The 53,640-nt window shown below is 67.5% G+C and carries 62 protein-coding genes and 3 pseudogenes (1 of these 65 only partly in view); 21 read left to right on the forward strand and 44 right to left on the reverse strand.

Annotation, left to right across the window (positions count from 1 at the left end; all coding sequences use genetic code 11):
* The first annotated feature begins 78 nt into the window (after positions 1-78).
* The 7 genes from FNF32_RS05450 (at position 79) to FNF32_RS05480 (ending at position 4,467) form a co-directional block, all read left to right on the forward strand.
* On the forward strand, positions 79-369 hold the full coding sequence (locus tag FNF32_RS05450; RefSeq protein WP_281285646.1) for a multicopper oxidase domain-containing protein: 291 nt from the start codon (positions 79-81) through the stop codon (positions 367-369).
* On the forward strand, positions 366-1,547 hold the full coding sequence (locus tag FNF32_RS05455) for a ZIP family metal transporter (protein ID WP_036708058.1): 1,182 nt from the start codon (positions 366-368) through the stop codon (positions 1,545-1,547). Before FNF32_RS05450 ends, FNF32_RS05455 begins: the two co-directional genes overlap by 4 nt.
* A 216-nt stretch (positions 1,548-1,763) precedes the next feature.
* On the forward strand, positions 1,764-2,369 hold the full coding sequence (locus tag FNF32_RS05460) for an SCO family protein (RefSeq protein WP_231555239.1): 606 nt from the start codon (positions 1,764-1,766) through the stop codon (positions 2,367-2,369).
* Between the two features lie 10 nt (positions 2,370-2,379).
* On the forward strand, positions 2,380-2,838 hold the full coding sequence (locus tag FNF32_RS05465) for a copper chaperone PCu(A)C (protein ID WP_036700241.1): 459 nt from the start codon (positions 2,380-2,382) through the stop codon (positions 2,836-2,838).
* Entirely contained in the window at positions 2,835-3,464 is a 630-nt protein-coding gene (locus tag FNF32_RS05470; RefSeq protein WP_131674988.1) for an SCO family protein, read from the forward strand. The genes FNF32_RS05465 and FNF32_RS05470 overlap by 4 nt, the downstream gene beginning before the upstream one ends.
* A gap of 8 nt (positions 3,465-3,472) precedes the next feature.
* Positions 3,473-3,928, forward strand: coding sequence for a DUF411 domain-containing protein (locus tag FNF32_RS05475; protein ID WP_036700310.1), 456 nt, complete (start codon positions 3,473-3,475; stop codon positions 3,926-3,928).
* A 23-nt stretch (positions 3,929-3,951) separates the two neighbouring features.
* On the forward strand, positions 3,952-4,467 hold the full coding sequence (locus FNF32_RS05480; protein ID WP_036700235.1) for a L,D-transpeptidase family protein: 516 nt from the start codon (positions 3,952-3,954) through the stop codon (positions 4,465-4,467).
* A 62-nt stretch (positions 4,468-4,529) separates the two neighbouring features.
* Here FNF32_RS05480 and FNF32_RS05485 read toward each other — a convergent pair whose 3' ends face one another.
* The 3 genes from FNF32_RS05485 to FNF32_RS05495 form a co-directional block, all read right to left on the reverse strand.
* Positions 4,530-5,186: a L,D-transpeptidase gene (locus FNF32_RS05485; protein ID WP_074826734.1), complete on the reverse strand. Its 657-nt coding sequence runs from the start codon at positions 5,184-5,186 to the stop codon at positions 4,530-4,532.
* Between the two features lie 376 nt (positions 5,187-5,562).
* Positions 5,563-6,003, reverse strand: coding sequence for a c-type cytochrome (locus tag FNF32_RS05490; protein WP_425467891.1), 441 nt, complete (start codon positions 6,001-6,003; stop codon positions 5,563-5,565).
* A complete protein-coding gene (locus FNF32_RS05495; protein WP_131674986.1) occupies positions 6,003-6,293 on the reverse strand; it encodes a hypothetical protein in 291 nt (96 codons plus the stop codon). The genes FNF32_RS05490 and FNF32_RS05495 overlap by 1 nt, the downstream gene beginning before the upstream one ends.
* Before the next feature lie 462 nt (positions 6,294-6,755).
* Between FNF32_RS05495 and FNF32_RS05500 the strand changes: the two genes are divergently transcribed.
* From FNF32_RS05500 to FNF32_RS05535, 10 genes and pseudogenes are all read left to right on the forward strand, one after another.
* Positions 6,756-7,088, forward strand: a complete 333-nt coding sequence (locus FNF32_RS05500) for a four-helix bundle copper-binding protein (RefSeq protein ID WP_036708060.1) — start codon at positions 6,756-6,758, stop codon at positions 7,086-7,088.
* A 37-nt stretch (positions 7,089-7,125) separates the two neighbouring features.
* Complete coding sequence (gene copM / locus FNF32_RS15740) at positions 7,126-7,623, forward strand: CopM family metallochaperone (protein WP_036708062.1); 498 nt, start codon at positions 7,126-7,128, stop codon at positions 7,621-7,623.
* 90 nt (positions 7,624-7,713) lie between these two features.
* Positions 7,714-8,250 (forward strand): annotated as a pseudogene (locus FNF32_RS15880) (cation diffusion facilitator family transporter); the annotation flags it as partial.
* Between the two features lie 157 nt (positions 8,251-8,407).
* The gene (locus FNF32_RS15885; RefSeq protein WP_484217480.1) at positions 8,408-8,695 is read left to right on the forward strand and encodes a cation transporter dimerization domain-containing protein; all 288 of its coding nucleotides are present in this window, start codon (positions 8,408-8,410) and stop codon (positions 8,693-8,695) included.
* Between the two features lie 144 nt (positions 8,696-8,839).
* Positions 8,840-11,269 carry a heavy metal translocating P-type ATPase gene (locus tag FNF32_RS05515; RefSeq protein ID WP_036708065.1) on the forward strand — a complete coding sequence of 810 codons (2,430 nt, stop codon included), beginning with the start codon at positions 8,840-8,842 and terminating at the stop codon, positions 11,267-11,269.
* A gap of 146 nt (positions 11,270-11,415) precedes the next feature.
* On the forward strand, positions 11,416-11,901 hold the full coding sequence (locus FNF32_RS05520) for a DUF411 domain-containing protein (protein ID WP_036700224.1): 486 nt from the start codon (positions 11,416-11,418) through the stop codon (positions 11,899-11,901).
* Positions 11,902-12,026: 125 nt separating this feature from the next.
* Positions 12,027-12,437 carry a hypothetical protein gene (locus FNF32_RS05525; RefSeq protein WP_036700223.1) on the forward strand — a complete coding sequence of 137 codons (411 nt, stop codon included), beginning with the start codon at positions 12,027-12,029 and terminating at the stop codon, positions 12,435-12,437.
* 462 nt (positions 12,438-12,899) lie between these two features.
* A pseudogene (locus FNF32_RS15840) lies at positions 12,900-13,046 on the forward strand (DUF305 domain-containing protein); the annotation flags it as partial.
* Positions 13,047-13,336: 290 nt separating this feature from the next.
* Complete coding sequence (locus FNF32_RS15545) at positions 13,337-14,074, forward strand: YncE family protein (protein ID WP_246087705.1); 738 nt, start codon at positions 13,337-13,339, stop codon at positions 14,072-14,074.
* A gap of 179 nt (positions 14,075-14,253) precedes the next feature.
* Entirely contained in the window at positions 14,254-14,856 is a 603-nt protein-coding gene (locus tag FNF32_RS05535; RefSeq protein WP_131674985.1) for an adenylate kinase, read from the forward strand.
* Between the two features lie 295 nt (positions 14,857-15,151).
* Here FNF32_RS05535 and FNF32_RS05545 read toward each other — a convergent pair whose 3' ends face one another.
* From FNF32_RS05545 to FNF32_RS05605, 13 genes are all read right to left on the reverse strand, one after another.
* Positions 15,152-15,409, reverse strand: coding sequence for a hypothetical protein (locus tag FNF32_RS05545; RefSeq protein WP_036700215.1), 258 nt, complete (start codon positions 15,407-15,409; stop codon positions 15,152-15,154).
* On the reverse strand, positions 15,406-16,080 hold the full coding sequence (locus tag FNF32_RS05550; RefSeq protein ID WP_036700213.1) for a YcbK family protein: 675 nt from the start codon (positions 16,078-16,080) through the stop codon (positions 15,406-15,408). Before FNF32_RS05550 ends, FNF32_RS05545 begins: the two co-directional genes overlap by 4 nt.
* A 73-nt stretch (positions 16,081-16,153) precedes the next feature.
* Positions 16,154-16,441 carry a DUF6127 family protein gene (locus FNF32_RS05555; protein WP_036708073.1) on the reverse strand — a complete coding sequence of 96 codons (288 nt, stop codon included), beginning with the start codon at positions 16,439-16,441 and terminating at the stop codon, positions 16,154-16,156.
* A gap of 19 nt (positions 16,442-16,460) precedes the next feature.
* Complete coding sequence (locus FNF32_RS05560) at positions 16,461-17,537, reverse strand: DUF2793 domain-containing protein (RefSeq protein ID WP_143796520.1); 1,077 nt, start codon at positions 17,535-17,537, stop codon at positions 16,461-16,463.
* 7 nt (positions 17,538-17,544) lie between these two features.
* A complete protein-coding gene (locus FNF32_RS05565) occupies positions 17,545-21,582 on the reverse strand; it encodes a baseplate multidomain protein megatron (protein WP_143796521.1) in 4,038 nt (1,345 codons plus the stop codon).
* Between the two features lie 8 nt (positions 21,583-21,590).
* On the reverse strand, positions 21,591-22,025 hold the full coding sequence (locus FNF32_RS05570; protein ID WP_131675061.1) for an NlpC/P60 family protein: 435 nt from the start codon (positions 22,023-22,025) through the stop codon (positions 21,591-21,593).
* Positions 22,022-22,906: a DUF2163 domain-containing protein gene (locus FNF32_RS05575; protein WP_036706579.1), complete on the reverse strand. Its 885-nt coding sequence runs from the start codon at positions 22,904-22,906 to the stop codon at positions 22,022-22,024. The genes FNF32_RS05570 and FNF32_RS05575 overlap by 4 nt, the downstream gene beginning before the upstream one ends.
* Entirely contained in the window at positions 22,903-23,529 is a 627-nt protein-coding gene (locus FNF32_RS05580) for a DUF2460 domain-containing protein (RefSeq protein ID WP_036706580.1), read from the reverse strand. Before FNF32_RS05580 ends, FNF32_RS05575 begins: the two co-directional genes overlap by 4 nt.
* A 49-nt stretch (positions 23,530-23,578) precedes the next feature.
* Positions 23,579-26,002, reverse strand: a complete 2,424-nt coding sequence (locus FNF32_RS05585) for a tape measure protein (protein WP_131675062.1) — start codon at positions 26,000-26,002, stop codon at positions 23,579-23,581.
* Positions 26,003-26,046: 44 nt separating this feature from the next.
* A complete protein-coding gene (locus FNF32_RS05590; RefSeq protein ID WP_052172117.1) occupies positions 26,047-26,226 on the reverse strand; it encodes a DUF7697 family protein in 180 nt (59 codons plus the stop codon).
* An 80-nt stretch (positions 26,227-26,306) separates the two neighbouring features.
* Positions 26,307-26,762 carry a hypothetical protein gene (locus FNF32_RS05595; protein WP_036705417.1) on the reverse strand — a complete coding sequence of 152 codons (456 nt, stop codon included), beginning with the start codon at positions 26,760-26,762 and terminating at the stop codon, positions 26,307-26,309.
* A gap of 2 nt (positions 26,763-26,764) precedes the next feature.
* A complete protein-coding gene (locus FNF32_RS05600) occupies positions 26,765-27,709 on the reverse strand; it encodes a phage tail tube protein (RefSeq protein WP_043130250.1) in 945 nt (314 codons plus the stop codon).
* Between the two features lie 24 nt (positions 27,710-27,733).
* Positions 27,734-28,153 (reverse strand): hypothetical protein, encoded by a 420-nt coding sequence (locus FNF32_RS05605; RefSeq protein WP_043130248.1) that lies wholly within the window; start codon positions 28,151-28,153, stop codon positions 27,734-27,736.
* A gap of 149 nt (positions 28,154-28,302) precedes the next feature.
* Here FNF32_RS05605 and FNF32_RS05610 point away from each other — a divergent pair, with 149 nt between their 5' ends.
* Together FNF32_RS05610 and FNF32_RS15555 are read left to right on the forward strand one after the other, a co-directional pair.
* Positions 28,303-29,259, forward strand: a complete 957-nt coding sequence (locus tag FNF32_RS05610) for an arsenic resistance protein (protein ID WP_043130246.1) — start codon at positions 28,303-28,305, stop codon at positions 29,257-29,259.
* Between the two features lie 49 nt (positions 29,260-29,308).
* Complete coding sequence (locus FNF32_RS15555; RefSeq protein ID WP_081969311.1) at positions 29,309-29,527, forward strand: GDCCVxC domain-containing (seleno)protein; 219 nt, start codon at positions 29,309-29,311, stop codon at positions 29,525-29,527.
* A gap of 21 nt (positions 29,528-29,548) precedes the next feature.
* Here the strand turns inward: FNF32_RS15555 and FNF32_RS05620 are convergent, their stop codons facing one another.
* The 9 genes from FNF32_RS05620 to FNF32_RS05660 all read right to left on the reverse strand — a co-directional run bounded on the left by FNF32_RS05620 (position 29,549) and on the right by FNF32_RS05660 (position 37,200).
* Entirely contained in the window at positions 29,549-30,178 is a 630-nt protein-coding gene (locus tag FNF32_RS05620; protein WP_043130244.1) for a DUF6441 family protein, read from the reverse strand.
* Positions 30,175-30,486 carry a head-tail joining protein gene (locus FNF32_RS05625; protein ID WP_043130242.1) on the reverse strand — a complete coding sequence of 104 codons (312 nt, stop codon included), beginning with the start codon at positions 30,484-30,486 and terminating at the stop codon, positions 30,175-30,177. The genes FNF32_RS05620 and FNF32_RS05625 overlap by 4 nt, the downstream gene beginning before the upstream one ends.
* Positions 30,486-31,499: a major capsid protein gene (locus tag FNF32_RS05630; RefSeq protein WP_043130239.1), complete on the reverse strand. Its 1,014-nt coding sequence runs from the start codon at positions 31,497-31,499 to the stop codon at positions 30,486-30,488. The genes FNF32_RS05625 and FNF32_RS05630 overlap by 1 nt, the downstream gene beginning before the upstream one ends.
* 26 nt (positions 31,500-31,525) lie before the next feature.
* Positions 31,526-31,891: a head decoration protein gene (locus FNF32_RS05635; protein WP_043130236.1), complete on the reverse strand. Its 366-nt coding sequence runs from the start codon at positions 31,889-31,891 to the stop codon at positions 31,526-31,528.
* Between the two features lie 3 nt (positions 31,892-31,894).
* Positions 31,895-32,932, reverse strand: a complete 1,038-nt coding sequence (locus FNF32_RS05640) for a head maturation protease, ClpP-related (RefSeq protein ID WP_052512789.1) — start codon at positions 32,930-32,932, stop codon at positions 31,895-31,897.
* A gap of 4 nt (positions 32,933-32,936) precedes the next feature.
* On the reverse strand, positions 32,937-34,385 hold the full coding sequence (locus tag FNF32_RS05645) for a phage portal protein (protein WP_052512800.1): 1,449 nt from the start codon (positions 34,383-34,385) through the stop codon (positions 32,937-32,939).
* Between the two features lie 86 nt (positions 34,386-34,471).
* Positions 34,472-34,687 (reverse strand): phage head-tail joining protein, encoded by a 216-nt coding sequence (locus FNF32_RS05650; protein WP_043130233.1) that lies wholly within the window; start codon positions 34,685-34,687, stop codon positions 34,472-34,474.
* A 4-nt stretch (positions 34,688-34,691) separates the two neighbouring features.
* Complete coding sequence (locus tag FNF32_RS05655; RefSeq protein WP_131675063.1) at positions 34,692-36,692, reverse strand: phage terminase large subunit family protein; 2,001 nt, start codon at positions 36,690-36,692, stop codon at positions 34,692-34,694.
* The gene (locus tag FNF32_RS05660) at positions 36,640-37,200 is read right to left on the reverse strand and encodes a hypothetical protein (protein ID WP_131675064.1); all 561 of its coding nucleotides are present in this window, start codon (positions 37,198-37,200) and stop codon (positions 36,640-36,642) included. The genes FNF32_RS05655 and FNF32_RS05660 overlap by 53 nt, the downstream gene beginning before the upstream one ends.
* A gap of 111 nt (positions 37,201-37,311) precedes the next feature.
* Here FNF32_RS05660 and FNF32_RS05665 point away from each other — a divergent pair, with 111 nt between their 5' ends.
* Both FNF32_RS05665 and FNF32_RS05670 read left to right on the forward strand, forming a co-directional pair.
* Positions 37,312-37,584, forward strand: coding sequence for a hypothetical protein (locus FNF32_RS05665; RefSeq protein WP_101341879.1), 273 nt, complete (start codon positions 37,312-37,314; stop codon positions 37,582-37,584).
* A gap of 95 nt (positions 37,585-37,679) precedes the next feature.
* Positions 37,680-38,252, forward strand: a complete 573-nt coding sequence (locus FNF32_RS05670; protein WP_131675065.1) for a DUF3489 domain-containing protein — start codon at positions 37,680-37,682, stop codon at positions 38,250-38,252.
* A gap of 53 nt (positions 38,253-38,305) precedes the next feature.
* Here FNF32_RS05670 and FNF32_RS05675 read toward each other — a convergent pair whose 3' ends face one another.
* The 19 genes and pseudogenes from FNF32_RS05675 to FNF32_RS05760 form a co-directional block, all read right to left on the reverse strand.
* Positions 38,306-38,530, reverse strand: coding sequence for a DUF7220 family protein (locus tag FNF32_RS05675; RefSeq protein ID WP_131675066.1), 225 nt, complete (start codon positions 38,528-38,530; stop codon positions 38,306-38,308).
* Complete coding sequence (locus FNF32_RS15560) at positions 38,527-39,009, reverse strand: hypothetical protein (RefSeq protein WP_246087707.1); 483 nt, start codon at positions 39,007-39,009, stop codon at positions 38,527-38,529. The genes FNF32_RS05675 and FNF32_RS15560 overlap by 4 nt, the downstream gene beginning before the upstream one ends.
* 190 nt (positions 39,010-39,199) lie before the next feature.
* Positions 39,200-39,799 (reverse strand): annotated as a pseudogene (locus FNF32_RS15565) (DNA cytosine methyltransferase); the annotation flags it as partial.
* Positions 39,723-41,099, reverse strand: a complete 1,377-nt coding sequence (locus FNF32_RS05685) for a site-specific DNA-methyltransferase (RefSeq protein ID WP_131675068.1) — start codon at positions 41,097-41,099, stop codon at positions 39,723-39,725. The pseudogene FNF32_RS15565 and the gene FNF32_RS05685, both read right to left, overlap by 77 nt.
* A gap of 404 nt (positions 41,100-41,503) precedes the next feature.
* On the reverse strand, positions 41,504-41,950 hold the full coding sequence (locus tag FNF32_RS05690) for a DUF6362 family protein (RefSeq protein WP_131675069.1): 447 nt from the start codon (positions 41,948-41,950) through the stop codon (positions 41,504-41,506).
* Complete coding sequence (locus FNF32_RS05695; protein WP_081962461.1) at positions 41,943-42,146, reverse strand: hypothetical protein; 204 nt, start codon at positions 42,144-42,146, stop codon at positions 41,943-41,945. The genes FNF32_RS05690 and FNF32_RS05695 overlap by 8 nt, the downstream gene beginning before the upstream one ends.
* Positions 42,143-42,679 carry a crossover junction endodeoxyribonuclease RuvC gene (locus tag FNF32_RS05700; RefSeq protein ID WP_143796522.1) on the reverse strand — a complete coding sequence of 179 codons (537 nt, stop codon included), beginning with the start codon at positions 42,677-42,679 and terminating at the stop codon, positions 42,143-42,145. The genes FNF32_RS05695 and FNF32_RS05700 overlap by 4 nt, the downstream gene beginning before the upstream one ends.
* A gap of 336 nt (positions 42,680-43,015) precedes the next feature.
* Positions 43,016-45,409 (reverse strand): AAA family ATPase, encoded by a 2,394-nt coding sequence (locus FNF32_RS05705; RefSeq protein WP_143796523.1) that lies wholly within the window; start codon positions 45,407-45,409, stop codon positions 43,016-43,018.
* Positions 45,406-46,173 carry a hypothetical protein gene (locus FNF32_RS05710; RefSeq protein ID WP_131675323.1) on the reverse strand — a complete coding sequence of 256 codons (768 nt, stop codon included), beginning with the start codon at positions 46,171-46,173 and terminating at the stop codon, positions 45,406-45,408. The genes FNF32_RS05705 and FNF32_RS05710 overlap by 4 nt, the downstream gene beginning before the upstream one ends.
* Complete coding sequence (locus FNF32_RS05715; RefSeq protein ID WP_131675324.1) at positions 46,173-46,373, reverse strand: DUF6511 domain-containing protein; 201 nt, start codon at positions 46,371-46,373, stop codon at positions 46,173-46,175. The genes FNF32_RS05710 and FNF32_RS05715 overlap by 1 nt, the downstream gene beginning before the upstream one ends.
* 266 nt (positions 46,374-46,639) lie before the next feature.
* Positions 46,640-48,331, reverse strand: coding sequence for a DEAD/DEAH box helicase (locus FNF32_RS05720; RefSeq protein WP_246087706.1), 1,692 nt, complete (start codon positions 48,329-48,331; stop codon positions 46,640-46,642).
* Between the two features lie 6 nt (positions 48,332-48,337).
* A complete protein-coding gene (locus FNF32_RS05725; protein ID WP_036706603.1) occupies positions 48,338-48,940 on the reverse strand; it encodes a hypothetical protein in 603 nt (200 codons plus the stop codon).
* Positions 48,941-48,959: 19 nt separating this feature from the next.
* Positions 48,960-49,835 (reverse strand): ATP-binding protein, encoded by an 876-nt coding sequence (locus FNF32_RS05730; protein ID WP_131675325.1) that lies wholly within the window; start codon positions 49,833-49,835, stop codon positions 48,960-48,962.
* A complete protein-coding gene (locus FNF32_RS05735; protein ID WP_036706607.1) occupies positions 49,832-50,011 on the reverse strand; it encodes an AAA family ATPase in 180 nt (59 codons plus the stop codon). The genes FNF32_RS05730 and FNF32_RS05735 overlap by 4 nt, the downstream gene beginning before the upstream one ends.
* Entirely contained in the window at positions 50,008-50,541 is a 534-nt protein-coding gene (locus FNF32_RS05740) for a hypothetical protein (RefSeq protein ID WP_221930663.1), read from the reverse strand. Before FNF32_RS05740 ends, FNF32_RS05735 begins: the two co-directional genes overlap by 4 nt.
* Positions 50,541-50,894, reverse strand: a complete 354-nt coding sequence (locus FNF32_RS05745; RefSeq protein WP_185961871.1) for a hypothetical protein — start codon at positions 50,892-50,894, stop codon at positions 50,541-50,543. The genes FNF32_RS05740 and FNF32_RS05745 overlap by 1 nt, the downstream gene beginning before the upstream one ends.
* 22 nt (positions 50,895-50,916) lie before the next feature.
* Complete coding sequence (locus tag FNF32_RS05750) at positions 50,917-51,510, reverse strand: sigma factor (protein ID WP_131675326.1); 594 nt, start codon at positions 51,508-51,510, stop codon at positions 50,917-50,919.
* 180 nt (positions 51,511-51,690) lie between these two features.
* Positions 51,691-52,938 (reverse strand): phospholipase D family protein, encoded by a 1,248-nt coding sequence (locus tag FNF32_RS05755; RefSeq protein ID WP_143796524.1) that lies wholly within the window; start codon positions 52,936-52,938, stop codon positions 51,691-51,693.
* Between the two features lie 71 nt (positions 52,939-53,009).
* Positions 53,010-53,640 carry the 3' portion of a helix-turn-helix domain-containing protein gene (locus FNF32_RS05760; RefSeq protein WP_131675328.1) on the reverse strand. The gene runs 323 nt beyond the window's last position, so the window shows 631 of its 954 coding nt (coding positions 324-954); its start codon lies off the right edge, out of view — the gene reads right to left on this strand; it ends in the stop codon at positions 53,010-53,012.

A 53,640-nucleotide genomic window follows, 5' to 3' on the forward strand; every position in this document is an offset into this window, starting at 1 on the left:
TTCCAGAGCCCCATCGCCTTCGAGCGAAAGGCCCGCGAAGTGAGCTAAACGCTCTCCACAAAAGCCGGGCAAGTCCACATCGACAAGTCGCGGCCTGTGCGCATCTATCTGGTGAACGTGACCGAGTTCGACCCGATCAACTCGTTGCACCTGCATGCGAATTTCTTTGACTACTACGATACCGGCACCACCCTGACGCCGACGCTGCGCACGGTCGATCTGATCATGCAGTGTCAGGCGCAGCGCGGGATCCTCGAGTTCAGCTTCGCCGAGCACGAGGACGGCATGTACATGTTCCACGCCCACCAGTCCGAATTCACCGAGCTTGGTTGGGTCGGGATGTTCGACGTTCGGGGGCCAGAAGCATGAGCGACCAGAGCCAACCCACCCGCCCCGCAATGATCCGGCTGCTGCTTCTGTTTGTGCCGCTGGCGGTCATGCTTGGCGCCTTCGTCTGGATCGCGTCGCTCGATCCCCTCCGCAGTTTCAACAATGGCGCGCCTCCGGTCGAGGCGCTGACGGTGGAGCGGACGATTCTGGACGAGACCGGCATCCAGATTCTGGTGCGCGCGGGCGGTTCAGAGGCCATGCAGATTGCGCAGGTTGCCGTCGACGATGCCTATTGGACGTTCACGCAGGCCCCTCCGGGGGCCGTCGCGCGTGGCACTGCCGTCTGGGTTCGCATCCCTTACCCATGGGTGCTGGGTGAGGCGCATCGTGTGGCGCTGCTGTCCAACACCGGCACGGCGTTTGAACATGAAATCGCCGTAGCCGTGCCGACGCCGAAGGCCACGGCGGGCCAGCTGCGCATTCAGGCGCTGGTCGGGGCGATTGTCGGCCTGTTGCCCGTGGCGCTCGGCCTGATGTTCTATCCGGCGATGCGCGGTGTCGGGCGGACCGGGATGAACTTCCTGCTCGCGCTGACCGTCGGGCTGCTGGCCTTCCTGCTCATCGACATGACCTTAGAGGCGCTGGAGCTTTCAGCCGGAGCCGCCGCATTGTTCCAAGGCTCGGCCATGGTCTGGCTGACGGCCTTGGCGTGCTTTCTGCTGCTGATGGCGATCGGACGCTGGCGCGGCCAACCGGAGGGTCTGGCGCTCGCCTTCTACATCGCCCTCGGGATCGGGTTGCACAACTTTGGCGAGGGGCTGGCGATCGGGGGCGCCTTTGCCGCCGGATCGGCGGGGCTTGGCACGTTCCTCGTCCTCGGCTTTGCGCTGCACAATGTGACCGAGGGGATCGGCATTGCAGCGCCGATGCTGCGGATTCGACCGCCGCTCTGGACCTTCGCAGCCCTGACGCTTCTGGCTGGCGGCCCGGCCGTGCTGGGAATGTGGACGGGCAGTCTGGCCTATGCGCCGCAATGGTCGGCCTTGGCGCTGGCGGTCGGGGCCGGTGCGATCCTGCAGGTCATGGTCGAGGTCAGCGCCTACCTGATGCGTCAGAACAGCGACCGGCAAGCGGCACTGTTTTCCCCCGCCGTTCTTGGCGGATTTCTTGGCGGGCTCGCCTTCATGTACGCGACGGCGGCGCTGATCAAGGTGTGACCCGGACCATTCCCCGGCGTCGGATCATGGCGAGATCCGGCACACCGGCTTTTGCCGGGCGCAATCCGCGCGCTTGTCGCTGACACAATCGTCGCCGTGAACATGAGCTTTCTGCGCAGCGTTCTGCTCCGCCGACGGCTCACCGTTGTGTGACGACAGGAGTTCGCTCTTGAACCTCAAGTCACTGGAGGCTTTAGGGAGGACGCAAGAAGAGGAGTGACGGATCGGATGCGATTGACACGGCTGCAAAAAAGCCTCTGGGCGGCGGCGGGTATTGCCATGCTGGGCTACGGGACGATGTTTCTGATTGCAGACCGTTTGCCCGCGCCGGTGGTCGAGGCCCCGTTCCGTCCCACCTTCGCACTCCCCGACGCCGAAGGGCGCCTGCGGACCCCGACGGAATTCGGGGGGAAACACATTCTGGTTTTCTTCGGGTTCACCAATTGCCCCGACGTCTGCCCCACGACGCTGGCCGATGTCGCTCAGGTCATGGACGATCTGGGCGACGAGGCCACGCAAGTGCAGCCGCTCTTCATATCCATCGACCCCGAGCGCGACCGCAGGCTGGGTATTGCCGAATTCACCGCTGCCTTCCATCCCACCATCCTCGGGCTTGCCGGGGATGCGAACCAGACCCGGGCTGCGGCGGACAGCTTCCGCATTCACTACGCGCGCGAAGACGATGCCGCCGCGCCCGACGGCTATTCCATGTCGCACAGCCCCGCGCTTTACCTCATCGGGCCGGAGGGGGACTGGCTGCGTCAGTTCACCTATGGCACGCCCGCCGCCGACATCCTTGCCGACCTCCAGAACCGCCTCTAGGAACATCACCATGAAGCTCCCTGTTATTGCCGTTTTTGCCTTCGGCCTTTCCGCCGGCCTCGCCCAAGCAGAACCCGTCCGGCAGGGCAACCTTGAGATCGACGCGGCCTGGGCACGCGCCTCGATCGGTACCTCGCGGCCGGGCGCCGCCTACTTCACCGTCCGCAACTTCGGCGACGAGGGCGATCGCCTGATCGGCCTGTCCTCGCCGGTCTCGACCATGACCATGCTGCACGAGACCACCCTTTCCGAGGGCATCTCCCGGATGGCCCATGTGGAGGCGGCCGAGATCCCCGCGAGCGGCGAACTCACACTCGAGCCGGGCGGGATGCACGTCATGCTGATGGAACTGGCCACACCTCTCCGGGAGGGTGCCACCTTCCCGCTGACGCTCGCCTTCGAGGCCGCGGGCGAGGTCACGGTGGAGGTGCATGTGTTCGGACCGGGCGCCACGGGACCTGCGGAATGAGCCTCTCGCGCCGGCTCCTTCTCGGCGCGGGCGCGGTCACGGCACTCGGCGCCGGCGCGCTGGGTCTGGGCTGGTGGCAAGTGGACGGGCCCGGCGCGGCGCAGCCGGCGAGCCCTACCCGCAACCTGCCTCGACCGCTGGGCGAAATGGACGTCACGCTCACGGACCATCGGGGCCGTCGGGTGACGATCTCGGACTGGGTCGGCAGGCCGAGCCTGGTTTTCTTCGGCTTCACCTGGTGCCCCGACGTCTGCCCCACCACGCTCTCGGACATCTCGCTCTGGCTGGAGGAGCTGGGGCCAGACGCCGACCGCCTCAACGTGGCTCTGATCTCTGTGGACCCCGAGCGTGACACGCCGGAGGTTCTTGCGGACTACCTCGGCTATTTCGATCCGCGCATCGTCGGTGTGACCGGAGAGCCAGGCGAGGTCGCCCGCATTCTTGGCGACTTCCGCGCGAAGGCAGAGCGCATCGAGGACGTAAAGGGTGACTACACCATGAATCATACTGCCGGTGTGTTCCTGTTCCGGGCCGACGGAAGCTTTGGCAGCATCATCGACTTTCACGAGGACCGAAGGTTCGCCGTTCCCAAGATCCGGCGGGCCATGAAAAAGGAGCAACCATGATTGATCGTATTCGACGCTTCACGCAGGGCGTAGCGGTCCTGCTGACGACGACCTCGGCCGCCATGGCCGCCGATCGCGGAACGGTCCATGTGGTCGAAGGGACCGGCTGCGAATGCTGTTCCCAGTGGACCGAGTATCTGCGCCAGAACGGCTTCGAGGTGACATCCGAGGAACGCTACGGTGCTCTTCTGATCCGGCACAAAATGGACTTGGGCGTCCCGACCAGTCAGTTGTCGTGCCATACGGGAGAGATCGACGGCTATTTCATAGAAGGCCATGTCCCCGCGGCCGACATCGAGCGCCTTCTGAAAGAGAGGCCGGATGCCGCAGGGCTCGCGGTTCCCGGAATGCCCTATGGCAGTCCCGGGATGGGACCCGAAAACAAGCGTAAAGCCTACGACGTCAATCTTGTTAAGCGGGATGGCTCGGTTGAGGTGTTCTCGCACTACCCCGCCGCGCAATAATCTCCGGATGATATAAATTGCCGATGCTTCGACCGAACCGCCGTCATTTTTCGCTCACGATGCTCGCGGCTCTGGCCGCGTGCGGCACGCAACCCCCCGTCTTGAAGAGGTACCTGGGGCCTCCGGTGACACAGGTCGTCGTTCAGAAGGAGCGGCGCCGAATGTACCTGCTCAGCGGGCAGACGGTCCTGAAATCGTATGACTTCGGACTGGGAAACGAGCCCATCGGCCACAAGCAGTTTGAAGGCGACGGAAAGACCCCGGAGGGCCTCTATTACATCGACCGTTTCAATCCCCGCAGTCGATACCATCTTTCAGTGGGGATTTCCTATCCGAATGAGCGGGACCGAGCTTTTGCGGAGCAGTTCGGATTGGATCCGGGCGGTGATATCATGATCCATGGCCGCGGGCCGGAGGGAAAGCGTCTGGTCAGACAGAAGCGGGACTGGACGGCGGGCTGCATCACGGTCAGCGACGACGAGGTCGAAGATATCTTCGCGATGCTGCGCCTCGGGGTGCCGGTGATGATTTACCCCTGATATCATGGCTCGTAGGTGAGGGCGGGCCGGAGATGTCTCCGGCTCCGCCCTTCGATGGTAGATCAGAAGACCGCGACCTGTGTGCCTATCTCGGCGACCTCGTAGAGTTTCAGGACATGCTCGTTATAAAGACCGTAGCATCCGTTCGACGATTTGCGGCCGATCTTCCGGGTGTCGTGGGTTCCGTGAATCAGATATGCAGGCCATGAAAGATAAAGGCCGCGGACGCCCAGCGGATTTTCTGGCACGCCTCCTTCGACGCGTTGCGGCAGCGAAGGATCTCTCTCGCGCATGCTCGGGGTCGGGGTCCACGGAGGGTTTTCCGCTTTTCTGACGATCTCGGTCTTTCCTCTGCGGGTCAGATCCTCGGATACGGGTACCGCTGTAGGGAACAACAAGTATACCGATTCGTCGGCAGACCAGTAATGCAGCGCCCGCGAGGTCACATCAGCAAGGATGACGCCCTTTCCCAGACTCGGATAGAAATCGCTCCAATGCCACGCGCGAAAAGACGACTGATTGCGGCGTTGATCGGCGTCCGGGTCTACCTGAAACACGCCGAGGTCGGGGGCCGCCCCTCCGGCGGAACCGTAGACAGGCATTCCGGTATAAGGGTCGATATTCTGTGCGAAACTCCGTCCGGCCGGAAGGACGAGCGCCGTGGCCATCAGTCCGGTCAAGAACTGTCGGCGCCCGCTCGATCGATCTGCCTGTGTCATGTCCCACCTTTCGCTATTGTTTTCATTGCGATACTAGCTGCCCACTGCTGCCCTTCAAGAACAATGGAGATCATGACCCATAACGCCTGCGTGAGACGGATAGGCGAAGTGTCTCACGTCGACGTGACCTGGTGTTGGCGCTGGGCTGGGCTGCACCTCAGGTGGCCTCCTTCGCTACGGGCTGCAGCCGTGCTGGCCGTCCACGTCGTCGAGGGCACTGGTTGCGCCTGCTGCACCCGCGCACGGCTTCTGGGGGCGGGAAGAATGCAGTGTCACCGAAGAGGAGTTCTACGGAGGCCCCTTTCGTGAGCCACAAGCTCGACAATGACCTACCCCAAGGAGGATGATGTCCTGCCACACCGCGCCGACCACCCATCTATCGGCCTCGCGCGCTCGTCTCGGCCTGATAGCTCCGCTCGCGTTCCGGCCACGTGCTCTTGATGTAGGCGAGCACGGCCCGGATCTCGGCGTCGCTGAGGACATCGGCAAACCCGGGCATGTCGCTCTCGTATCCGCCCCCCACGATGGCGGCGGTGCCTTCCTTGACGATCCGGAACAGGATGTCGTCCGGATGATGCCATGTGTGGCCGGTGGCGTCGTGCGGGGGAGCCGGCAGGCGCCCGGAGGGCAGAGGCATTTGCCAGTCCGGCTGCCCCTCAAGCTGCGCGCCATGACATGCGGCGCACTGGGTCTCGTAAATGGTGCGGCCCAGTGCGATCGTCTCGGCATTCTCCGCATCCGCCCGCAGCCCGACAAGGATCCAGGTGGTGATGAGCGCGGAGGCGGTGAGGCCGATGAGGGTTGGTATCCGGAGCATCATTTGGCATGCTGGGCGAGCCAGTCCTGCAGGAACACGATCCGCGCGTGCTGTTCGTCGCCGGTGACTTCGGCAGACTGATGGCAGAAACGGTCTGAACGCATGTCGGCAGCACCATGATCAGCGGAACACTTCGCCTCCTCGGCCGTTCCCACAGGATGCAACGGCGGACCCCCCGGACGAAAGCCGGATTCGTCTGGCAGAAGCTTGCGAACGCACTGGCGCTTCTTGCAACTGCCATGCTCATCGCCCATGGCGCGGCGGCCGGAAGTCTGGTGCCCCACAGTCATGCCCACATCTCCGTCCACGCCGAATCTTCGCCGACGGCGACGAACGTGGCGGACCCCGTCCCGCATCACGCTCCTTCGATGGCTGTGGGGGAGGAGCCCAGCGATGACAACCATGACACGCTCGCCTGTTGCGGAGATGCGTGCCTGGCAGCGCTGATCCCCGGCCGAACCGCCGATCTGAAAGAGCCGCGCAGGAGCGATCAGAAGTTTGTGATGCCAGTCTCCTTGCTCAGCGGGCTTGCCCCGGATGGGCCGCGCCGTCCGCCGCGGGACCATCTGATCTGATCGTTACCCATCGTGAGCGCGTGTCGCGCCTTGCTGCCTGGCGTCGCTCGCGCCGGAGGGATGAGAAGACGGTCTGAAGACGCCAGGAAAGTCTTTTCGTGTCATCGCTGGCTGCGAGTGCCGAGCGCCACGCTTGCTGCTTCTCTTCCCGGCGCTTTCCGAAGATGGAGAATACAAATGCACCAGATGTCCCCTGAAATGCAGAGCTGCATCGACGAATGCCTGAGCTGCCACAGCACTTGCCTCAGCATGGCCATGAACCATTGTCTTGAGGCAGGTGGCCGGCATGTCGAGCCGGAGCACTTCCGGCTCATGATCGCCTGCGCCGAAATTTGCCAGACCGCGGCGAATTTCATGCTGATCGGCACCAGTCATCACAAGCATCTCTGCCGTGAGTGTGCCGAGATCTGTGAGGAATGCGCCCGGAGCTGCGAGCAGGTCGGCGACATGCAGGAATGCGTGGATGCGTGCCGCCGGTGCGCCGAGAGCTGCCGGAAAATGGCGGCCTGATCCCCACCGAAACCAGTTACATCAAAGGAGAACCCTTATGCGCAAGTTTGAACTCGCCGCCGTCGTTGCTGCCCTTCTCGCCGCGCCCGCGGCTTTCGCTCAGGAGAGCGGGACAGGCGGGCAGGCTGGCCACATGGCGGGACAGGGAGGTCCCATGCCCGACCTGTCGATCCTCCCGCAGGGCTGCCAGGACGCCATCCAGCAGTCCGGGATGCCGGGGATGATGCAGGGCATGGACATGTCCGCCATGATGGGAGGCATGGAGGGCATGGATGAGGCCCAGCAAGCCTCCATGCAGGCCATGATGGAGATGAACGGTCCGATGATGGCCACCCACACCATCGAGGATCCCGACCTCGCCTTCCACTGCGGGATGATCGCGCATCATGCGGGCGCCATCGCCATGGCAGAAGTCGAGCTGAAGTATGGCGACGATGAGGAGTCGAAAGCGATGGCTCAGAAGATCATCGACGCCCAAGGCCCGGAAATCGAGGAGATGACCGCCTGGGTCGAGGAGAACGCGGGCCAGCAGTAAGGACTCGGGCCGCCGGAGCTTGGAGCTGCGGCGGCCTCAACGACCGCGACGATGCATGATGCGCGGTCAGCAGGAGGCGAACCCATGTCGATGTCTCACGGCAGCCATACGGGCCACCTGCCCGCGAGCGGTGATCGCAAAGCGCTTGTCATCTCCGGCTGGCTCACCGGCCTTTACTTCATCGTTGAACTCGGGATCGGCATCTGGACGGGCTCGGTCGCCGTCATGTCGGATGCCTTCCACACCTTCTCGGCCGTCGGCGGCGTGCTCATCGCCTTTGTCGCCATGCGCCTGAGCGAGCGGAAGTCCAGCCCGGCGCGCACCTTCGGCTACATTCGCGCGGAGATCCTCGGCGCCCTCTTCAACGGCCTCTTTCTCGTCGGAATGGCCATTTTCGTGCTGTGGATGGGCGCGATGCGCCTCATGGAGCCGATCGAGTTGGCCACCACGCCGATGCTGATCGCAGCAGCGGGGGGCATCGCCACCGAGCTTGTCGCCCTCTGGCTCCTGTACGAGCGCCAGAAGGACAACCTGAACATGCGGGGCGCCTACTGGCACATCCTGCAGACGTTCGTCGGCAGCTTCCTCATCATCATCTCGGCCCTGGTGATCCGCTTTACCGGCTTCCTCGCCGTCGACCCGCTGCTCGGCATGGCCTTCGGACTGGTGCTGCTCTGGGCTTCCTTGGGGCATCCTGCGCGAGTCGCTGCACATCCTGCTGCAAGGCACGCCGGAGGACCTGGATCTCGAGGCTGTGATCGCGGCCATTCGGGAGCTGGAGGGCGTGACGGACGTGCATCACGTCCATGCCTGGAGCCCGACGTCCGGGCGCAACGTGTTCTCGAGCCACGTCTGCGTTCGAGACTGGCAGGATGGCGAGCGGGTGCTGAGGGAGGTGAACAACCTCCTGCGCGACCGGTTCAAGGTCTACTTCTCGACCACGCAGATCGAGGAATACTGCCTTGCCGTTGAGGAGGGAGCTGCCGAGATCGATGTTACGCGGCCGAAGGCGAAGTCCCGGCAGGCCGTGCGGGCGAGACCGGAAGAAGGGAGCGCCCAGCATGAACACTGACGCCGCGGCTTCCGCCTGGCGGCTTACTCTTGACCTTCCAACGACAGGAAGGTGCAGGACGAATGAGGACGATTCTCGGGCACTTCCCGGACGAGGTACATGATGGCCAGCAAGAGCAAAGACCAACACCCTGCCCCCCTCCACATGGAGAGCAGTTCTCGCGTCGGCGGCCATGAGCATCGCGGGCCGGGACATTCTCACGAACACGGGCATGCTCACTCGGGGCACCACGGGACGGAGCATTCGCACGCTGCGGAGGCGACTCCGACAGACAGCGTGCATCGGGTCAAGGACCCGGTCTGCGGCATGATGGTCGATCCCCATGCGACGCAGCACAAGGCCGAGCATGCGGGGCGGCCGTATTACTTCTGCTCGGCCGGATGCCGCGCGAAGTTCCTGGCCGAGCCGGACCGCTACCTCGACCCGGCCGCTGCGGCGGCAAAGGCCGAGCCCGTGCCCGAGGGGACGATCTACACCTGTCCCATGCACCCAGAGATCCGGCAGGTGGGGCCGGGATCCTGCCCGATCTGCGGCATGGGGCTGGAGCCTGTGCTGGTCAGCCTCGAGGCGGAGCCCAATCTCGAACTGATCGATATGCGGCGCCGCTTCTGGATCGGGCTGGTGCTGACGGTCCCTGTATTCATTCTGGAAATGGGCGGCCATTTCCTCGGGCTGGACCGCTACATCGATCAGCAGACCTCGAACTGGATCCAGCTGCTCTTCGCGACCCCGGTCGTCCTGTGGGCCGGGTGGCCCTTCTTCCAGCGCGGCTGGCAGTCGCTGGTCACGCGCAATCTCAACATGTTCACCCTGATCGCCATGGGCACGGGGGCGGCGTGGATCTACAGCGTCGTTGCGACGCTCGCGCCAGACATCTTCCCGGACGCCTTCCGCCAGCATGACGGGTCGGTCGCGGTTTATTTCGAAGCCGCAGCGGTCATCACCGTGCTCGTGCTGCTCGGACAGGTGCTGGAACTCCGGGCGCGGGAAAGCACCAGCGGCGCAATCCGGGCGCTGCTCGATCTCGCCCCGAAAACCGCACGGGTCATCCGTGATGACGGCACCGAAGAAGAGGTGCAGCTCGACACTGTCCATGTCGGCGACCGCCTGCGGGTGCGGCCGGGCGAGAAGGTGCCCGTGGATGGCGAGGTGCTGGAAGGCCGCAGCGCCGTCGACGAGTCGATGGTGACGGGCGAATCCATGCCGGTGACCAAGGAGGTCGGCTCGCGGGCGATCGGGGGGACCATGAACCAGTCCGGCGCGCTGGTGATCGAGGCCCGCAAGGTCGGACGCGACACCATGCTGTCGCAGATCGTCCAGCTTGTCGCAGAGGCACAGCGCAGCCGTGCCCCGATCCAGCGACTTGCCGACCAGGTGTCGGGCTGGTTCGTGCCGGCGGTGATCGTGGTCGCGGTGCTCGCCTTCATCGCCTGGTCGATCTGGGGCCCGGAGCCGCGCTTCGCCTATGCGCTGGTCGTGGCGGTTTCGGTCCTGATCATCGCCTGCCCCTGCGCGCTGGGTCTGGCGACGCCGATGTCGATCATGTTCGGCGTCGGCCGCGGCGCGCAGAATGGCGTCCTGATCAAGAACGCCGAGGCGCTCGAGCACATGGAGAAGGTCGACACGATCATCGTCGACAAGACCGGCACACTGACGGAGGGGCGTCCCGCCGTCACGGCCATCGTTCCCGCTGCCGGTCTTACCGAGGAGGAGGTGCTGCGCCTGGCCGCCAGCGTCGAGCGGGCGAGCGAGCATCCGCTGGCGCTCGCCATCGTGCGCGCGGCAGAGGAGCGGGGGATCGCGACCGCACCGGTTGCGGATTTCGACTCGCCGACCGGGAAGGGCGCCTATGGCACGGTCGAGGGCAAGCGCATTCCCCTCGGCAACGCAAACTTCCTGGCCGAAGAAGGGGTCGATGTGACGCCGCTGGCCGCGCAGGCTGACCGGCTGCGCCAAGACGGGGCGACCGCGATCTTCATGGGCGTGGACGGAGAGGTCGCCGCAATCTTCGCCATCGCCGATCCGGTCAAGCCCTCCACGCCTGAAGCGCTTGCCGCGCTGAAGGCCCAAGGCATCCGCGTGGTCATGCTCACCGGCGACAACTGGACCACAGCGAAGGCGGTCGCCCGACAGCTAGGCATCGACGAGGTCGAGGCGGAGGTCCTGCCGGACCAGAAGAGCGAGGTCGTGCAGCGGCACAAGGCGGCGGGCGAGGTGGTGGCGATGGCGGGCGACGGCGTCAACGATGCCCCTGCGCTCGCGGCCGCGGATGTCGGCATCGCCATGGGCACCGGCACCGACGTGGCGATGGAGAGCGCGGGCGTCACCCTCCTGAAGGGCGATCTCACCGGCATTGTTCGGGCGCGGCGACTGTCTCAGGCGGTGATGCGCAACATCCGCCAGAACCTTTTCTTCGCCTTCATCTACAACGCGCTCGGTATCCCGATCGCCGCGGGGGTGCTTTATCCGTTCTTCGGCATCCTGCTGTCGCCGATCATCGCGGCAGCCGCCATGGCGCTATCCTCGGTCAGCGTGATCGCGAATGCGTCTCGGCTGCGGGGCGTGAAGCTGTGATGTCCGGGTGGCATCGTGGGCCGTTCCCGCGAGCGCATCTGACAGGCGACATCTTGCCGCGGGACGCCGGCGCATTCTCACCCGTTCGTGGGTCGCGCTCCGGACTAGCCGGTGAGATCATGGAGTCCACGAAGAAAGGTTTGACGATGCGGAACGATCACACCATCGGCCGGCGGGCCGTTCTCGCGGCCGCCGCCGCACTTCCGTTCCTGCTGTCGATGCCGGCGTGGGCGCGGGCCGAGGCCCTGCCGCTCGTGACCGTCACCAAGGATCCGTCCTGCGGCTGCTGCGACGGCTGGATCGCGCATATCGAAGCCGCGGGCTTTCCGGTGCGGGTCGTGGACTCGGACGACGTGTTCAGCCTCAAGGAGCGGCTCGGCGTGCCGGCCGAGCTGACCTCCTGCCATACGGCCGAGGTGGACGGCTATGTGGTGGAGGGTCATGTGCCAGCTGCCGCGATCCGCCGCCTGCTGGCCGAGCGGCCCTCCGGGACGGGACTTGCCGTTCCCGGAATGCCTGCCGGCTCGCCCGGCATGGATTTTTCCGGGGTCGAACCCGAGCCCTATGAAGTGCTCCTGTTCGGTCCGACCACCCAGACCTTCGGGCGCTACCTCGGCGCGCAGGAAATCTGAGCCAGGCGCCTCCACATGACCGTCCACCTTGCCGCCGATCCGATGCAGCTCAAGCCGCGAGCGATGGCCCTTGCCCGCGTCAGCAGCGCATCAGCCCGGCTCGACACCGAGAAGGCAGGTGGCTCATGAGCGGGCGCTTCAGAGTTGCGTTCGCGGCGAGATGCGGCCGATTGCGCCAGTTCGCGATCGGCATCCTGTTGCTTGCCATCAGCTCCCTCGTTCTGCAGGGCGTAGCGCATGCCAGCCCGACCGGACACGCCCTCCACCGCGAACAGAGCGCGGCCACGGCGAGCCACTGCGGCCAACATCACCTGCCCGGCGATCACGGGGCAGAGACATCTGCAGGCTGCGAGAGTGATGACGGCGGCCAGATGCTGGCCGACTGCTGTCAGACCTGTCTGATCGCCGCCGTTCCCGTCGGGCCGCTGACGTTCGGGCCGTCCGTGAATGGTGAACTGTTCAGGGTCATGCACCGTGACCCGTGGGAACGATCCCCCGAAGGAATCCTGAGGCCGCCTCGTCTGATTGCTGCGTGACGGCCGCTCCGGCGCGACCGCCGGCAGCGCGCACTTCGAGCCCAGACGAACTTTCGGAGACCCGCGTCCGCGAATGTGACGCCGGCCCTCCGGTGCCAAGGATGAAAACCCATGAACCGAACTGCAATCGTTCTTTCCGTCAGCCTGCTGGCGGGCCTGCCGGGCGCTGCTCTTGCCCAGGCCGAACATGATACCCACCACCCGGGAACCCCGCCCGCCCAAGCGGAACAGGCTCCCGCGCCCACATCTCCCTCGGACCGGATGCCCGGCATGCAGGGCATCCCCGAGCATGGCCAGGCCATGATGCAGGCGATGCAGCAAATGATGCAGGGGGGCATGCACGGCGGAATGGCCGCACCCGGCGCTGACGGCGCCCCAACGAGCCATTCCAGCGCTCCCGACTTCACGCAGGCCTACGTCGCCGCGATGAATGAAATGCACGGACCGATGATGGAAGGCGTGATGGCCGGCGATCCGGATGTCGCCTTCGTCCGGGGCATGATCCCGCATCATCAGGGTGCGATCGACATGGCGAAGATCGTCCAGCAATACGGCGACGATCCGCAGACCAGGGAGTGGGCGGACCAGATCATCGCGGCGCAGGAAGGCGAGATCGTCGAAATGCAGGCCTGGCTGGCGACGAACGCCGGCGAGGCACCAACCGCCCTCGGTCAGACCGGCGGGACCGTCTACTCCGCCAACGAGGGCGGCAATTCGATCAGCGCCATCGATCTCGGCACGGGTTCGGTCGAGACCGTTGACGTCGGCGTGTCGCCGCACAATGTCGATCTGACGCCGGACGGAATCTGCTGCTGGCGGTCGGGAGCCCTGCCGCCGATCACGCGCACGGATCGGATGACGATGGACATGCCGACACCGATGCGGGCGGAGGGGTCCTGGTGGTGCTCGATCCGGAGCGACTGTCGCAGCCCGTCGCCACTGTGGAAGTCGGCGCGCATCCGGCGCATGTCGTCGCCGACCGCAGCGGGCGCGCCTATGCTTCGCTGTCCGGCGGGAACGAGATTGCGGTCGTCGATCTCGCACAGGCCGAAGTCATCGAGCGCATCGCGACCGGCGCCTATCCGCACGGGCTGCGCCTCAGCCCGGATGAGAGCGAGATCTATGTGGCCAATGTCGAGGACGGCTCGGTCTCCGTCATCGACACGCAGGACCTGACGGAAGTTGCGCGCATTCCGGTGGGCGCAGCGCCTGTTCAGGTCGGGTTCACGCCGTCTGGCGATCAGGTCTACGTCTCGCTGCGCGACGAGAACCGGGTGGCCGTCATCGACACCTCGTCCCGGCAGGTGACGAACAGGATCGACGTCGGGCCGAACCCGATCCAGATGTTCGCGACCCCCGATGGAGCCTACGTCTACGTGGCCAATCAGGGCACCGACGCGGAGCCGAACGACACGGTGTCCGTGATCGACACGGCGACGGGAGAGGTCGTGAAGACGATCACCACCGGGGGTGGCGCCCATGGCGTGTCGGCATCGGCCGACGGGGCTTACGTGTTCGTGACCAACATTGCGGACGACACAGTGTCGATCATCGATGTCGAGAGCCAGGACGTGGTGAGGACGGTGCCGGTCGGCGATCGGCCGAATGGCATCGTCTACGGCGACTCGAGCCGCTAAGGAGTTCGGCGCCGGAGCGGTCCAGCTCCGGCGCCAGACTTGGAGGCAGGGATATCATGTCCGCCTACACGGCCAGCGCCGGTCTGCGCGGAAGTGCAGGGCTTCTCCAAACGGTACTGGGTGCATCGGAATTGCCGCCGCCATCGCCCTCGTGGCTATCCAAGAGGTGAGAAGAGACAATGAGACTGATAGTGTTCGGACCACCAGGAGCAGGGAAGGGAACGCAGGCGCAGCGCCTGGCCGAACGCCACTCGATCCCTCAGCTTTCTACAGGAGATATGCTGCGCGCTGCTGTGACCGAAGGCACCGAAACCGGGCGGCGGGTCGACGCGATCATGGATCGCGGCGAACTCGTACCCGACGATGTGGTCAACCAGATGGTATCCGACCGGATCGATCAAGAGGATTGGCGCAAAGGGTTCATTCTCGACGGCTTTCCCCGGACAGTCGCGCAGGCGGAGTCCCTGACCGCCATGCTGGAGCAAAGGGGTGTCAGAATTGACGCAGTCATCGAACTGAAGGTCGATGAGACCTCGCTGGTCGAGCGAATGGAAAAGCGCGTCGCCGATACGCTGGCCGCTGGCGGCACGGCTCGCAGCGACGACAATCGGGATACCTTTGTCAGACGTCTCGACGCATATCGGAACAAGACGGAGCCGCTACTGGACTACTATCGCCGAAGGAGAGAGCTCATTACGGTTGATGGAATGCAGGGCATCGACGACGTGGCGCGCGAGATTGAGGACGTACTGACCCGGCGATCCTCGGGATCACGACGCTGATCCTGATCCTGGCGACAAGGAACGGTGAGGGACACCACCAGGCCGCTGCGTCCAGCGATCGATCGGCATGCTGCCTGCCGCCATATTGGTGCGGATTGCAGACCGCAGGCGCTCAGGCTCTTGCTAGCTTGTCTCAGGAGAGCAGGCCCGAGCCTGCTCTCTCATCACTGCGTAGTCGGTCAGCATTTCCGCGATGATCGAGCCTTCCGGCAACCACGCCAGTTCGTCGGCGGCCCGCGTCTGTAACTCCTGACCATATTCCACGACCGGCGGACAAAGTGCCATGATCCTTTGTTCAGAACCGACCGTCGCGCAGCCGGTCAGCAAGCTCGTCGCGATTGCGAGGGCGGCGAGCCGCCGCCTCCAGCATCCGGCGTTGGGCATCATTGATCTTCTCCGTGGTCTCATAGCGTTCGGCGAGGCGGCCAGTGCGCTCGCCGGAACGCCGGAGCGCGAGCAGGAACAGAAGCACGCTGAAGCCAACGGCGCCGTAGCGCAGCGCGGCCCGCATCCATGGGCTGGCGGCAATGCCGCCCAGCAGCGCGGCGATCATCGACGCCCCCGCTTCCAGTCGTCGAGCCGCGCGTAGATGGTCACGACGATGCCAACGAGTGCCACGGCGATGAACACCCAGCGCAGCGTTTCGAGATAGGACACAAGCGGCAGGATGGCGGTCTGGGTCTCGGCAAGGACGTCTCGAGCCACCTCGACGCCCGCCGCGCCCAGCGTCGCCACACCGGCCGCTCCGCCACCCTTCATGGTGCGGCTCTGCGCCAGCACTTCGCGCGCCGGCGGGGTTTCGGCAGCGAAGGGAGTCGGCCGGACCGGGAAGCGCTCGCCCCACTGCCGTGCCGGGCCGAGATCGACATGGATGAAGCCCGAGCGCGGGTAGAAACCGAAGCCGAGGAACCCCACCGCCCGCGCTGCCGCCTCGAACGCCACCGGATCGTGGTTCGCCATGGCGATGTCGAAGGCCGCGCCGTCGAGATGTTTCGACCGGGTTGCGCCGCCGACGGCGCGGTTGTGCTCGGAGCTGCGATAGGCCGAGCGGACGATCAGCGGCTTGCCCAGCCGATCGCGCAGCGCCTGCAGCTTGTCGAGCGCGGGTTCGTTGATCAGCAGCTTGCCGGTCCCTCGGCAGGCGATCTCGGCGGGCGAGAAGTTCGGCCAGCGCCAGGCATTCTTCGGCACGTCACGCCAATGGCGGTGGAAGGTCGTGGTCATGGGGTCCTCCAAACGAAAAAACCCGCCTCGAGGGCGGGTCATGATGGGCTGACAGATCGGAACGAGACGACGGCTACGGGCCGTTGCCGAAGATCTTGAGCTTGATGGCGATGCCCGCCAGCAGCGCCAGCACGACGCCGGTGGTGATCATGCGAACTGCAGTCTGCATCGCGGTGCGGCGCACCAGCCGGATACAGTCCACCAGCGAGCGCAGATCGCGGATGTCGAGCGCGGCCTCGTCGCCGTCGAGGCCGACATCGGCAAGCGCACGCTTCGCGCCTTCCTCAGCCGCCCGGGTCAGGATCGCCTCGAACTCGGCGTCCGGCATGCGGACGTAGCCTTCGGATCGGGGTGGGTTCATCGGTTCCTCCTTTCGCCGCTCAGCCAATCTTGCAGCCCCAGAAGGACGTGTGATCGGCGGCAAAGTAGCCATCCGCGACCCGGAAATACCCCTGCAGCTCGACGGTATCGCCTGCCGTCAGCGGGACCATAGTCTGCAGCCAGATGGCGGTGGCGAGCGAGACGTGGGTCGCGGAGCTCTCGCCGAAGGAGCCGCGAATTTCGGTTGTGCCGTTCAGGACGAGCCGCCCGCGCATGCGGGCCGTCGCGCTGGCGTTGATCTTGTAGAGCAGCGTCGCGCCGAAGAGGTAGGTGCCGTCCACGGGGGCGATGAAGTGGTTGTTCCCGGCGTCGAACGCGCCCTGATCGTTGGTGTCGGTGTTGTTGAGGCCGATCTTCGTCCATGTCCCGACGCCGACATAGTTGTCGTAGTTGGTCCAGGCCTTGAACCGTGGCAGCCGGGGCTGGTCGACGATGCCGGTGGCGTTGTCGACACTGAGCCCGTCGAAGAAGGTGCTGCCGTCGGCGGAGACTGCCAGCCGGAAGCGGTCCGAACCGAAGAGGCCGACCAGCGCCTTGGTCACGAAGCCGGTCTGCAGCGTGAGGCCGAGATCGTCGCCCGCGGCCTCCTTGTTCATGGTGTAGAAGAGATCGCCTGTGCCGCCCTCGGCGATGGTCTTCGCGGTCCAGAGCGCAGCGTTGAGCTTGGCCGAGAATGGGTTCGACCCATCCGCTGTCGTGCCGACGCCCAGCATCGCCATATTCTGCAGCGCCGTGGGCGTGGTGCCGATCCAGCCCGCGCCGTCGAAGACGAGCAGCAGCCCCTCGTCCTCAACCCAGGCCCGCCAGCCGGGGCGTGGCAGCAGGCGCAGCCAGGCGCCGTCGGTCCAGAGCGCGACGTTCAGGTCCCAGCCCGCCCAGTCGCCCGTCGCGCCCGAGCCGACGATATAGCGGTCGCCATCGGCGGGCGAACCAGGCGGCGCGGTCAGGTCCCGGTCGAGAACGGATAGCTGGACGAGCCCGTCGAGGATCCGCAGCGCCTCGTTGTGGGTAACATGCTTCTGGGCCTGCGCCGCGAGGATGTAGGGCAGCAGGAGATGGGTCGTGGCATCGGACATGGGATCCTCAGAAGGACAGCGTGATGGTCTTGGGCGCGCCCCGCCCGACGAGGGCGGAGAGCTGGAAGATGCGGATGTCGAGCGTGTCGCCGGGGCCGAGCGGCGCGCCCCAATCGGCGATCTGCTGGGCGGCGAGGTAGACGGCGCTGGTGGTGGCGGTACTCAGCACCCGCTTTACCGTCGCGCCGTCGAGGATCTCGACCTCGTAGGCTTCGAGCTCGTCGGCTAGCGGCACCTCCAGCCCGCCCCAGTTGTCGGCCGCGAGGGCTCGGGACCGGCGTGTCCAGCGGATGATGAGATCGCCGGGCGTGCGAGGCCTGCGCCACGGCTGCTCGACATGTGCGACGGAGAACGGTCGCAGTCCGATGCCCTCGGGCATGAAGGCCTGTGCGACATAGGTCTCGTCGCTGACCGGACGGCTTGCCGGGCCGATGCGCCAGTTCCACGGGATACCGAGATCGGCCTCGGCGATCGGCAGGGACGCCAGCGCGGTGTCCAGCACCACGACCCGCGCCCCCGCAGGCGCCCGATTACCCATCGCGCCCTCGGTGCCGCGCTGACCGCGCAGGAGACGTGTCAGCCGATACCGGCCGGGCGCGAGCAACTCGGCCGCACCCGCCTGCACGATCTCCCAGACGCCGTGCGCGCTCTCTACCGCGAGCGCGTTGGCCCCCCCGAAGAGGGTCAGGTCCGTGACGCTTTCCAGCGTGCCGGTCAGCAGATCGACGACCAGCGCATTGCCGAGGTCGAAGCGCGAGGTGGGGCCCTGATAGAAGTCCGAGACCAGCGCCCCGATCCGGGCGCGGCTGCCGAACGTGGTCAGTAGTTCGAAGCCGTCCGTCGACGGGCTACGGAAGACCGCCATCTCGCCCGGCCACGGTACTGCATGCGCCGCTGCGAAGGGGCGATGCGCGGGCTGGTCCTCTGTCAGCTGCGGCAGGTCCATCAGCACCGCATCCGGTGCGCCGAACACCACGGCGCGCGTCAGCGACGCCGCGCGCGGATCGCCGGGCGGAAGATCGTAGGTCGCGCGGTCCTGGCGGACCGACTCGATGCCGCGCGCCTCGGCGTCGGCGATCGAGACGAGCCGCAGTTCGACCAGCCGCCCGTCATGCGCGAGCCGGATCGCGTCGGCCGGATCAAGCGCGAGGCGCGAGGGCGGCAATCGGAACGCCGCCGTCTCGCGCCCCACCCATGCCTCCATCAGCGCGCGGCGGCAGCGCCGCTCGGCCTCCTCGGGCGGCACCGCCATCGGAAAGCTCTCGGAGGCGATCCGCGTCGTGTCCACGGTGATGCGGCGCGCCTCGACGAGGGCCGCGTCGTAATCCTCGTCGGCGCGTGCGACCTGCCACTTCAGCGCTTGCGGCAGTTCCGTCTCCTGGCCCCGCGTCAGTTCCAAGACGTCGCCCTCGCGGGCGGCGACCAGATCGTCGGGCCCGAGGGTGGCGACGGAGGCCCGGCCGCGCATCAAGAACCGGATCACGCCCTCGGTCTCCACCGCGTCGAAGCCGAAGTGGCGCGACAGCGTGGTGATCGAGGCGCGCGGGCTTTCGAGAGCCGTAATGGCGTAGCCTTCGACCGCGCCCCAGAGCCCGGTGACATCGATCCGGGACTCGGGCAGCCCGGCGCGCAGGCAGAGGTGCCGGACCAGTGCGGCCAGCGACACCGCGCCGAGACGCCCGGTCAGCCAATGCCCAAGCCGCCAGTTCGCGCCGTCCGTCCAGACGTCGGTCAGCGCCGGAAAGAACGGATAGGGCCGCGCGTCCCAGGTCCAGGCGGCGCATTCGGGGACGTGCACCATCCGGCCGCCGTAGACCGAGGACAGCAGGTTGTTCGCGGCCTCGCCCCACCAGAGATATGTCGCCTCGAGATAGGCCCGCTGGATCGCGTCATCGCGCCAGCCCCGCGAGAAATGCGGCGTGAAGCTCTCCGACGACTTCGGATCGAAGAAGACGTTCGGCTGGTTGGTGCCACGGTCGATGGCCGGGCAGCCCAGTTCGGTGAACCAGATCGGCTTTGATTGCGGCGCCCACGCCGTCGGCGTCCCGCTTTCCACCCCGCCCGGGCGGTCGTAGTGTGCGTTCGACCACCAGGCGCGCAGATCCTTGTAGCGGAAGACCCACGGCTTAGCGGCAGCGCCGTCCGTGATGGGGGTCCGGGATTGCGCGGAGCGGTCAGCAGCCGATGCATAGAACCAGTCGAAGCCTTCGCCGCCCGCGATATTCTCCTGCAGGTAGGCGCGGTCGTAGATCGCGGGCCAGCCCTCCGTCGCATCCGCATGCTCGAACCCGTCCCGCCAGTCCGACAGCGGCATGTAGTTGTCGATGCCGACGAAATCGATCTCCGGATCGGCCCAGAGCGGATCGAGGTGGAAGAACACGTCGCCCGAGCCGTCGCCCGGCTGGTGGCCGAAGTATTCCGACCAGTCGGCGGCATAGCCGATCTTCGTCCCGGCCCCGAGAATGGACCGCACATCGGCGAGGAGGTCCCGATAGGCCTGCACCGCAGGATAGGTGCTGGCGCCTGAGCGGATTGTCGTCAGCCCCGGCATCTCGGTGCCGATGAGGAAGGCGTCCACCCCGCCTGCCGCCGCGCAGAGATGGGCGTAGTGCAACACCATGCGCCGCAGGCCCCAGTCACCGGATGGCCCGGTCCAACCCACGCTGTCGCCCGAGACGCTGAAGCTCGCGGGCGTGGCCCCGCCGAACAGCGCCGCGACCTGGCTTGCGGCCGTGGCGGTCTTGTCCACGGTCCCTGCGAAGCTCGCTGCAGGCGAGCAGGTGATCCGGCCGCGCCATGGGAACGCGGGTTGACCGGTCTCGGCGGCGTTGTCGGAATACGGGTTCGGCAGCGTGTTGTTGGGCGGGACATCCATCAGGATGAACGGATAGAAGGTCATCCGCAGCCCGCGCGCCTGCATCTCCTGGATCGCCTGCACGACGGCGAAGTCGGACGGCGTGCCGCCATAGACCGGACGATCCTGATCGTCGCGGCTGACGAGGAAGGCGCCGGCCCGGCTGACGCCGTTCACCGACCAGCTGGCGGGCGTGGTCGACTTCGCGGACACCTCGACGCCCGGCCGCACCTTGCAGGACCCCGCGCGCAGATCGTCGCCGAACCACGCGACGACGAGGCTGACGCTCTCGACCGCCGGGGCCATGGCCTGCAGCCGGTCGAGGGCCTCCACCATGTCGGTGGAGTCGGCCAGAGCGTTCAGGTTCTCGGGCACCGTCGCGCCGCCATCGGTCTTGCGGATCGCCTGCGTCGCATAGCTGAACTCGCCCGAGGCCGGGATCATGGTGACGGCGCGGGTCAGCCCTTCGGCGGTGTCGGCATCCGCGAGCGGGCGGAACACCTCGAACGACAGTTGCGGCAACCGGTTGCCGTAGGTGGACAGCGCCAGTTCCTCGAAAACGACATAGGCGGTGCCGCGATAGGCGGGCGTGTTCGCCGCGCCCATCTTCGCCGCGACGAACGGGTCGGCGGTCTGTGCCTCGTCGCCCGGATACCAGCGCCAGGTGACGCCGGAGAGATCCATCGGCTTGCCGTCGGCCCAGATGCGCCCGATGCCGGCGATTCCCCGCCCTGCCGGGCCTCCTCCGCCTCCATTCTCTCCACCGGAGAGAATGGCCCCTGCGGGACCGGCTTCGGAGCCCTCGCACAGCGCGACTGCGAAGCTCGCATAGTAGAGATACTCGGTCGTCCTGACCTTGCCGCCTCCGCCGCCCTTGCCACCGCCCTGCGTGGTGGTCCTGGTCTCCTCGCGGAAATCGGTGGCCCAGATGATGTTGCCGCCCATCCGCATGCGGCCGTAGACGCGCGGGATCACTGCCCCTTCAGTGGAGGACGTGATCCGAAGGCTGTCGAGCCGCGCGCCTTCGATGCGCTGGGTGGGCGCGAGCGAGGAGATGATCCAGCTGTCGACGACAGAGCCGATGGTGGAGCCGATGAAACCGCCGATGGTGGCGGCGCTCACGCCGAGGATCGCGCCGCCGATCGAACCGCCAATGGCGGCGCCAGCGGCACCGAGAACGAGGGTGGCCATGTCGGGTCTCAGCGTTGCGGGAACAGGAAGGCGAAGGCGATGCGCCGCCGCCATGACGGGGTGAGCGGCTCCTCGATCACGCCGAGCCGTTCATAGGCGTGAAGGAAGGTGTCGGGCCCGGTGAGGATCCCGACATGCTTCGCGATGGCACGCGGCTTCATGCGGAAGAGGACCAGCGTTCCGGGACCGGCCTCCGCCGGGTCCACCTCGATCATCATGCGCCGCGCGCCCTCGGCCAGCACCTCGCGCGGGCCGGTCTCGCCCCAGTCGCGGCTGTAGGGCGGGATCGGGAACGGCTCCGGGCCGACGACCTCGCGCCAGACGCCCCGGGCCAGCCCGAGGCAATCGCAGCCGACGCACCGAAGGCTGGCCTGGTCGTGGTAGGGCGTGCCGAGCCAGGAGCTCGCTGCCCCGATCACCCTATCGGGATCGGCGGGCTTCACAGCACGCCACCCTCATGCCCACCATCTTTCGTGGCGTAGCGCAGGACCGCGTCCTGGCCGGGGATATGCGGGAAGCCCCGGAAGTTGGCGGTGTTGGCGAACTTCGCGCCACAGGTCTCCATCCGTTTGTCGCAGCCTGCCCGGATGATGAAATTGTCGCCTTCGGCGATCGCGCGCACCGGCGCCTCGAGCAGGGTCAGGATCGCCACGCCGTCCGTGACGTCATGGCCCAGCACCTCGGTGCGCCGGCCCGCATTCGCGCCGCTCGTCCATTCCAGCGTGCCGAAGGTGAACCAGCCGGAGGTGAACCCACCGAGGCCCGAGGCGGTGAAGGCCCGGTCGCGCAGGAGATCGATGACGCTACCAGTGCCCTTGAAGGCGGGATCCTCCAGATCGACCTCGCAGCGCGCATCTCCGAGCGCGGCGTCGCAGCTCGCCTGGAAGGTCCGCCCGACCGTCTGGCCCAGCACATGGGCGAGCGATCGGACCTCCGCGACGAAGGCCAGCCGGCCGCGCCGGATCTGGCCGATGGCCCCGCGGCGCATCAGCACGCGCTGGCTGGTGTCGGCCCAGTTCGCCCGCCAGACCTCGACCTCGGCGTTGTCCCAGCGGCCGTCGAGGATGTCGGTCTCGGTGATCCGGTCGGAGGTCAGCACGCCCTCGGCGTCCTGCGCATCGACCGACAGGTCCGAGCCCGAGCGGACCTCGGAGGCCGTCAATCCGCTCTCGGGCTCGAAACCGGTCCCATCGAAGGCGAGCGTCCGGTCGTGGTCGGTGAAGCCGAAGGTGACGGCGTCGGCGCGGCTGATGCGCCAGCACCAGGCGAGCGTCGTCGTGCCGTCGTCGAGATGGGCCTGCAGTGAGGGGTCGAGGGTCTTCATCGGCGCAGTTCCAGCAGCGGAATGGAGGTGATCGAGCCGAGCCGCTCGAGGTCGAGCGTTACATCAAGCGCATCGGTGTCGAAGCGGACCGGCACGTCGAAGGCGAAGCCCGCGGTGATGGCGACGCCCTCGGCTGGCGCAGTGGCGAAGGTCACCACGCCGGTGGTCGTGTCGACGGACCAGCCGCCGAGCTGCTCTGCGCCATCGAGGGCGATCCGGACCGTGCCGGCGACCGGCTTGGTGATCGCACGCACCCATGTCTGACTGCCTGAGGCGTAGCGCTTCACCAGCTGGAACGCAGTGGTGATGCCGTCGCCGGTGCCGATCGCCTGGTCCGTCGGCCCCGGCGTGGCGGACGGCAGGCAGGATTTGTGATCTGCCCAGTCCTTGAAGCGGAAGCCATGAAGCCGCCCGTTGCGGGCTTCGAAGAAGGCGACGACCGCCGCCAGATCGTCAGCACGGCGGATGCCGTAGGCGACATCGTAGCGTCGGCGGGAGTTCGCCCAGCTGGCGTTGCGCTCCTCGTCGCCCGAGGCCAGCTCGACGATTTGGGTGCGCCGCTCCGGTCCGCCGCGCGCACCGCGGCTGATGTCATCCGGAAACCGGACCTCGTGAAACGCCATCAATCCTCTCCGAGATACGTGCCGCGCAGTCCTGTCTGCGGCGTCGGGCTCACATGCCCCTTCGCCCGAGCGAAACTGCGCGGGCGATATCGGCCGCGATCTGTGTGCGGGATTGGCGGAAGCTCTCGGCATCCCGCGCGTTGATCGTGACATTGACCGTAGGCGCGCTTGCGCCGCCGTAACCGGCGGCCTCACGACGGGAGAGCACGCGCTCGCCGCGCTGCAGGATTGCCGGAACCTCGTCGGGCCTGAGGCCTGCCCAACCGCCATTGTGCATGCGCGGCGCCCCGGCGAAGGCCAGCGTCGGGACCATGCGGCCGGGGCCCGGTGCGCCGACCACCCCGCCGGCATGCAGGACGTCGGCAAAAATGCCCTCAGCGCCGCCGAGCGCGCCGGAGAGCGCATTGGCGATCGGTCCGAGGATGAAGCGCCGCGCCGCGAGCTTCGCCAGATCGGCGATCAGCGAGGTGACAAGGTCGCGGAAGCTCAGCTTGCTGGTCTTCACGAACTCGCCGATGGCGTTCTCGGCGCCCTGAAATGCTCCGACCAGCGCAGTGCCGATATCGCCGCCGATGTCGCGCGCCTTGGCGGCGTAATCGGCAAGCGTGGCGCTGACGGCGGCCCAGCCGGTGACGGCCGTTTCCGCCCCCGCAGCCGCTTCCGCCCCGGCCTGGCGCCCGGCGGCGCCGGCGCGACCCGCGGCACCGGTGGCGCCGTCCAACGCATGGCCCAACTCGAGGGCGCCGCCCGCCGCATCATCGAGCGCACCCCCGGCATCATCGTCAACGCCGGTCACCGCATCCTTCAGCGCCTGCCAGCTGGCCATCGGCCGCGACGCGGCATCGGCCAGCATGCCGGCCGCTTCGCGGTAGCCCTCGGCACGTCCGCGCGCGGCCTCGGCCATGGCCCCCAGGCCGGTGTCGGGAGCGGTGACATAGGTCTTGCCCATGGCGGCGTTGAAGGCATCGGCCGCAGCGGTGCCGGCCGCCGTCGCAGCCCCCTCGAAGGGATTCGCGACCCGCCCCAGCGCCACCGGGTCGAGCGTGCCGATCCGCACCCCGCCGTCGCCGACCGCCCAGTCGGGCAGCAGCTCCAACGCGGCATTGAGCCCGCCGATGAAACTGTTGATCCGGGTGACGACGCCGTTCAGCATCGCCTCGACCCCGGAGATCAACCCGTTCGCGGCCTGGAAGGCGAAGTCGCCGATGGCGCCGGGCAGGCTCCCCCAGATCGCCACCGCGCCGTCATAGGCGCCCTGAAACACCGCGATGGTGCGGTCACCGAAACTGACCACCCCGGTCAAGGTGTCGTCGAGCAGGGTGAAGATCGTCGCCTTCAGCCCCTCCCAGGCGGCGCTGATGCTAGCCATCACCGCGTCGAGCCGCAGCCCCATGCGGTTCCATGCCTCCGCCGCCAGATCGGCGACGAGGCGGAAGGCCTCGCCCAGCCCGCCGACCTTCTGCACGACAGTCATCAGCTGGTAGATCAGTTCGCCCGCGAGCACGATCAGGGCGCCGATGCCGGTGCGCACGATGGCGCCGCGCAGCACGGTCAATGCGCCGGAAAGCGTCAGCGTGGCTACACGGGCAGCGAGGAAAGCCGCGACCCAGCGCCCGGCCATGAAGCCGGCGAAGGCGATGCCGATGGCGGCGAGGCGTTCCATGTTGTCGGCGACCGCGATCAGCGCCGTGGCGACCAGCGACGAGGCCCCGAACACCTGATCCCACGTCCCGACCAGCAGCATCGCGGCGTTGCCGATCAGGGTGAAGGCGTCGCCGATGGTGGCGGGCATACCATCGGCTTCCTCGCGCAGCCGCTCGAGATTGCCGATCAGGGCGGTCTGGATCACCGCGCCGGTGATGCGGCCCTCGGCGCCCGCCTGGCGCAACCCGGTGACGGTGGTGCCGAGGTCCGCCGCGAGCAGCTGCGCGACGCGGCCACCCTGCGCGATCACGGTGTTGAGGTTGTCGCCCGAAAGCTGCCCCAAAGCCATGGCGCGGGCCAGCGCGGTCTGCACCGAGACGGCACGCTCGCCCTTGGCGCCCGAGACCACCATGGCGTTGTTCAGCGCCTCGGTGAAATCGAGGCTCTCGCGGGTGGAAAGGCCGAGTTCGCGCAGTGCGGTGGCGTTGGCCAGCCAGGACTCGGTCGTCTGCTCGATCCCGGAATAGGTCCGCCGCGCCATGGCGGCGAGGCGCTCCATCACAGCCGCCCCGCGCTCCTGCGAGCCGGTGGCGAGATCGACACGCGAGCGCAGATCGGTCCAGCTGTCGGCATAGGCCACGATCTGCCGAACCGACAGTGCCCCGGCGACGATCCCTGCCAGGCGGCGCAGCACCGCGCCGGTGACGTCGGCCTGCCGCTCGATGCGCCTGAAGCTCGCCTCGCCGGCATCGCCCACGCCCTGGAACTCGGCCTTCACCTGCCTTCCGCCCTCGGCGACGAGGCGGACGGAGACCTTCTTCTGAGCCATGGATCAGTGTTCCTGACGAAGGGAACGAGGCTTGTGGGCCCGGTTCATCGCTCCGGCCCCGGCGAGGACCGGTCGCCTGACGCCCTCTGTTCGTTGAGCTTGCGGACCATCACGGCCTCGATCTCGGGCAGGCATTCGGCAGCGATCAGCGGATCGACCCCGAGCGCCCGCGCCACGGCGAGCGCCGCCGTCATGTCCCAGCCGAGCACCGTGGCGCCGCCCACCCCGGTCGCGATGCGAAGCTGTCCGGTCAGGCGCTGCGCCAGATCCCAGACCTGCCAGCCTTCGAGGGTTTGCGGCCGGTTCAGGCGCGCCGGGCAGTCCGGGCACGAGGCCCCGCCGCCCTCGCAGGGCTCGCAGGCTTTGCAATAGGCGTCGCCCCCGCCGAAGTGCCAGTCTGCGAGGGCGCGGAGGCGTTTTTTTCCTGCTCCAGCATCAGATGCGGTGCGAGGCAGCGGGTCTGGAAGGCCTCGAAGATGGGCCAGATGTCGAGAAGCGCGTCGATGCCTTCGGGGCTGACGGGGACGGGACTGCCGCTTGCATCACCGACGCCCTCCCAGCCGGTGACCACGCGGCGAGCGACGGCCTTCGCCATCACCAGTGCCTGTTCCTCCCTGCTTGCCTCTTCGGGGAGTGCTTCCACTGCCGGATCGTTGCGGGCGGCGACCATGATCGCGGTGGTGATGGGCAGGACGTGCAGACGCAGGCCATGGCCGAGGTCGAGCCATTTCGGCTCGCTGGAAAGATCGAGACGGATCATGGTCAGTATTCCTCGATGTCGTTGATGAGAGTGACGGTGCACATCCGTCCCAGCGTGGCGTCGCGTGCGGCCTGCCAGTCGAAGCTGGCCTGAATGCCCTGCGGCCCGCCGATCTCGATGCGCGGGCGCGGCAGATAGACGGCGTGGACGGTGAGGGTGAGGCTCTCGCCGGAAATGAGCGTCCAGGAGAACTCCAGCTCGCAGGGCGTGCCGCTGATCGCCTGGCTGACGAGCGTGCTGTCGGCGAAGCGCACCTCGGTGCGACCGGTGAGCGCGGCGATCGAGGGATCGGCGCCGTCGATCATGCCGTCCGCGCGGATGGTCTCGATCCGGTCGAGATTGTTGGCATAGGTGATCTCGGTCGAGATCACGTTGCCGAGCGCGCTGCCGTCGCGTTTGATCGAGCCGTTGAAGTGACCGAAACGGGTCAGATCGATCTCGGCCGGCGTTCCCGCGCCGCTGGTCGTGGCGACCGTCTCGCCTTGCGCTACCAGCCGCGCGGTGGCGGTGAGCAATCCCGAGCGCTGCATCTGCCAGCTGAGCTGGTCCAGCACCACGCCGGAATACATCGCATAGCGCGGCACCTCGGGCATGGCGGTCTCGATCGCCAGGCTGGGCAGCGCCCAGCTGCCGGACTGGAAGGTATGGGTATATGGACCGGGCGAGCTTCCGGTGGTGGTCGGCGCACCGAAGGCCGCCTTCAGCCAGAAGCCGAAGGCCTCGGCGTCGATCGGCACCACGACGTCGCCGTCGGCCGTGACCGCGTCTTTGATCGGCGCCAGCGGATCGCGACCGTAGCCGAGCAATTCCGAGTTCAGCAGCGGCTGCTCCGCCCCGAGCGTCGTGCTGGCGAAGGGCATCCGGGTGAAACCGCTGGCCGGCGGCGTGCCGTAGGTCGTCTCGAACGCGAGCGCCATCCGCGCCCGCGCCCCTTGCGCGCGTGCCATGTTCGTCTCCTGTTGTCGGTTGGGTCAGGCCAGTTGGTCGGCCGTCGAATAGTGCAGCACCACCGGGATGACGGCCGCCTTCAGGCTGGCCGCGCCATCGACCGGCAGATCGACCGCCTGCGGGGCTTCGGCCTCGACCCAGTCGCAGAGGCCGCCGAGTGTGCGGTCGGCTGCGAGCGCCGTGCCGATGCTGGCGCAGAGGGCGTCGAAGGTGGCGTCACGATCGGCGCCTTGTACGACCGCCTCGATCTCGGCCCGGTGCTGGTAGTGGTAGCGCAGGGGCGACAGCGTCACCTCGGGCTCGCCGGGATCACCGTCGCGCAGGATCAGCAGCCCTTCGGCCGGGACGCGCTCGGGCAGCACCTCGCCGCGCAGGGCGGTGGGGGGCAACGCCGAGAGCCGCACATGCAGTGCGGCGAGGATGGTCTCGCGGGCGGTAGGCATTCCAATCCCTCTTACGTTCTGACCCCGCCGAGCCAGCCAAGCTGTTGTACTGTCTCGCAGGATCGCCGATCATCACGACAACACCTTCATCTCTCCGTATTCGCGACCCGCCCGACGGTTCAACCGATGCGAACCGACAGGATTTCTGAATGACGCGCCTCGATCTTGAGCGGCAACAGGTCTGGATCTATCTTGCCGCCATCCTGGCAGGGCTGGGCTTGGGTCTGGTGCTGCCGGGGGCCGCCGCACATCTCGAGGCGGCGCTCTGGCCGCTTCTCGGCATCCTGATTTTCGTGACCTTCACGCAGGTGCCGCTGATCCATCTGCCGGAGGCGTTCCGCGACCGGCGCTTCATGGGGGCGATGCTCGCGGGCAACTTCGTGATCGTTCCGCTGATTGTGGCGGGGCTGCTGTTGTTCCTGCCCCAGGATCCGGCGGTCCGGCTGGGTGTTCTCCTCGTGCTGCTCGTCCCCTGCACGGACTGGTACATCACCTTCACTCATCTGGCGGGGGGCGATGCCGGCCGTGCGATCGCCGCCACGCCGGTGAACCTGATCGTGCAGATGGCATTGCTGCCCGTCTACCTGTGGTTGTTCATGGGCACGGCCTTCCTGGAGATCTTCGCGGTCGGACCCATCGTGACCGTTTTCCTGACGCTGATCGTGGCGCCGCTGGTGGCGGCATGGGCCCTCGAGCGATGGGCCGAGGCCCGATCCGGCCGGGACGCGCTGATCGAGCGTCTTGCCTGGTTCCCGGTACCGCTGCTTGCGCTGGTCGTCTTTCTGATCGCAGCAAGCCAGGTGCAATCGGTGACCGCCTCCCTTCCGGTCTTGCCGCAGGTGACGGGCGTGTTCGTCGGCTTCCTCGTGCTCGCCCTGTTCGCAGGACTTGCGATAACACGGGCGCTAGATCTCCCGGCGCGATCAGGACGCGCGCTGGTGTTCAGCCTTGGCACACGCAATTCCTTCGTCGTGCTGCCGCTGGCGCTGGCCCTGCCGCCGGAGTGGCGGCTGGCCATCGTGGTCATCGTGTTTCAGTCACTCGTCGAACTGTTGGGCGTGCTGGTGTACCTCAAGGCGGTGCCGCGTCTTCTGCCCGAAAGATAAGCAAGCTATGTTGGGAAATCGAGCGGAACCCCTCGCCAGAAGCAATGCAATGACCGATCAACAACCGATTCTCATCAGTACCATCGCGTGTCCGGACTGCGGTTACTCGAAAAGCGAGACCATGCCGACAGAGGCATGCCAGTGGTTCTATGAGTGCGCGGGTTGCGGTAAGCTGCTGAAGCCGAAGCCCGGCGATTGCTGTGTCTATTGCTCTTGGGGCACCGTCCCCTGTCCTCCGATCCAGGCAGGCAAGGGATGCTGCGGCTGATGGACTGACTGATCAACTCTCTCAAACGCGCCCCTCCACCCAGTTCGCCACGATCAGTCCCGGCACCGCATCGCGCGCCTGCTCCGCGTCCCGCGCGAGGTCCAGCCGCTTCTTCAGCCTGACCTGCGGGACAAGCAGGAAGACCGGCACGGTGGTGAGCCCCCGGCCGGTCTTCGAGCGCGACGCCACCGCGCGACCCTTGGTGTTCAGCCGCCCCTCGGCAACCAGCAGGCTCGGGCCCCTGCGCCGATAGACGAAGCGCAGGCGCAATCCGGTGCGGCGCTCCCATTCGCCGGGGGTGATCCGGCCGCCGCGGAGGGACTTGCCGGCCGCGGCCGCGGGGATCGCCAGCCAGAAACCGTCCTTCGAGCGGATCAGCGGCCCCGTGTCGTGAGCGCCGACGATGACCGGGGCCTTCGACCAGACCAGCGCGGCGGCGTTCAGGCTGGCCCGGCCTTTCGGGAACTGCTCGGACCGGATGGTGCGGGCGAGCCGCGCCCCCAGCCCCGCGCCGGTGATCTGGGCGCGCCAGGCGGTCTTCAGCCCTGTGCTGGCCTCGCGCATTGCGGCGGTCACCGCCTTCTCCCCGGCCAGCGTTTCCGCCTCCATGATCCGGGCGATATCGCCGACGATGTCGACGCCGAGTTTCATGCAGGCCTCAGTTCGACCGTCCAGACGAGCCGCTCACGGTCGCGGAGGGGCTCGCCCTGGACGAGGAAAGCCTCGCCGTCGATCTCGATGCGGTCGCCGGGGCGCGGGTTCGCCACTTCGGAAACGCGCAGATCGATCCGCGTGGTTTCCGACCAGAGCCGCGCGTCACCGAACTCGGTGACCGCATCGGCACGCCGGGCGACGGCGCGCACCAGAACGGGCGCGCCGCCGTCGGCGATATAGACAGCATCCCGGCCGATGTTCGGATCCGCGAAGAGCGTGTCGACGGCGGCGGCAAAGGCGGACATCAGGTCCGCCGCGCCGAGCGCAGCACCTGCGGCCGCGTGCAGATCGGCAGCGGATTGCTCTCGATCTCGAGCCTGACCCATTCGTCGCGGTCCCGGTCCGGGATGGTGCGGGCGTAGAGCGGCAGACCCAGCGTGTTCACCGTCTCGAAGGTGTCGGCGGGAGCGTGATAGATCTCGAAGAGCCCCTCGACGCCTTCGGGATAGAAGAAGGCTCTGTCGGTCGGCACGCCGAAGCCCGCGCCACCCCGGTAGCGCCGGAAGGTGATGCCGCCGAAGCTGACCTCGTCGGCCACCCGGCCGCGCAGATCGGCCGCCGCGGCGGTGTTGAGGTAGGTCTCGCGCACCTCCTTGTGCGCCACCAGATCGGCGAAGAAGGCCGAGCCGCATTCCGCCCGCACCTGGATCGCGCCTGCAGCCAGGCCGCCCATCGACGCCTCGACGTCTTCGATCAGCGCCTGGCAGCGCTTCCGGAGCGCACCCGAGGCGGGCGAGGCATTGTCGAGGTCGAAGTCGATCTCGGCGGCGGGCGTGATGCCGAACTCGGTGAAGTAGCTGACCACGGTCGCGCCGTCCTTCGGGTCCTTCACGATGCCCTGAATGCCGTTCAGCAGGTGGTACTCGAAGGTGGCCTCGGCATCCTGGCGCAGGCGGCCGAGCTTGCGCGCGACCTCGCTCTGCACCTGCTGGGCCGCAGTTTCCGAGCCGAAGTCGCGGATGCCCTGGATTTCCGAGGCCCAGAGCACGTCCTGCTTCTTGAACTGGCGGCACACGAAGGCGCGCATCTCGCGCCGCTCGGGCACCTGGCTCTCGTAGGCCGAGCCGCGTTCGGAGAACGGGATCAGCGACAGCGTGCCGTCGCGGCTCTCGATCACGACGGTGCGGGACCGCACCCCCCGCGGCGAGAACAGGCCGGCGCCGGACAGGATCGCGGGCCTGAAGGGGATGTTTTCCAGCGCACGGGTCAGTTCGATGATGGTGAAGGCATCGCCTTCGAAGATGTCCATGGTGGCCATGGGAATGCCTCCTGCGGGGGTCGGGCTCAGCGGACGAGGATGCCTGCGCCCAGAAGGGCAGCGTGGGCGGCGGCGATCTCGGCCTCGCTGGGCGTGCCGGCGAAGACGAGATCGTGGCGGTTGACGATCGCGGGTCCGCGGACCACGGCGACGGCGAGCGTATCGCCGCCCGACGCGTCGGCCTTGCCCCAGAGCACCGCGCCGGCGGTCTCGGTGCCGTCGACGGCCGCGGGATCGTGGGCGGCGTATTTGCCGGAGGCGGTGATCCTGCCCAGCACGGTGCCGGGCTCGAGCGTGCCGGTTGCAACCGTGATGGTCTCGCGGGTGTAGTCGCGGAACGCCTCCCAGACGAGGAAGCCGCCCGCGTGCGTGGTCTCGGTGAGCGTGGTCATGGGTCATCCTTTCAGCCTGAAGGTGCGGGCGACGATCTCGCCCCAGGGGCGGGTTCCCGTTGGGCGCCCCGGTTGCGCGTGATGGCCGGCAATCTCGGGCTCAGCCTCGGCTTTCGCTGCGAGCAGTGCGGCGCGGACGTGATCGAGGTCCGCATCGCTTTCCAGAAAACGCCCGGCCATCTGCGGCTGTCCGGCCAGCCGGCAGAGATCGACGACGGCGCGGGCGTGCGTGATGGCCTCGGCGCGGATCGCCGCGGGATCGGGCGGTGCGCCGCCGGACGGTGGCGTCTCGGCCGGCGGGTGTTGGGCGTTCGTCCCGGCGATCTCGTCTTCGCCGGCGCCAGAAGCCTCATCGCTCTCCGCGGCCGCGCCTGTGGCCTCGTCGGCATCGGCGCCGGCGCCGTCGTTGTCGTCACCGTCGTCGCCGCCGCTGTCGGTTGCAGCCGCGACCGCTTCCGCCAGCGCCGGCGGCGCGTTGCGGAAGCGCGCGAAATCGAAGCGCGCAGCGATCCGCACCGGTTCGGCAAGCCGGTCGGCAAAGCCGAGCGCCAGCGCCTCGCGCGCATCCAGCCAGGTCTCGGCGGCCATCAGCGCCGCAATCTCGTCGATCGAGCGGCCGGATTTGGCGGCATAGCCGGCAGCGAGGCTGCCACCCACCTTGTCCAGCGCCTCGGCCATGGCCCGCATGTCGGCGGCCGTGCCCATCACGAGGCCGGCGGGGTCGTGGATCATCAGGAAGGCATTTTCCGGCATGACGATCTCATCGCCCGCCATCGCCACATAGGAGGCGGCCGAGGCGGCGATGCCGTCGATCCAGACGGTGACCGTGGCGGCGTGCCGCTTCAGCGCGTTGAAGATTGCCACCGCGTCGAAGACCGAGCCGCCCGGGCTGTTCAGCCGCAGATCGATCGGCGTGCCCTCGGGCAACGCGCCAAGCTCGGCGAGGAAGCCCTTGGCCGAGACCCCGTAGGCCCCAATCTCGTCATAGATCGCCACTTCCGCGCCGGTGGCCCGGGCGCGGATCGCATACCAGCTGGCCATGCTCTCACTCCTGTTCAGATGTGCCACCGGTGCCCGGGTCAGCGCGGGCACCCCCGTTGCTGCCCGCGTCACCGCCTGCGTCCGGCAACTGCGCCGGGGTCGCCCGCGCTCCCTGCGTCTCGCCCGGACTCGTGCGGTAGCTGAGGCCGAGACGCTTCGTGCGCTCGGCGTCGGCCGCGTTCTCGCGGTCCACTTCCTCGATGTCGTAGCCGGTGGCCTCGACCACCTTGCGCCGCGAGGTGATGCCGGCGCCCATCGCCAGCACCTGCGCCTGGATGTCCTTCAGCGGATCGACCCAGTCCCAGCGCGGCGGGATCCACTGCACCGGCCGCGCGGCGACCGGATCGGCATCGAGCGCGCCCGACAGCACCGCGGTGTCGAGCCAGCGCGGCCAGACCGCCCGGCAGAGCTGGTGCACCAGGACGCCATGCTGCAGCTGGCCGATGCGGCGCCGGAACTCGACCAGTTCTGCCCGCAGGCTCGAATAGTTCGCCTGCCGGACGTCGCCGGTCACCAGATGATAGGGCAGCCCCAGCGAGGCGGAGACGGCGAGCAGCGTGCGGTACTGGAACGCTTCGTAGCCGCCACCCACGTCGGCGGGCGCGGAGAACTTCACGTCCTCGCCGGGCAGCAGCACCTGCATGGTGCCGGGCTCGAGGCTGGCGATGGCCGTTCCATTGAGGTCCGCCTCGACCTCGCCCAGCATCGGCTCTTCCGGGGCGGTCTTGGTGATGAAGCCCGCGAACATCGCCGCGGTCTTCTTCCGGTCGAGCTCGGCGTCGTCGTACTGGTCGAGCAGGAACAGCCGCACCATCGCCGGCGCGATGTGTGGCAGGCCCCGGATCTGGCCCGCGTCGATGGGCCGGTAGATGTGCAGGACGTCCGCAGCGGGCATGCGCACGGTCTCCGGGATCACCGCCCCCTGGTCGGTGCTGTCGCCGGGATGGCGGCGGCGGAAGTGATAGGCCACGCGCCGGCCGATCGCATCGAACTCGATCCCGCAGCGGATGCGGTTGCCGGAGGGCAGCACCTCGGTCTTCTCGAAGGGCAGCATCTCCGACTGTAGCAGCTGCAGTTGCAGCGGGACCAGCAGCCCGTCCTCGGCCCGGCGCGGGCGCAGCCGGACGAAGCACTCGCCGGCCACGAACATCTCCCGCGCGACCATGGCCTGCAGCCCGTAGAAGTCGGTCAGCCCGTCGGCATCGGCCTCGTCGGTCCAGGCGAGCCAGAGCCGCTGGACCCGGTCCCGCAGGTCTGCATCCCCCATCAGCGAAGACGGCTTGATCCCGTCGCCCACGAGGTTCGCGGCGAAGGCCTCGCAGGCGTTGGCGGCATAGCCGTTGGTGACCACAAGCTCGCGGGACCGCGCCAGCAGCCGCGGGCCGCCCGAGGCGACCAGCGTGTTGATGTTCTCGAGCGGCGGGTTCCAGCCGCGCAGGCGGCGCTTCGCCATCGAACCTTCGAGGCGGGCGCGCACGGCGGCTGGGCCGCCGCTGCCCGGCGATGGACGGCGGAAGCGGTCGAAGAGGCCCATGGCGTTCAGAGCCCCTTCGTCGTCGTCACGCGGACCTGCCGCACGATGCGGCGCCCCTCTGCCGCCGCGATCTCGCGGTCGAGGGCCTCGATGGCCCGGTCGATCTCGGCGACGCTGCGATAGTCCACCGTCTTGCCGTCATAGCTCACCCGCGCCACGCCCGAGGCGCGCTGCGCGGCCAGTGCCTCGCGGCGGGCGCGGAGCTCTGTGGCCGTGGCCATGGGATCACCTCATGTAGCTGGAGTGCACGGTCCGTCGCCGCGGTGCAGGTCGGCTCGCTTTTGGTCCTGTTGTCGCGGTTCCCACATCCGGGTTGCCGTTCGCTGCCACACCGAGCTGCCCTTCCAGATCGGCCCAGCGCGCCTCGGGCCAGCGATCCGCACCGAGGATCCACGCCGCCGCGCGGGCGTAGACGCGGGTGTCGAGCGCCTCGTTGCGCTCGCGCAGCTTCTGCCATTCGAGCCTGGAGAAGCCGCGTCTTGTGCGGACCGTCACCAGCTGCTCGGCGGTCAACTGCTTCAGCCATTCGCTGTCCGCCCAGTCCGGCAGGTGGATCGTGCCGGGCGGAAAGACCGCGCCCTCGGCCATGTCTTCTTCGGTCGGCCGTTCCAGCCGCAGGAACCGGTAAGTCTCGGCCTTGAAGGTCGACACCGCGACCGTCCAGAGCCGCGCGCCGCGCCGCAGCCGCTTGCCGCCTTCGGTCGCGTCAACGAAGGTCGGGCCCGACACCGGGCTCGAGCGGTTGAACCCCTCGACGCCCTTGACCGGGGACACTTGCGCGAAGCCTTGCGCCCGCGACCAGGAGTAGACCGCCGGGGCCTCGTAGCCGGTGTCGATGGCCAGCCGCGCGATCCTGAGATGCGCGCCCCGTTCGTGCGGCCAGGGGCGGTCCAGCAGCGCTGTCAGTTCCGACCACGCGTCATGCCGATCCGGGCCGCCCTCGATGACGACGTGATCGACGAGCCAGCTTTCCAGACCACGACCCCAGGCCCAGACATCGACCTCGATGCGGTCCTTCTGGACATCGGCTCCGGCGGTCAGGAACAGCCCGCCCGCAGGCACCGTTCCGGATGCCCAACGCTCGCGCCGGTCGTAGAGCCGCTGCCAGTCCGGGGCTTCACCGGTCTCGACCCAAGTTTCGCCGAGGATCGTGTTCCGGAACGCCTTGATCGCCTCGTCCGATCCTTGGGCCGCCTCCCATGACCGCACGATCCGCTCCCAGCTCAGCCAGCCGATCGGCGAGTAAAGCGCCGAGAGGTGATACCCGACCGTGGTCGGATCGGCGGGTCTGGCGGTCGCCCGCCATTCGCCCCCCTCCAGCATCGCCGTCTTGTGGTGTTCCGCGATGGGCGTCTCGCAGCTGTCGCAGTGATACTCGGCCGTCTCCGGGCGGCCCTTCTGCCAGCGCAGCCGGTCGAACTTCAGCCATTGCATCGCGCCGCAATGCGGACACGGAACGAAGTACCGGCGCTGGTCGCTCGCCTCGTATTCACGCTCGATGCGCGACAGACCCCGGATCGTTGGGGTCGAGACCAGGAGCACCTTGCGCCGGTGGGCGAAGGTCAGCGATCGGGCCTCGGCCAGCGTGACCGGATCGCCTTCCTCATCGGCCGAGGCCGGATAGGCATCGACCTCGTCGAGGAAGATGTAACGCGCCGGGGTCGATCGCAGCCCGACTGCCGAGTTCGCCCCGGTCATGATCAGGATGCCGCCCGCGAATTCCTTGGACAGCATCGTGTTGCCCGCGTCGCGGGATCGCGCGGGCTTCACCCGCTCCCGCAGGTCGGGGCTCTCGTCGATCAGCGGATCGATCCGCTGGCGCGAGTTGCGCTTGGCCAGTTCAACAGTCGGCTGGACCGCGAGCATCGGACCCGGCGCCTGGTGGATGGCGAACCCGATCCAATTGTTCCCGGCCTCGGTCGCGCCGACCTGTGCGGCCTTCATGAACACGATCCGCTGCGTGGGATCGCCCGGCGACAGCCGGTCCATGATCTCGCGCATGTAGGGCGTGCGCACCGTGCGGTATCGCCCGGGCTCGGCCGAGGCGCGGCCCGAGAGCATCCGGTGCCGGTCCGCCCATTCCGAGACGGTCAGGTCCGGGTCGGGCCGCAGCCCGTTGCCCCAGGCGCGCAGGATCTCGCCCGCGCCGTCGAAGTCCGTCAGGCCATCATCATCACCGGAAGTCGGGCCGGACCTCGGCGAGTTCGTCGAGGTGGGCGCGTACATGTTTCTCAACGACCTTCTGCATCGCGGCTGGCTCGACGCCCAGATCGGCCGCCATCAGCGCAGACGAGCGCGCGGGCCAATTCACCCATGCGTCCCGAACTTCCCGCGCCAGGCGGAACACCAGCGCCAGGGCACGCGCCCGCTCGATCAACTCCCCCTTCAGCTTCTGGAGCCGAATGCGCCGCTCCTGCGCCTTCAGCACCTCGTTCGCGGTCTTCGCCTGCAGGAAGGTCGTGCCGCCACCGACCGCCGGGACTGCCAGACCCTGTTCGCGCAACGTATCGCCGACAGCGGCCACCGCCGCCTCGGGGACGGGCTTCAGCTTCGGCGCGGGCGGTTTCCTCGTCTTCGATGGGTCCGTCGCCTCGGCACGCCGGGCGTCGCTGGCGGCCGCGTTGATGCTGCCGTCCGGATAGAGGACCAGCCGCTCGGCCGTCTTCGCCTTCTGGATCGCACCCCGCGACAGCCCGACATGGGCGGCGTACTGGCGCTCGCTCATGCCCTGCATCGACGGCTCCGATTATCATTCAAGATCATGTGCTTATCGAGTTGATAAGCGGTGCGGACAGAGGGAACGTGTCTCCAGAAGGACGATGCAACTCAACAAGGAGCCACCTCGATGACCACCCGCCTGAACCCGATCACCACCCCGCGCCACGAACTCCGCGCCGAAAAAGCGCGGCGGAACAAGGAAGCCGCGCTCGCCGCCTTCATCGGCAAGAAGGCCGAGATCGACGAGATGCTCGCCCGGCTGCAGGCGCTCAGCGCCGACCATTTCAACTGCGCCCCCGACGAGGCGGGCTGGGCCATGGTCGGCACCCTCGAACACTACGCCAGCCTTCTGAAGCGCATCACCGACAGCGCCTTCGGCGAGGGCGAACACGCCCGCTGATCTCCGGTCCAGCCGGAACTCCTGCCGCGCGCCCTGCGCGGCTCGGGGTCGTAGAAGGCGCCGCATGACGCGGGCCCGAAAACGGAGACGACCCCATGACCAAGATTTCCGACACCCAAGCCCTGATCCTGAGCGCCGCCACCCAGCGGCCCGAGCACATCGCCCTGCCGCTGCCCGAGAGCCTGCGCGGCGGCGCCGCCGCCAAGGTGGTCGGAGCGATGCTCGCCAAGGGGTACCTGCAGGAGGTCGATGCCGACATGCGCAAGGGCGAGCCCGTCTGGCGCGAGACCGGCGACGGCCACGGCGTCACGCTGGTCGCCACCGACGCAGGCCTCGCCGCCATCGGCATCAAGCCCGACGACGCGAACACCGCGCCTGCGGGCACGACGGACGCGCCTTCCGAGGAGCCCGCGCCGGACACCCGCACCGGACCGAAGGCCGCGCCCAAGGCGCGCACCCCGCGCGAGGGCACCAAGCAGGCCACCCTGATCGCCATGCTGCGCGCGCCGGACGGCGCGACCATTGAGGAGATCATGGCCGCGACGGGCTGGCAGTCGCACACGGTGCGCGGCGCGATGGCCGGGTCGCTGAAGAAGAAGCTCAGGCTCGAGGTGACCTCGGAGAAGGTCGAGAACCGGGGGCGCGTGTACAAACTCCCCGTCGCCTGACGCGCCGGACCCCGACAAGCTGATGGCCGCCGTCCCTCCGGGGCGGCGGTCGATCATTTGGCGGTCCGCATCCGGATCGCCTCGAACACCCGCCGCAAGGCGAAGGAACGCGCTATCGACACGATGGTGAAGATGGCGCCCATCTTCAGGTTCTGCGCCAGCGTCGTGTGCAGGCCGAAGATCGGGAAGATCAGGATCTGCGTTATGACCGCGACGCCGTAGCCGACGATCACGTTGGCGACGGACTCGACCAGCGACATGAGGCGTGATTGCTTCATGTCGCCGCCTCATCCATCGGCCAGCAGTTCAGCCGCCAGAGTTCGCAGCGCATGCGCCGCAACCAGCGGGACCACGCCGTTGCCACAGAGCCGAAGCCGGTCCACCCGGTGGGCCAGCCCATCAGCGCCTCGACGAACAGCGGGTTCAAGGTCCGGCGCGGCTCGGAGGTATCGCTCCCAGCCGTCGGCGTCACCAGGACCTGGCGGCCAAGCAGGCCGTTCACCGGCGTGTTCGCGAGGCTCGTCGCCCCGTCCTTGTGATCGCGCGCCGTCGGCGTCATCCACATCCCGGCCGCGTGGGTCAGGTCTGCTGTCCGCCTGTTGCCCGCGCTCGGCTTGCATCCGTCGTTCGCCATCGGCGTCGGCCAGTCCCGCGCCATCCGGTCCAGACCCTTCTCGTCGCGCCTCTCGCCACCCCGGCTGCGGAAGCTGTCGATCTGCGGCGTCGGCCAAAGTGCTGCCGTCGTCGCGAGGTTCATCCCGTGCTGCCCCGCTTCCTGCGAGGGCGTCGGCTTCGTCTGCCGGTTCTCGTTGGCGCTGGCCCGGGGCGTCGGCCACAGCCGCAGCAGTTCGGTCCGGTTCCCGCCACTCGACCGGGTTCCAGAGCAGGCGCGCGGGGTCGGCCAGTTCGTCTCCCTCGCGGATGGCGAGGATGAAGAGCCGCTCGCGCTTGTGGGGCGCGCCGACCTCCGCCGCCGTGAAGAGGCCTGCCGCAAGCCTGTAGCCCATGCCGACCAGTCCGCTGGCGACTTCGGGGAAGCCGAGGCGGAGATGATGGGCGACGTTCTCGAGGAAGACGAAGGGCGGCTCGACCTCGTCGATGATGCGGGCGACATGCGGCCAGAGGTGCCGCGGGTCGTCCGCGCCCCGGCGTTTGCCCGCGACGGAGAACGGCTGGCATGGATAGCCCGCAGTGACGATATCCACTGCGCCGCGCCAAGGGCGGCCGTCGAAGGTTCCAACATCGTCCCAGACAACAGCCTGATCCAGGGACGCGTCTTCCATCCGCGCCACGAGAGTGGCTGCGGCGAAGGTTTCCCGTTCGACATGGCCCACAGCACGATATCCGGGGATGGCGATGGCGAGCCCGAGGTCGAGACCGCCTGCGCCAGAGCAGAGGGAGAGGCCGAAAAGGCATGCGTTTCCGGTTCCGGACGCGCGTCCGGAGGAAGGTAGAGCCAGGTCATGCATGTCACGCGGCGGTCTTGCGCTTTCGCGCGGGTTCGGGGGCCGTGTCCGTTGCCGGGGGATCGGCCGGGGCGTCGGCATCGTCGCCCAGCCGCTCCGTCCTCACCTGCGCGAAGGTCCGACCGTCGCCATCGAGGATCGCGTCGCGGCCGGTCTCGGCCTGCCAGCGTTCGACGGCGACATCGATGTAGGCTGGGCTGATTTCCATCGCGAAGACACGGCGGCCGTTGGCCTCGCCCGCCATGATCTGCGAGCCGGACCCCGAGAAGGGCTCGTAGCAAAGCCCACCGCGCGCCACATGCTGGCGCATCGGGATCCCGAAAGCGTCCAGCGGTTTCGGCGTCGGATGGTCGGGGCGCTCGTCCTTGGCGAAGGACGGCATCTCCCAGGTCGACGGCAGTGTCTGCTCGGCCACCTTCGGCGGGCGGTTCGGGCGGCGCCAGCCCATGAAACAGGGCTCGTGCTTCCAGAGGTAGTGGGACCGGGTCAGGACGCCTCGGTCCTTCACCCAGATGATCTGCTGGTGGACGAAGGCCCCAGCCTTTTCCCAGCAAGCCTCGAGCATCGCCTGGCGGCGCGAGGCGTGCCAGCAGTACCAGGCGGCATCCTCCGCGATCGCCTCGGCGACCGCCGCGGCGATGAAGCCGTCATAGAGTTCGGCGCCCTGCGAACTGTCGTCCCACGTGGTGCCGTAGGACGCCGACCAATCCTTGTTCCGGGTCGGATGGTTCGAGCCGTCGTAGTCGACCAGATACGGCGGGTCGGTCGCGAACAGGATCGCGCGCTCGCCATTCATCAGTCGGCGCACATCGGCCGCGCTGGTGCTGTCGCCGCAGAGCAGGCGGTGGTCGCCGAGGATCCAGAGATCGCCCGTCCGAGACGCCGGGTTGCGCGGCGGCTCTGGGATAGTCACCGGCGGCACGGAGCCCCCGGCGCCACCTTCTTCACCGTCTTCTTCCGTGACGTAGGCCAGCAGCTTGTCGAGCTCGCCATCCGAGAAGCCGACCAGCGACAGGTCGTAATCGTCGGCCAGCAGGTCGTTCAGTTCCGCCGACAGCAGTGCTTCGTCCCAGGTGCCGAGTTCGGTCAGCTTGTTGTCCGCGATCCGGTAGGCCCGGCGCTGCGCCTCGGTCAGGTGACCCAGCACGATGACCGGCGCTTCGGTCAGCCCCAGCTGCGTCGCGGCCAGCACGCGCCCGTGGCCCGCGATCAGTTCGCCGTCCTCTGCGACGAGGCACGGCACGGTCCAGCCGAACTCGGCCATGCTGGCGGCGATCTTCGCGACCTGGTCGGCCCCATGCGCCTTGGCGTTCTTCGCGTAGGGCTGGAGCTTGGCCAGCGGCCAGGTCTCGATCCGCTCGGGGGCGAAGCTCAGCGTCATGGTGGGCAAGGTTCCTCGGTCGGGTGGATGCCGGTGGCTTCCGGACTCCGGATGCCGCGCTGGACTCCACACGGGGTCCAGCGGCCACCAGCGGTGTCCAGGCGGAAGGCCAGCGTTCATTGGTGTTTGCGCGGGGCGCGCGTGGCTCCGGCTTCCGGGTGGCTTCCCAAAAATCCGGCCCTGTCGCTGGCGATGTCCCGCGCTTCGCCCGCCAGCATACGTTTCGGCCCGGAAAGGAACCGGAAAAACAGAGGCTTGATTGGATGGACCCCGGCTGGACCCTTCGCTGGACCCCGGAAGCCGGCGACGGGGGCCGTCCCGCGCGCGCCTCTCCCGAGCATGCCCTTTTTCTAGCGCCATTCGCCGAACGTGTAAGGCCCCGCGATGTACACCCGAAAATTCCCTCAGAGGACGATTGTTCTTGACAGCCGATTGGCGTTTTCGATGACGAACTGCTGCGAGCGTCGGGGCGACGGCACGCGACCGTTCAGCCGCCAGGTGATCACCGCAAGGCCGTACTGCCAGCGCCTGGTCGCGGCCGTGCGGGACAGACCGAACTGCCAGCAGATCGGCTTCCACGCCATCCCGTCGGCGCGGGCCCAGACCAGGCGCGCATCCTCAGGCTCGAGCCAGCGCAGCCAGAGCATGGTTTCCTCGGCCTGCGTGATCTGTCGCGGGCTGGGCCGCGGGCGACGCATCTGCGGCTCCTGACCGACCTGATCGGCGAAGCTGTGGAGATACTCGGGCCACGCGTTGAAGAAGCCCTGCGGCATCACCCCCGGCATCTGCCGCATCACGCCCGCCGCAAGTTCGAGCCGGTCCTGCACCTGTGCTGTGCTCCACTCACCCATGGCGCGCCTCCCGTTCGCGTTTGCCGTAGAGCCGCTCGCCGAGCTGCCGGACCAGTTCGCGCTCCGGCCAGGTGAGGCGGTGGTCGTCGACAGCCACGGCCAGCAGCCCCTGTTCCTTCCAGCCGTCGCGCTTGACCTCGTCGGGGTTGCGGCGGTGGCCGCCGTATCCCTTCGGCGTGAACCGCATGCCGCTCATTGCACACCTCCGCGGGTCTCCAGCGCCCAGAGCAGGATCGCGATGGCGTCGGCCTCGTTATCGTCGGCGGGCGAGAAGCCGCGCGCGCGCGCGGCCGCCAGCATGGCGTCCTTGTTCGCGTTGCCCTTGCCCGTGGCGTGGCGTTTGATGGTGCCGACCGGCACACCCTCGTAGGGAATGCCGCGCAGCTCGGCCCACGCGGTCAGCGTGGCCATGAGCCCGCCATAGACATGGGCCGCGTCGGTCCCGGCATGCCGGCGGACCTCCTCGAACCAGATGGCGGAAATCGGACCGGACAGCCGGTCGATCTCGGCCAGCCAGTTGGTGAAGCGGAGGTACCGCATGCCGCCGCCGTCAAAGCGGCCGGGGCGGAAAGACACTGTGCCGCTGGTGATCAGCCCGTCGACGCCGTGCAGGGCCCAGCCGGTGGCGGTGCCCAGATCGAGCGCGAGCAGCGTGCGGGCGGCGCGGAAGGCGGGCGGCAGATCGGGGATTGCCTCGTGGATCCTGCTGGTCAGAGTCGCTTCAGCCATCGTGGTCTCCTTTTCGGGCTGGCTGCGGGGTGGAAGACGACGGCGGTCATGTGCTTGGCGGTACCGGCCGCCGTCGTCGGACGGGGATATGCAGGGGGCGTCAGAGCCCGCGCGCGGAAACCCCTCGACGTATGGGAGGAGAGGCCAAACCTGTCGGTTGGCCTCCCCATACGTAGTATGGGGGTTTCACACCTAACTGTTCCGCACGGAACAACACTTTGATTTCATTACGGATAACAACTTCACTAAGTCTTCGGGCATGAGTTAGGGACCTACCTCTTATTTCACCGTAGCCTGTTGAATTCGTTGGGCACACAGTCGGTGAAGTCATATGAGTCAGGCCTCACTCATATGAGTGAGGTTGTCCTCGAGCCCGTCCGGGTAGACCCAGACGGACGGGTTTTCGACCTGGAGGGAGATGCCGGATTGCGGGCACTTGAAGTGACTCGGGAGCACCGCGCGCCGCTGCTCAGTCACTTCGCCGGTGATCGGATCGACATGCTCGATCGGCGTGCCGAACTGCATGCCGTCGACGCAAAGGTAGCCGAAACGCGAACGGGTGACCGGAAAGCCGAACTCCGACGCGTCGCGCAGGAACTTGATGTAGCCCTTGGTGGCGAGGACGCTGAGGCGCTCGCGGATCGTGTGCTTGCTCCCGAGACCATCCCGGTTCTCGAAGGTCTCGGCGAACTGCATCGCGGTGTAGAGCCGTTCACCCGCTGCCTCGTCCAGGAGCATGCCGAGGATGACATCGTGCTTGCGCAGACGTTCGGCATCGAGCTTGGCGCCCAGTTCCCTGCGCACCAGCCTCTCGTTCATCGGGTTGAACTCGACCCATCGGCCGCCGACCTTGTCGATCAGCTTCGCGGGCAGCGCAGGGCCATTGCGCAGCTCGATCTCGAGCCGCCTTTGAGTTGAGTCCTCCTCGGGCCGGTGCAGGATCAGGCCGGACGTGTAGAAACCACGCAGGGCGCTGGCGCCTGAAAGCGCGAGGAACGGATCCTCCTTCACCTGGTGCTTGCTGAGCTTCTTGGTGTGGTGGATCAGGATGACCCCGCAGTCGGGGTCGATGTGATCGCGCAGCACCTCCACCCGTTCCTTCAGGAAGAACATCATGGCGGTGTTGTCGTTCTCGCCGCCGCCGTCCGGGCCGCCGTCGAAAAGGTTGCGGATCGGGTCGACGCAGAGGATGTCGGGCGGCGCATCCGGGAATGCCGTCCGAACCGCGCGGGCAACCCGCACGCTGCCCTCGTTGTCGAGCAGCATCTTCAGCTTCGGGGTGGCGACGAAGGTGTCGCGTGCGGCGGCCAGCACATCGGGCGGCAGGGCGATCTGCTTCAGCCGCTCGCGCAGATAATGATATTGGATCTCCGCCTGCAGGTAGAACACGCGCAGCGGGCGTGGCGGCGTGAAGCCGAGGAACGGCACGCCAGCGGCCATGTGGACAAGCCAGGAGATCAGCAGGTCGCTCTTGCCGACCTTGGGGGCGCCGCCCAGCACCAGAAGCCCGCCCGGCGTCAGCACCCGCGGCGCGATGATGTCCTCCGGCATCGGGCTCTGGTCGTCCAGCAGCGCGCCCAAGGTGAAGGCGGGCATCTCGACCGGTCCCGGTGCGCCGGTATCCAGCCGGATCAGCGGCGGCCCGTATTTCTCGACATGCCGCTCCCAGAGCCGCTCGGATTCGCGCTTCAGCCGCTCGACCGGCCACTGGGGCCGCAGCATCGCGGCGTTGTAGCCGCAGATGCCTTCCCAGCCCTCATCCTTTGTCATCCGGCCCTCGTGGACCATGCGGATGAAATGCCCGATCGCGGCCGAGGCACCCTCGAAACGGGACCAGTCGTCCGCTCCACCCTCCCGCACCGGGGTGACCAGCACCTCGTCCATGGCGGGCTTGTCGGGATGGGTGAACGCGGGCTGCAGGGTCACGCCGGGTGCGGGCGGCATGTCGGTCACGGCCTCGATGAACTCGGCCAGATCGCGTTCGCGGTCGGCGTTCAGCTCGACGATCCGCACCTGCGTCTTGAGGTTGTTCTTGTAATAGACGCTGCCGGCCACCCGGATCGGCTGATGCGCCGAGCGGAAGTGCATGTCACCGCCGACTTTGGCGGCGATGTCGCCGCGCAGACGCGTCACGCGGGCTATGTCGTCACCCTCGGCGGGTTCCGTCAGCGCCCACCAGACGTGGCACTTGCGCTGCCCCTCGGCCGTGACGCCGCCGCTCTCCACCACCATGCTGGGCGCGCCGAGGTGGCGTTCCAGATGCGCGCGCCTGGCGGCGATGTCACCGGTGTCGAGATCGACCACCACGGTCTGCATCTGCAGGATTTCGGCGGCCTTGGCCTGACCGGGCGCGGCGACGGTGCCGGGGATCACATAGACCGCCGCCCCCTCGCGCGAGGCCCATGTCGCGAAGGTGGCCATCTTCTCCGGGGCGGCCCGATCCGCCTCGATCCAGATGTTGTGCGGGCGGCCATCGATGCCCTGACCCTTGTCGATGAAGCTGCGGACCGGGATCAGCCCGTCGCAGTACCCGAAGACGACCTGCATGAACTGGGCGATCTGCGCGGGGTCGGGCTCGTCGCCGAAGACGTCGATCTGCGGCGCGGCGTCGTTGAAGTCGCGCCATGGGTTGAAATGGACGATGTTTTCCTTGGGCTCATCGGGCGTCGCGTCGTCGCGCATGGCTGGCTCCTGGTCGGGATCGGATGGCTCGGTGGGCTCGTTGGTCATGCCGCCAGGCTCCAGCACCGTTCGGCGTGGGTGCAGAACCGGCATTCGAAGAAGTCGCGGCTGGCGGCGATGCGGGGCAGCAGCTCGCCTGCGTCGGTGGCCTGCAGGATCCGCACCGCGCGGTCGGACATGCGCTGCGCCAGCGCAGCGTCGAAGGGCACGAGCTTGTGGTGCAGCTCGGCCGTGTCCTTGTTGATCGCCGTGAACAGCGCCGGTGCCACTGAGATCCCCGGCACCGACGGCTCCATGTAGGCCTGGTAGATCGCGATCTGGGCGGCATAGACCGGCTTGGAGACGGTGACCCCGTCCTTGACGCAGGCCCGCCAGTTCTTTGCGTTCATGGTCTTGCATTCCCAGAGCGCGGGGGTGCGCAGACCGAGCGCGGCCGGGGCTGCGGCCACGATCCCGTCGACATGGCCACGGATGCGACCGCCCGCGACTGAGAATCCGAACTGATCCCCATCGGGCCGATTTCCCTTGCGGGTGTAGAGGTTGAGCCCCGCCGCCCGCAGCCAGCGGATGGCGAGATCCTCGAGCTCGTGCCCGATCGCGAAGATCCTGAGCGACCGGCCGGAGAAGTCCTGGCCCTCATCCTTCGGCGCGCCTGCGAACTCGAATTGCAGCGCGCGCTCGCAGGCATGGCCCAGACGGGAGGCGCCGAGATAGGTCCGGGGCGGCGTGGCCTCCCGCTCGGCGATGAGCGCCGCGTCGACCAGCGCGTTGATCCGCTCGGCCATGGACGGGCGCGGGTTGAAATCCAGCATCAGAACGGGATCGCCGACTGGCTGGCGATCTCGGCCATCTCGGCGCGGAACGCCTCGACGGTGGTCACGATCAGCCGGTGCATGTCGTTCTGCGTCAGCTGGGCCAGCGGGCGGTCCCAGCCGATCCGCTCCATCTCAGGCGCGAGCGCCCGCATCACCGCGGGCAGCGCCTGGGTTTCCTCTTCGGTGAAATCGACCATGCTCAGTCCTCGTTTCGCTTTGCGGTTGAAGGCCGCCTGGCAGCTGATGGAGCAGAACCAGCGGCGGGTGCGGCGCGATGGATCGGGAAACGGTCCGGGGGACCGTTCCCCTGTCGAACGGCGCGGCCGCTGGGGATCGGACCAGCCGAAGCCGCGGGTGCGGGACGCGCAGACGGCGCACAGCACCGGGCGCGGATGCCAGAGGCGATCAAAGCCCGGTCGATCCGCAGGCGCTGCGGGCGGGGATGGGACTTGCGCGACATGGTTCACGCCGCCCTCCGCTCGGGCTCGGCCGCCGTGACGAGGCGCCGGATGTCGCGCTTGTTGAACTGGAACGAGATCAGCGCCGAGGCGCGATAGCGCGTCAGCCCGAAGTCGTGCCGGCACTCGGGCGGCAGATACTGCAGCTGTTTCTCGGTCGGCGGCTGGATCAACCAGCGCTTCGACTTGAAGGCGCTCTCGTCGCTCTCATGGGTATTCAGCCAGTCGTCAGCTTGCGCGAGGCAGACGGTCCGATCGCCGACCCCGAGAAGGCAGGTTGGCTGTCTCCTGGCGCCGCCCACGGCGTACCAGCGGCCGTCGAGGAAGAATACGCCGCCCCAGGCGCTGAAGCCGCTGGCGATGAGCGCGGCATCGTCGCCGAAGAGGTCTTCCCAGGCGAAACTCGACCGCGTCAAGAGGTCGATCTCGGACATGACGAACCCGGAAAGGCTGCCGGTCCCGGCCTCCTGGCTGCGGGCCTCGTCCGCAGACTCGACCAGCAGTTCGCCGCAGAGTGGGCATTCGCGGGAGCCAAGCGGAATGTCGGCGGCGCAGGTCGGGCAGGTCTTCGTCGGCGCCTCGCCGGTGGGCGTGTGGCCGTCGAGATCGACGTCCTGCTCCAGCGTGCCGTGGATCAGGCTCGACGTCCCGAAATCCAGTACGATGCAGTCGGTCTTGACCACGCCGGGATGCTCGGCCGGATCGACGATGCGCAGACCGCGCCCGACCATCTGGATCATCGTGGACTTGTAGGAGCTGGGCCGCAGCAGCACGACGCAGGAGGTGGGCGGATGGTCCCAGCCCTCGGTCAGCACCGCGACGTTGACGATGACGCGGATGCGTCCGGCGGAATAGGCGTCGAGGATTGCCTTGCGCTCCCCCGCCTCGAGCGTGCCGGTGATGAGCGCGGCAGGGACGCCGGCCTCGCGGAACGCCTCCGTGACATGCTCGGCATGGGCGACGGTCGAGCAGAAGACGACGGTCTGGCGATCGCCCGCCTTCTCCCTCCAGTGGCGGATCACTTCGTCCGTGACCGGCGTGCGGTCCATGATGCCCGCCACCTCCGCCATGTCGAAGTCCGACATGGTCTTCCGGACCGCGCGCAGCTCGTCCTGCACGCCGACATCGATGACGAAGGTGCGCGGCGGCACGAGGTGACCGGACGCGATCAGCTCGCCCAACCGGACCTGGTCGGCGACGTTGTCGAAGACCTCGCGCAGCCCCTTCCTGTCGCCCCGGTTCGGCGTCGCCGTGACGCCGAAGATGCGCGCGTCGGGATTGGCGTCGCGCACCCGGTCGATGATCCGACGATAGCTCTCGGCCACCGCGTGATGCGCCTCGTCGATCACCAGCAGATCGAGCTTCGGCATGGCCTGCAGGTTGGCGGCCCGCGCCAGCGTCGGCGCCATGGCGAAGGTGACCTGGCCGTCCCAGGATTTCGTCGTGGCTTCGACGACGGATGTGTCCGTGCCGGGATTGATCCGCGCGAACTTCGCCTGGTTCTGGCTGGTCAGCTCGTCGCGGTGGGCGAGCACGCAGGCCTTGGCACCATCAGCGATCATCTCGCCAGTGACCGCCGAGAGCATGATCGTCTTTCCCGCACCGGTGGGCGCCACGCCCAGCGTGTTGTCGCGGGTCGAGAGCGCAGCGAGGCTGCGCTCCACGAAGAGTTTCTGGCGAGGACGGAGCAGCATCATGCGCCCTCACTGCGCCCAGGCAGGACGGCCGGGCACCGGCGCGGCCGCGGGCTGCTGGACCGGCGCCTGCTGCGGCGCGGGGTGAGCGGACGGCTGGTAACCCTGTGTCGCCGCCAACCCCATGACCTGCGCATAGTCGCGATGATCGGGCGTGACCGCGCTGCGGATCTCGTTCTTGTCGTCGCCGCTGGTGTCGGTCCCGATGTCGATCCGCGCGACGAACTCGATCCCGTCGAGATCGGCAAAGCCGCTGATGCGCCGTGCCGCCTGCGCCTGCGGCGACTGGTCCTTGTCGGAAATCCCGCGGGCCGAGTTCAGCATGCCGCGCACTAGGCTGCGGCCCATGTTGGCCCAGTCCGGTCCCTTCGGGCTGTAGAGCCCGATCAGGGTGAAGATCTTGCGCCGGGCGTACGGACCCTCGGTCACCGTGAACTCGCCGTTGATATACACCGCGCCGGTCGAGCCACGGGTGGCATAGCCCCCGGTCCAGCCTTGCGACGGGTCGTCGAAGCCGCCGGGGCGGATCGTCAGCCGCACCTTGGCGAGCGTGCCCTTGGGGATCAGGTTGGTGTTGCTCTGCGCGTCGTTGAAATCGCTCCAGGAACCCATGGGGAACCTCCTTGTCTGATCAGGATTGCGGTTGGGATTGGGCGTCAGCCGCCGGCTCGGCGGGTGGCGGGGTGTAGGTCAGGCGCTTGGGCGCTGGCGCGATGGCGGCGCGGATCTTGGTCATCAGGCGGCCGAGATGTGGCTCCTCGACCTGATCCAGGCGGCCGGAACGGTCCTTGGCCGGGTAGCCCCAGGGGTTGATCGTCTGGCAGACGAAGGCGCGATAAGGATCGCCACCGTCGGCCTTAAGCTCCGCCATGGTGATCACCTCGTCGACGATCCCCGGCAGTTCGAGCCCGGTCTTCGAGCCGTCGATCTGCGGCTGGAACACCTTGCGATTGAAGTCGTCGAGCTTCTCGTCGAGGATTCCGACGAACCAGACGTTCTTCGCCCGCGTGTGCTGCAGATGGGTGAGCCAGCCGATCATCTCGCGGCCATGGAGCCCGTAGGCCCCGCGCACATCCGGCTTGCCGGTCTTTTCCGACAACGCCTCGGGCTGGCCCTTGCACCAGCCGAAGCACAGCCGCCCCGCCACGGTGATCGAGTCCACGAAGATGGTGTCGTAGCGGTCCAGCGCGGCCGGATCGCCGAAACGGTCGCAGACCGCCTTGTAATGCGCCGAGCTGTAGGGCTGCTCGTCGCGCAGCGCCGGGTTCGGCCCGCCGATGAACACCGCGAAGTCCCGGCATTCCGTCCAGGTACGCGGCCGGATGCTGTCACCCGCCCAGCCCTCGATGGCGAGATCGCCCGCCTCGAGATCCATGAAGAGGGTCGTCGACGCGTTCAGCGTCCAGAGCAGCGATGTTTTCCCGATGCCCGACTTGCCGAAGATGCAGCCCTTGACGCCGCGGGGCTCGGCCAGCCGCTGGTCGGCGCTGATGATGGGGAGGCTCATCGATCGCCCCCCTGCGGGACGATATCGCCCGCCTCGAGATCCATGAACAGCATCGTGGGCGCCTTCAGCGTCCGGAGCAGCGAGGTCTTTCCGACGCCCGACTTGCCGCAGATGCAGCCCTTGATGCCGCGGGACTCGGCCAGCCGCTTGTCGGCGCTAACGATGGTGAGGCTCATTGATCGCCCCCCTGCGGGACGATCTCGATCTTCAGCGTGCCGGGCCGGACGGTGCGCGCGGGCTCGAAACCGGCGCGGATGGCGTCGGGCCAGGCGGCGTATTTGCGCTCGGGCACCTTGAAGGCGATGTCGACATACTGGGCGGGATCGTCCCCGGCGGCGCGGATGCGCTCGACCATGGCGGCGAGGCGATCCTGATCCCAGTCGACCCGTTTCGGCAGATCGGTGACCACGGTGAAATCACCATCGTCGAAGCGGATCGTGCCGGTGTCCTTGCCCGCCGCCTGCCGTTCCTCGGCGGCGCGGGTGGCGTAGCGGACGCTCAGCGCCCCATCGAGGCGCGCCTTCGCGGCCTTGTCCCGCTTGATGCGCGCATCGACGTCGCGCTGCAGGATGGCCAGCAGTTCGACAGGCAGCTGGGCGATGTCCTGCAGGCCGAGGCCCGGCAGGTCGTCGACGGTGGGGGTGTTCGCGGGGAACGGCATGTAAGGGTCTCCATGATCGGCAAAAAGGGATCGGAAGGCGGTCATCACGCGGCCTCCTGCTCGGCGAGCAGCAGCGCGGACAGTGAGACCGCCGCGGCCTTCGGCTTGGGGCGGGCGACGGCGATGTAGGCGAACTGGTCGGGGCCCGTGCGCTCCTGCACCAGGTGCACGAGGCCCTGCTCGGCGGCCCAGAAGGCGCGCGACCCGAGTCGGGCCAATTCCGCGCGCTGCTGATCCGGGAGCCGGGCGAACATCGGGAAGATGTCGAGAACCAGAAAGCCGCGATGGTATTCGAGCCGGTCGCCCGGCACGGCCTGCGCCACCCAGGCGCAGAACTCGATCTCGGTGAGCGGTCGGCGGGCGCGGACCGTGATAAAGGGGGTGGTGCCCATGAACATGATCTCCTCCTTTCGCCTCTACTCAGGCCGCCGCGAGATCGTCCCAGGCGGGACCGAGACCGTGGGCGGTGAGGACGTGGCGGAGATCGGCGAGGCGGCGGTAGAGCGCGGACCGGCTGCCGAAGCCCTCGGCCGCGAGCGCGGAGACTGGGCGATGCGCAAGCGCCGCGCAGAACCGGCGATCCTCGACCGGGAGCCGCGCGAGGGCGACCTGCAGGGCGTGGTGGAGTTCGGTGACGGCCGCGGCGCAGCAGGTCTGGCCGTGCCAGGCGGCAAGCCCGTCGTCCTCGGTCAGCGTGTCGCCGACCGGCTCGCGGGTACCGGCCAGCGGCACCTCGAGCGAGAGCAGCGACCCACCCTGCGCACGGCGCTGGCGGTGATGGCGCATCGCGATCCGCGAGGACTGGTTGCGAAGCACGATGTTGGCGAAGGCGCCAATGCTGCCGCGGGAGGGATCGTAGGCGGGCAAGCGGCGCAGCAGATCGACCAGGAGGTCCTGGCCCAGATCCTCGCGCTCGCAGACCGGCATGCTCAGCTTGCGCCGCAGCCGTTGCGCCGCCGCATCGGCTTCGTGGATGATGGTTTCAATGTCGTCGGGGGAGAGTTCGATCTGCATCGCTGTGCGCCTTGGTCATCGTTTCTGATGAGCCCAAGGTGCCGGATGCGGTCGGCGCGCAGGTGGGAACGGGGTGGGAATGAGGTGGGGGTTTGGTGGGCCTGGCCCTTTGCCCGAGGCGATGAGTTGGGCGCTTCACTCAACCCTTGTGCTTATTTTCGGGCGGGTTTTGCGTTCAGCCTACCCCGGGTGGTAATAAATGGCGTCGAGCATTGCGGCCCGACACTCCCAAAGCTGTCCATCGCGAGTTTCGGGCTTGTCGATGTTGTACCACTCCGATGCGCGGATCACTTCCACGACTCGGTCCCAGTAATTTTCGAGGTTGAGAGTCGACTTGGCGAAACCCATCCCATTCGCCGCGGCTACAATATTGGGATTGGAGATGCATAGGAATACGTCGGGGCGTTTCATGGCAAGCAGGCGTGACGCCGTCGCGACGCCCCCAACCCTGCTCGAATTGGCAAACGCCTTGACGAAAAGGCGGGCAAATCGGTCGAAATGCTCTCTTGTGACCTCTCCCTTCTGAGGAATGCTGTCAACGGCGCGAGCTAAAAATCGGTCGTTTTCTGCAACGCGATTCTTGAAGTCTCCCGCGCCACGCATTGAACCAAACCAACCCCAATCTCTATCAAGCGATTCGTCACCGGCCTTTTCTTGCACCCCTATTGCACCTGCAATTGCTTTCCTTTGTGGCGTTGTTAGGTCGTGGAACGAAGGCACGGCCGATAGCCAACCCTGCGCAGTTCGGAGCATGTCCAGACTTTCATCAACGTCGTGGTGAGCGGAACCTCGCACGGCGCGGACATACTGATCCCAATCCATACCGACCAAGGGGGACGATAGGCTCTTCACGCTTGCCGGCAGCACCCCTGCCAGCGGATCGCGAGGCGGACCTGGTCTCCTTGCGGCGAGTTTGCATCCGAGACGGTATCGCGCCGCAAGTTCTTTCGTCACGCGCTCACCGATTGAGGCACTTCGCGCGGCGAAGGAAAGGGTATCAGCGAGCACCTTGTCGCTGACGGAACCCTTAACAAGGACGCTGGCTTCATGGTTCTTGCCCAGCCCGCCGCGAGTGAAGTTAGCGCTCCCGATTACAGCAGCAGCCCGTTTCCCAGAACGGAACGCGTAGACCTTTGGGTGGAACGTCCCACCAGGAAATTTCGTGACGACGTAGCATCCGTCGACCCCGATGAAAGAGTCTACAAGGTCTGGATCGGTCTGAGCGAACGCGAGGCCGAATGTCACGGCTCTGATTTTTGCTGAATGGGATAGCATTTTTCGGGCGAGGGAGGTGGATGTGCCCCAAGCAACTGCCCAATGAAGCTCGTCATATTCGGCCAGAAGGCCCTGGATGGCACTCTCTACGTCGTTCCCCGTCAGAAATTCGATTTCCAATTCAATTATCCCCTCACGCGACTTGCAGGTCATCAGTTGATCGAAGCATAGCAGGCGCGGGTCAGCCCACAACTCGTGGTGAGGGGAGAGAGACCGAAGCGCCCCTACCAGCCGTCGACCAAAATCTCCGTCGCAGGGACGCCAAGCCGATAGCCACGGTTGCGTACCGTCTCGATCATGACCTTGCTCTCGGCATCGCTGAACCCCGCAGCCTTGAACGCGTCGCGCAGCTCGCGGATCAGATCCTTGGCCTCGCGCGCAGTCGTGCCTTCGACATGGGATCCGGAGGCGACCTGGTCGCGCGACTGCGCCTTTTCCAGCAGACGCTCGAACACGGGGAAAATCTGACGCGACAGGATGACGGAGCGACCATCCCATTGAACCTCGGCCGTTGCCCTTCGCACGCGAAGCACGGGCGCCAGCGGGACCGGCGCCAGAGCCGCGACGTCGATTGTGCCGCCGAGGCCATTTGTGGCGGGCGTCAGCACCTCAAGGGTTTCGATGAGATGAAAGCCCGCATCCTGATGTCGCCGGGCAGTCTCCGCTGGCAACGCCGGTGCGAGGATCGTGATGTCCGAACCCTGCGCGGCTTGGCGCAAAGATGCGATGATGCCGTCGCCGGTCATGGCTGCAGACTCCAGCGCAAGAAACACCGCCCGACCCGATGGCGTGTCGCCGAGCCGCCAGACCTTCTCCGCCGCCAGTTTCGGGGTCGCGCTGAACCCTGCCGCCGCG

Origin of the sequence: Paracoccus marinus (assembly GCF_007018965.1) — a bacterium.
GTDB lineage: Bacteria > Pseudomonadota > Alphaproteobacteria > Rhodobacterales > Rhodobacteraceae > Paracoccus > Paracoccus marinus.

What these genes read in the sequence shown, in the direction of transcription:
- FNF32_RS05480 (WP_036700235.1), top strand. Translation starts at nt 3,952, where the DNA reads ATGCTTCGACCGAACCGCCGTCATTTTTCGCTCACGATGCTCGCGGCT.
- FNF32_RS05465 (WP_036700241.1), top strand. Translation starts at nt 2,380, where the DNA reads ATGAAGCTCCCTGTTATTGCCGTTTTTGCCTTCGGCCTTTCCGCCGGC.
- copM (WP_036708062.1), top strand. Translation starts at nt 7,126, where the DNA reads ATGCGCAAGTTTGAACTCGCCGCCGTCGTTGCTGCCCTTCTCGCCGCG.
- FNF32_RS05625 (WP_043130242.1), bottom strand. Translation starts at nt 30,486, where the DNA reads ATGTCCGCCTTTGCCGCCGCCGTCGACACGCTCTTCGCGGATCCGAAC.
- FNF32_RS05640 (WP_052512789.1), bottom strand. Translation starts at nt 32,932, where the DNA reads ATGGCCAGCTGGTATGCGATCCGCGCCCGGGCCACCGGCGCGGAAGTG.
- FNF32_RS05710 (WP_131675323.1), bottom strand. Translation starts at nt 46,173, where the DNA reads ATGCTGGATTTCAACCCGCGCCCGTCCATGGCCGAGCGGATCAACGCG.
- FNF32_RS05585 (WP_131675062.1), bottom strand. Translation starts at nt 26,002, where the DNA reads ATGGCTCAGAAGAAGGTCTCCGTCCGCCTCGTCGCCGAGGGCGGAAGG.
- FNF32_RS05660 (WP_131675064.1), bottom strand. Translation starts at nt 37,200, where the DNA reads ATGCAGGGCATGAGCGAGCGCCAGTACGCCGCCCATGTCGGGCTGTCG.
- FNF32_RS05550 (WP_036700213.1), bottom strand. Translation starts at nt 16,080, where the DNA reads ATGACCACGACCTTCCACCGCCATTGGCGTGACGTGCCGAAGAATGCC.
- FNF32_RS05645 (WP_052512800.1), bottom strand. Translation starts at nt 34,385, where the DNA reads ATGGCGAAGCGCCGCCTGCGCGGCTGGAACCCGCCGCTCGAGAACATC.
- FNF32_RS15560 (WP_246087707.1), bottom strand. Translation starts at nt 39,009, where the DNA reads ATGAACCTCGCGACGACGGCAGCACTTTGGCCGACGCCGCAGATCGAC.
- FNF32_RS05720 (WP_246087706.1), bottom strand. Translation starts at nt 48,331, where the DNA reads ATGATGCTGCTCCGTCCTCGCCAGAAACTCTTCGTGGAGCGCAGCCTC.
- FNF32_RS05670 (WP_131675065.1), top strand. Translation starts at nt 37,680, where the DNA reads ATGACCAAGATTTCCGACACCCAAGCCCTGATCCTGAGCGCCGCCACC.
- FNF32_RS05565 (WP_143796521.1), bottom strand. Translation starts at nt 21,582, where the DNA reads ATGGCCACCCTCGTTCTCGGTGCCGCTGGCGCCGCCATTGGCGGTTCG.
- FNF32_RS05745 (WP_185961871.1), bottom strand. Translation starts at nt 50,894, where the DNA reads ATGTTCATGGGCACCACCCCCTTTATCACGGTCCGCGCCCGCCGACCG.
- FNF32_RS05580 (WP_036706580.1), bottom strand. Translation starts at nt 23,529, where the DNA reads ATGGCGTTTCACGAGGTCCGGTTTCCGGATGACATCAGCCGCGGTGCG.
- FNF32_RS05630 (WP_043130239.1), bottom strand. Translation starts at nt 31,499, where the DNA reads ATGGCCACCATGGACATCTTCGAAGGCGATGCCTTCACCATCATCGAA.
- FNF32_RS05525 (WP_036700223.1), top strand. Translation starts at nt 12,027, where the DNA reads ATGAGCGGGCGCTTCAGAGTTGCGTTCGCGGCGAGATGCGGCCGATTG.
- FNF32_RS05705 (WP_143796523.1), bottom strand. Translation starts at nt 45,409, where the DNA reads ATGACCAACGAGCCCACCGAGCCATCCGATCCCGACCAGGAGCCAGCC.
- FNF32_RS05750 (WP_131675326.1), bottom strand. Translation starts at nt 51,510, where the DNA reads ATGCAGATCGAACTCTCCCCCGACGACATTGAAACCATCATCCACGAA.
- FNF32_RS05555 (WP_036708073.1), bottom strand. Translation starts at nt 16,441, where the DNA reads ATGAACCCACCCCGATCCGAAGGCTACGTCCGCATGCCGGACGCCGAG.
- FNF32_RS05655 (WP_131675063.1), bottom strand. Translation starts at nt 36,692, where the DNA reads ATGTACGCGCCCACCTCGACGAACTCGCCGAGGTCCGGCCCGACTTCC.
- FNF32_RS05600 (WP_043130250.1), bottom strand. Translation starts at nt 27,709, where the DNA reads ATGGCACGCGCGCAAGGGGCGCGGGCGCGGATGGCGCTCGCGTTCGAG.
- FNF32_RS05545 (WP_036700215.1), bottom strand. Translation starts at nt 15,409, where the DNA reads ATGATCGCCGCGCTGCTGGGCGGCATTGCCGCCAGCCCATGGATGCGG.
- FNF32_RS05560 (WP_143796520.1), bottom strand. Translation starts at nt 17,537, where the DNA reads ATGTCCGATGCCACGACCCATCTCCTGCTGCCCTACATCCTCGCGGCG.
- FNF32_RS05690 (WP_131675069.1), bottom strand. Translation starts at nt 41,950, where the DNA reads ATGGGTGAGTGGAGCACAGCACAGGTGCAGGACCGGCTCGAACTTGCG.
- FNF32_RS05730 (WP_131675325.1), bottom strand. Translation starts at nt 49,835, where the DNA reads ATGAGCCTCCCCATCATCAGCGCCGACCAGCGGCTGGCCGAGCCCCGC.
- FNF32_RS05610 (WP_043130246.1), top strand. Translation starts at nt 28,303, where the DNA reads ATGACGCGCCTCGATCTTGAGCGGCAACAGGTCTGGATCTATCTTGCC.
- FNF32_RS05675 (WP_131675066.1), bottom strand. Translation starts at nt 38,530, where the DNA reads ATGAAGCAATCACGCCTCATGTCGCTGGTCGAGTCCGTCGCCAACGTG.
- FNF32_RS05470 (WP_131674988.1), top strand. Translation starts at nt 2,835, where the DNA reads ATGAGCCTCTCGCGCCGGCTCCTTCTCGGCGCGGGCGCGGTCACGGCA.
- FNF32_RS05740 (WP_221930663.1), bottom strand. Translation starts at nt 50,541, where the DNA reads ATGACCGCCTTCCGATCCCTTTTTGCCGATCATGGAGACCCTTACATG.
- FNF32_RS05635 (WP_043130236.1), bottom strand. Translation starts at nt 31,891, where the DNA reads ATGACCACGCTCACCGAGACCACGCACGCGGGCGGCTTCCTCGTCTGG.
- FNF32_RS05520 (WP_036700224.1), top strand. Translation starts at nt 11,416, where the DNA reads ATGCGGAACGATCACACCATCGGCCGGCGGGCCGTTCTCGCGGCCGCC.
- FNF32_RS05535 (WP_131674985.1), top strand. Translation starts at nt 14,254, where the DNA reads ATGAGACTGATAGTGTTCGGACCACCAGGAGCAGGGAAGGGAACGCAG.
- FNF32_RS05620 (WP_043130244.1), bottom strand. Translation starts at nt 30,178, where the DNA reads ATGAAACTCGGCGTCGACATCGTCGGCGATATCGCCCGGATCATGGAG.
- FNF32_RS05515 (WP_036708065.1), top strand. Translation starts at nt 8,840, where the DNA reads ATGGAGAGCAGTTCTCGCGTCGGCGGCCATGAGCATCGCGGGCCGGGA.
- FNF32_RS05500 (WP_036708060.1), top strand. Translation starts at nt 6,756, where the DNA reads ATGCACCAGATGTCCCCTGAAATGCAGAGCTGCATCGACGAATGCCTG.
- FNF32_RS05605 (WP_043130248.1), bottom strand. Translation starts at nt 28,153, where the DNA reads ATGCCTACCGCCCGCGAGACCATCCTCGCCGCACTGCATGTGCGGCTC.
- FNF32_RS05725 (WP_036706603.1), bottom strand. Translation starts at nt 48,940, where the DNA reads ATGGGTTCCTGGAGCGATTTCAACGACGCGCAGAGCAACACCAACCTG.
- FNF32_RS05650 (WP_043130233.1), bottom strand. Translation starts at nt 34,687, where the DNA reads ATGGCCACGGCCACAGAGCTCCGCGCCCGCCGCGAGGCACTGGCCGCG.
- FNF32_RS05575 (WP_036706579.1), bottom strand. Translation starts at nt 22,906, where the DNA reads ATGAAGACCCTCGACCCCTCACTGCAGGCCCATCTCGACGACGGCACG.
- FNF32_RS05455 (WP_036708058.1), top strand. Translation starts at nt 366, where the DNA reads ATGAGCGACCAGAGCCAACCCACCCGCCCCGCAATGATCCGGCTGCTG.
- FNF32_RS05715 (WP_131675324.1), bottom strand. Translation starts at nt 46,373, where the DNA reads ATGGTCGATTTCACCGAAGAGGAAACCCAGGCGCTGCCCGCGGTGATG.
- FNF32_RS15555 (WP_081969311.1), top strand. Translation starts at nt 29,309, where the DNA reads ATGACCGATCAACAACCGATTCTCATCAGTACCATCGCGTGTCCGGAC.
- FNF32_RS05485 (WP_074826734.1), bottom strand. Translation starts at nt 5,186, where the DNA reads ATGACACAGGCAGATCGATCGAGCGGGCGCCGACAGTTCTTGACCGGA.
- FNF32_RS05495 (WP_131674986.1), bottom strand. Translation starts at nt 6,293, where the DNA reads ATGACTGTGGGGCACCAGACTTCCGGCCGCCGCGCCATGGGCGATGAG.
- FNF32_RS05735 (WP_036706607.1), bottom strand. Translation starts at nt 50,011, where the DNA reads ATGAGCCTCACCATCGTTAGCGCCGACAAGCGGCTGGCCGAGTCCCGC.
- FNF32_RS05595 (WP_036705417.1), bottom strand. Translation starts at nt 26,762, where the DNA reads ATGATCCGTCTCGATCTTTCCAGCGAGCCGAAATGGCTCGACCTCGGC.
- FNF32_RS05490 (WP_425467891.1), bottom strand. Translation starts at nt 6,003, where the DNA reads ATGCTCCGGATACCAACCCTCATCGGCCTCACCGCCTCCGCGCTCATC.
- FNF32_RS05695 (WP_081962461.1), bottom strand. Translation starts at nt 42,146, where the DNA reads ATGAGCGGCATGCGGTTCACGCCGAAGGGATACGGCGGCCACCGCCGC.
- FNF32_RS05755 (WP_143796524.1), bottom strand. Translation starts at nt 52,938, where the DNA reads ATGACCTGCAAGTCGCGTGAGGGGATAATTGAATTGGAAATCGAATTT.
- FNF32_RS05700 (WP_143796522.1), bottom strand. Translation starts at nt 42,679, where the DNA reads ATGGCTGAAGCGACTCTGACCAGCAGGATCCACGAGGCAATCCCCGAT.
- FNF32_RS05665 (WP_101341879.1), top strand. Translation starts at nt 37,312, where the DNA reads ATGACCACCCGCCTGAACCCGATCACCACCCCGCGCCACGAACTCCGC.
- FNF32_RS05685 (WP_131675068.1), bottom strand. Translation starts at nt 41,099, where the DNA reads ATGACGCTGAGCTTCGCCCCCGAGCGGATCGAGACCTGGCCGCTGGCC.